This is a genomic window from Salinivibrio costicola subsp. alcaliphilus (genome assembly GCF_001996185.1).
In the GTDB taxonomy this organism is placed as follows: domain Bacteria; phylum Pseudomonadota; class Gammaproteobacteria; order Enterobacterales; family Vibrionaceae; genus Salinivibrio; species Salinivibrio costicola.
Genome location: NZ_MUFR01000031.1, coordinates 1 through 42739, shown reverse-complemented (window position 1 = coordinate 42739; position 42739 = coordinate 1). Strand labels below are relative to the sequence as shown.

Genomic DNA, 42739 nt, shown 5'->3' with positions numbered 1-42739 from the left:
GCGTTAGGTATTCAGGCTGGGAACCAGCCTAAAGAGGCAGCTTAGGCTTTCTTTTTGAAACTCCTTCAAAACGCGCAGCGTTTAGTGGGAGTTGTTCATGGGTCCTGCTTTCGCAGTCTCAGCAATTGCTTGCTCCCCGACTAACACGGTCAGAATATAAACCTTAGTGATAAAGCGCAAGTATGATGGCGCTAATTGCGCGTTTAGGCCATCTCATTATTATTGCTGGTTGCATTGCTATTAATGGTTGCATTGCTATTGATCGTCGCGTTGCCTTGGTTGGCGGTTTTAAGCAGTTGTTCAAATCCCTCTTGGATTAGCGGCCGTGCGTATAAAAAGCCCTGCACTTGGTCGCAGCCAATGGTTTGTAGCACAAACTGCTGGTCCTCTTTTTCAACACCCTCGGCGACCACACCATGACCAAAGCCATGGGCCAAATCAATCACGCTACCCACCAAGTGCTTATCACTGGCGTTGGTAGCCAAGTCTTGGATAAAGCTGCGATCAAGTTTGACCCAATCGACCGGTAACTGTTTAAGGTAACTGAGCGAGCTGTAGCCGGTGCCAAAGTCATCGAGGGCGATATGCATGCCTGCATCTCGCAATTGTTGTAGCTCTTTCAGTGCCACCGACATGTGCTGGATCAGTGCTGATTCTGTCACCTCTAATTGAATCAGATGCAAAGGGACATCAACTGCCTGGCACCGAGCTAAGACGCTGTCAGCAAAGCCGGGGCGAAACTGCTGGGCAGAAACATTGACTGACAGGTGAAAGCTATCGTTGATCAGTTTATTTTTTCGCCAACATTCAACCGCGGCTAAGGCCATCACCAGTACGTGGTCGCCCAGTTGGATCATGTCTGCGCTGCGTTCGGCGATGGGGATAAATTCCGCCGGACTGATGGCCCCAAGGGTCGGATGCTGCCAACGCAACAGCGCTTCCGCGCCTATCATCAAACCGCCGTCTAATCGCCATTTGGGTTGATACACCAGTGATAATTGTCCGCTTTGCAGTGCTGGCCCTAATTCGGTGCGAATCAAATGCGCGCGCTGAGCTTGGCTGTCAAGCTCAGGCTGATATTCGCCGATAAGTTGGTCATCCGTCGGAATCGCTAAAATGGCTTGACGAAACAGTTGCGCCACATCTTGTGTCTCAAGCTCCGTGCGGCTGATACCAATGTGGCAACGTAAAAACATTAAACGCCCATCGAGCGTGTGATGTCCGCTGATCAACCGATTGATGCGCGCGGCTTTTTCTACGGCATGGTTATCGTGTTCTTCAATCAGCATCACCAGTCGTGTGCTATCCCAAACGCCAATGCGATGTGGACGCGCCACTGTACTATTGGCTAGCAGATTGGCCACTTGTTTGTATAGTGCCTCTGTCATTAAATGACCTTGGTGTTTGGTCACCGCTTCCATGCCATCTAAGGCAATCATCATCACAGTCACCGGCCCTTTGCTCAGCTGGCGCTCAGCGGCATCTAATAATGCGCGACGATTTGGTAGCCCGGTTAACGGATGGGTCAAAGAAAGCGCGCGTAAAGCCGCCGTTTGTTTGTTAACCAGCATTTGCAGCCGTGCCGCTTGATCGCGCTCTTTACGGGTTTTCAATTGCAGATACAAAAGGTTTTGAATCCGTTGCAACACCTCATCGTGATCAAAGGGTTTGCTGATGTAATCAATCGCGCCACGGCATAACGCTTGGTTACGCAAATTCAGGTCATTATCTGCGGTGAGTACCATCACGGGCGGGCAATGCTCATCTAAAGCGTCATTAAGATCATCCAGCACCAGTAAGCCAGAGCGCTGCGGCATCCGCATATCGAGTAAAATCAGGTCGGGAACGGGGGAGAGAGCATCGGTAACAAGGCGAGGATCGGTGAGTCCATTCAGCTGTTGATAACCGGCTTGCTTGAGCATGGTAGACAGTAAGTGAATGTTTTCCGGTCGATCATCAATGATCAATATATGTGCTTGTGACGGATCCTTTGTCATAGCCTCTCCTCTAATAATAATTGTATGGCCTCAGCCAAGTCCGCTGACGAGAGCGGCAACGATAAACGTCGTAATGTCGGTTTGTTATGTGGTTCGTCGCATGGGTTGTCAGTCAGAACAATGAGTGGTTTGTCGCCAAATTGTGCTTGTATTTGTTCGGGCGTTGCCGCAACGCTATCAGCCGCCATAATGACTAACGATGGCGGAGACGCGAGCGCAACAGCCTCAGCCAGTGACAGCCCATGCGCATGATAGAGTGTCAACATTGGCCAATCTTCAAAGCAATCGGTCATCAGGCGCTGGCGGGCACTGTTATTATCAATATAGAGCACGCGATGCGGCTGGCTCACGCGGAGACACGTACAACCTTGATCGCCAGATCGCATCGACGCCCGGTAAGGGAAAGTCACTGCAAAACAACTGCCCTTGCCTGGCTGGCTTTTTACTGACATCTCGCCTTGCATTTGCACAACCAATTGATGGCTCACCGCTAACCCCACACCTGCCCCTTCAATCTGTGATTGTTCGGCGGCCAAGCGGTTAAAAGGCTCAAAAAGATGGTTTAACCGATTTTCAGCGATGCCGATCCCGGTATCTGATACAGAGATCGTCAAGGTTGACGATGGTTGACTGGCTTCAACCCATACTCGCCCCTGAGGATGGTTATATTTAATCGCGTTGCTGAGTAAATTGATCAACACTTGTTTGAAACGGGTTGGATCCACATATAGGTCGCCACTCAGATCCGCCGGTAGGCAATCATCTAACTCAACGTGCTGTTGCTGTGCGAGCGGGAGTAGTGTTCGAACGGCATCACTGACAAGGGCGCGAACCGGATACCAGGTAACATTGACCACCGTTTTTCCTGCCTCAAGTTTGGCAAGATCCAGCACATCATTAATTAAGGTGAGTAAGTGGCGACCACTTTGGTGAATTTGATCAACATATTGCCGTTGCGTCTCCGTCAAGCGAGGAGAAGAGGATCGTTGTAGTAGTTGCGCATAACCGAGCACACTGTTCAAAGGCGTGCGCAGCTCATGACTCATGGCAGAGAGAAAATCACTTTTGGCTTGATTGGCGCGTTCTGCCTCGTGCTTCGCTTGCAGTAATGGTGTGGCATCATACCCAACAGTCACAATGGCGTAAGGCTCTCCCTCTACGTGGCGAATAAGCGTTTTAGCGAGCTTAAAAGTCCGACCATCTCTTAATGTCACATCGACATGAACGGGTTCACCATCGAGCGTCAGTTGGTGATCAAGCGCATTGAGGGTTTCGTGCATTCCCTCAGGCAAGGCACCATGAATTGCTTCAGCAAGCTGTTCAACATGCTCGACATTTAATGCTTGTAGGCAGGCGTAATTTGCAAGCGAATATCGTCCGCCCAGCTCTCGGACAAAAACAGGATTGGCGATCGCATTAATAATGGTTTTGAGTTGATTGCGTTCGTGTTTAATACGCGTCTGAGCCTGAGTCAGCGCGCGCATATCAGACATAATGCCAATAAACTCTCGCCGGTCTTCAACCCACACTTCACTGACCGCCAGATGAATGGGGACCACATGCCCCGCTTGATGCCGTGCCTCAATCCGCCGGCCAGTACCGATAATGTTTGCCTGGCCTGTTGTTATATATTGCCGTAAATAATGGTCATGCTTCCCTTGGTGCTCCGGCGGCATTAAACAATCAACATTCTTTCCGATTAGCTGTTGCGGGTGATAACCCAATAATCGGTGGGTGAACGGGTTCGCATCTAAAATAATGCCGCGTTCATCAATCACCAAGATCGCGGCTGCCGCGCTGTCGACTAACGCTTGATAATGGGCTTGGGTCCCGCGTGTTCGGTTTGTAGTGATTGGTTCGCTGTCCATGCTCCCTGCCTTTGACCTATAAAAAACGCCCCATTGTGGGGCGTGTGACGGTCCGGTATGCATTGCCTATCCGTCGCTATCTTTTATAGTTTTTGACTAGCGCATCGACCTTTTTCAGGAACTGCTCTTTAAGGTTCTCATGCTCGTAGTCGAGATGATACGTATTGTGAAACCCCACACGTAACTGTACCCCATTTCCTGCTAAATAAATGGTATAGCCGTCATAATCTGAGAAAGCGTCAATGCCATCCAAGCGGTGTCCATCTTCTATTTTCTCACCAAACTCCGTGACTATCTCAAACGCGCGAAGCAGATGGGTCGGATCGAGTTCGTTTTTCACGCTTCCCTCCTGGCTATATTATCGAAATTGTGCGCCCCCTTTAGGTCGCATCGCACGACCACGCAGTGAGCCCGCTAATACCGGTGGGGCAGTGACACCCTGTCCCGGTACACCCAAACGATTGGGCCTTGCAATGATATTGGGCAAACTGGCCAATGTATCAAGGGTAGTGTCCGGACAGGCCTTTTGGATCCCTGTACCGTAATTATAGCCATAGTTAACACAAATCACTGGCGAGCCAGCGGCGCGAGCCGCATGCACATCGCTGACCGAATCCCCCACCACCAGCAGTTCCAAGGGTGAAACGCCAAGTATGGCGGCCGCTTCGTAAATACCGTCCGGATCCGGCTTACCAACAGACATTGCATCGGCACCCAATATCCGAGTGAAAAAATGCCCAACGCCAAGTGCTCGCAGTAAGCTGTTAGCATGCGCCGTTTGCATATCTGTGGTGCACACCATCGGGATGTGGCGCTGCGATAAGGTTTCAAGGCACGCAAGCACGCCCGGGTACAGTCGAGTTTTTGGCGGTTTACTGCCTAGGTATGAGGACAAAAAGAGTGCGCGCGCTTGGTTTAACACGCGGGTCGATACGCGCCCGTCGATGTGTCGAGTTAACACGCGGTGGATCAATAAATCCGCCCCATCACCAATCCAATCTTTTATTGCATGGGGATCTTCATCAGGCAAGCTTAAGCCACGTAACATACCGCTGACCGCCTCATACAGATCGTCAAAAGGGTCTGCGAGTGTGCCGTCTAAGTCAAAGCATACCGCAGAGACGCTCTCTAACTTAACCATAAAAACCCCTTTTTATTCATAATCTTAATAAAATTAAAAAAGATAGAACTGGATCAGAAATCGAATCCAACGACGTATCAACGTTAGCAGAGAAGCTAGCGTCGTCCTATCAAAATACGACGGATAATATTTGGGATCATGGAAAAGAAAATGGATAAATGACCGGTAAAGTACAAACTTCAGTGTTGAATCAAGCCACTAACATCATAGTGATCAAAGTCACACTTTTAGATCTTGATTGGCGATGATACCGACGTTAAACCTGTATAAAAAACCGCCATATTTTTGACTTTTTATTTAAGGATGTGGTGTATTATTACCTAATGACTTTCACAAAAGTGACATACGTTTGCGTCGCGATTGTCATAATCGCGCCGTATCGTGTGGCACTCAGTAGTGACAGTCGATGTATTTTTATGCGATATCTGCCTAAGCAGCCTTTGTGGCGCTATCTCCTTGTGTTAGCCGTGGCAAGCGTCGCTAGCTGGTCAGTTTACACACTAGAAAATCAACGCCAGCAGAGTCGTTTCTCAGCCGAGGTTGAAAAATACCGTTATTCATTAGGTCAATCTTTTTCACAGCTCTATGAACTTCAGTTGTCAGCACAATTGTATTTGCAGCAAGAAAATGGGCCAACACGAGAAAAATTCCACGCTTTCATCGATAATCACACCCAAAAGCAATCTGGACTCAACAGCGTCATGTGGCTCCCTCGAGTTAATCGCGCTGAGTTAGCACAATTTGCGGCCCAACAAGATCAGTATCATCCTTTCCCTCCTTTAAACGAGCAGGTCTGTCGGTGGGTCATGCGTAGCGATACGTTTCCCGCTTTGTATGTGTCACCACAAGCCGCTGAGGAGGGCTATTTAGGCTGGCGAGCAGATTCTCAGTGTGACAATACCCAAACCATGGAGCGGGCATATTTTAATCGTCACCCTGAGGCGCGGCTTTTTCATGACGAGCAAGGCCACGGCATACGGTGGTTTGCACCAATTACTGAACGGGATGGAAAGCTACTCGGTTTTCTTTCTACCACCCTATATTTTGATAGATTTTTACCCGCGTTGTGGCAAAGCAAGACGCCTGGGCCTAGTGTCGGAATGGTCGCTCAGGAGGCATTTGGTCATCAATCTGTCTTTAGTACGCATTCATCAAGCACGCTCAATCAATGGTACAACAGCCATTCGTCGGCAATATCGATTCCTATTGCCGGTAGTGAGGAGGGATTACTCGTCACCTTTACCGATATTAGGGAGTTACACACGGATCTGATTTATGCCGGTGTGGTTGGTGTACTTGTTTTATCTCTCGGGCTATCGATTCTTGCTAGTTTTTGGTCCTATGCCAATCGCCTTTTACTGGCAAAACAGATAGTGAGTCAACAAACGCAACAGTTAACCCATCAAGCCCATCATGATAGCTTGACTGGACTTGCTAATCGCACTGCACTGGATAAAGCACTAAAGAGAGCCGTACATTCAATCAGTGCGGAACCTTCAGATAGCATCACATTATTATTTATTGATCTGGACAATTTTAAAGTCGTCAACGACTCACTCGGTCATGTAACTGGCGACACCTTACTCAAAAAGTTGGGTAAACGGCTTCAGAAAGCAGTAACAGACGATCGTGTTTATCGGTTTGGTGGTGATGAGTTTGTTGTACTGCTCCACGCTGATAGCTCCTTGGCCTTGGCGCAAACCAAAGCTAAGCAACTGGTTCAAACGCTAAGTACCCCCTATTACATCGAAAATCATGTGATAAATATATCTGCCAGTATCGGTATCGCTTCAGTCGGCCAATCAAATAAATCGGTGACTGATATTATCCAACAAGCCGATATTGCCATGTATCACGCAAAACAAACCCGTGAACGCGTGGCTATTTTTCAACCGGCGATGCTCGCAAAGGTCCAACAACGCTTTATTTTGGAGCAAGACTTAAAGAAAGGGCTCGAACATCATCAATTTCATCTTGTATATCAACCCATTTTTGATAGCCATAGCGAACAATTGAGTCATGCAGAAGCACTACTGCGATGGGAGCATCCCACGCTGGGCACAATATCACCGGCGGAGTTTATTCCAATAGCCGAAGAAACGGGTTATATCAATGAATTAGGTCAATGGGTATTGGAGCAAGTCGCTGAGGTGTTAGAGAATTGGCACTTGCGCTTATCCCCCGGGCAAAGCCCATCGATTACTGTGAATGTCTCGGCCAAACAGTGTCAATCTCCGACTTTTGCAGACGATATTGCCGCGTTAATTGCCGCCCATCGCTTTGATCCACATTGCCTTGGGCTCGAGATGACCGAGACTGCATTGCTTGAACATTCTGACAACGTGCAGCGTAATTTGAAACGTATTCATGCACTTGGGATTTCGTTATATCTCGATGACTTCGGCACCGGCTATTCATCACTTTCTTTGCTAAGACAATATCCGTTTAATGTCATCAAAATGGATCGCAGTTTTATTATAGGTATTGACCAACCCCATGGAAAAGCGGCGCCTTTATGTCGAGGAATGATTGCGATGGCGCACGCGGTGGGACTGACTGTTGTCGCAGAAGGAGTAGAAACCAAACAGCAACTCTGTTGGCTACGCGAGCATCAATGCGACTACCTCCAAGGCTATGTGTTATCCCGCCCTATTGAACGCCAGGCAATTGAAACTTGGATTTCGCCCAATCTTAATTCATGTATTCGGCTGGTACGCAACTGATGCGGCCGATTGGAGAGAAGCTGTTTGGGCTGCCGTTTTTTGTTGCGCGACGGGGACCTGGCTTTGCAGCCATTCTTCACGTAAGACGCCATAGCGCAGTGAATCGTAATATTCACCTTGATAGTAGCGGACAGCGCGTAAACGCCCTTCTTCGCGCATGCCTAACGCTCTGGCGCACCGCATCATGCCAATATTCCCGGACCAAGTCGTTAAGCCTATGCGATTCACCGCGTGGCGGGCAAACAGTTGGTCTATCCATAGTGTCAGCGCTTGCCGCCCTGTTCCTTTTCCCCAACATGCGGGATCAAAGATGGTGATCCCCACTTCAAGCCATCGCGTGCGCTTGTCTTCCCAATAATAAGTGACGTAACCGACGGGCTTGTTATCAACGCAGATAACTTGAGCGGTATCTCCTGCAAGAAAACGCCGGAAAAGGCCAAACCGAAACGACCAATAGGATACCGGCTCAATAGGACTGTAAGGCGCGTCGTATTGCTTCCACGCACGGGAATGGTAGATATTATGCCAAAAATAGCGCGCTTCTTGACGCTGCGCTGCGCGAATACTCACCGCAGCGTGATGGGATAAGTCGACGTCCATGTAGGCTTATTTCTCTCCTGCTCCTTGTTACCATACGATCGGCGACGGCTCTGACACGTCAGAGCGACGCATGGTGGGGGTTACCCATAAAGGCATCCAGTTTAACTCAATTAACCACCACATTGGCTACCTCCATCTCACTTTCTTTTTGAAAGTGTAGACGCTTATCAGCGTTGACGGACAGTTTGGCGCGTCGATTGCTGAGACAGCCCAACGCCCAATAAGACAAATCCTCCCCCGATAATATGATATGGCGTTAAGACTTCTCCTAGCCAGATGACGGCGATTATTGCCGTCATCACCGGTAATAAATTCATATACATTGCGGTACGACTGGCCCCATTGAGCGCGATCGCCTGTAGCCAGATTGCCGGTGCAAGCACCGATGCGCCTAAGGCGGCGAATCCCACTAATGGGTAGGCTTCAGTCGCAATATTTTGGCTGGGTGCCGCCAAAAGCACGGGGATCAGCATGATTACCGCGAATAAGGCCTGCACATAAACGGAGACCCAATTAGAAATCGCCATTGACCATCGTTTCAATAACACACAATACAGTGCATACGACGAGGCACAAATTAACATGAGCCCATCGCCAATGGTTGCCCCACTGGTCAACAACGTTAGCGGTTTTCCCATTGTCAGCATATAAATCAGCCCAGAGATAGATAACCCTGCACCGACAATGGCTCGCACTGTAAGTGGCTGAGACAGTAGTTGAATGCTCATAAAGAGACTGAGCATTGGGACCAAAGACATGATCAATGCCATATTCGTCGCTGTGGTGGTTTGCGCAGCAAAATAGGCGACAGACTGGTTTGTGACCATGCCAAGTAAGGCGAGTAAGGCAAGCCGCGGCGCGTAGGTTATCACCGCACGCCGCTGACGCCAAAGGGTAGGTAGGCAAAAGGGAGTAAGCACCAAGATGGCAAAGAACCAACGGTAAAAGGCCATCGCACCAGGTGCAATGACCGCCACTGACATTTTGTTTACGATGGTATTCACCGACCAAATAAAAACCGCGGCAAATGGCAACAGAACCGGCATAACTGCCTCATTGAAACGCGAATCGCGTGTAATTAAAACAGGCAGTTTACAGTGTAAATAGAAGAATGAAACCAAGTCGATAGAAACAGTTAGGGGGGGACTATGATAGGCGACCATGTCGAACGAGTTGTGCAAGCAACACAAGGTACAACTACGCGAAAAAACAATCGGAAAAAAAGCGGGCAAGGGCCCGCTCGGCAAGCATTTAGCCAAACGATGTCATAAAGACATCAAATAGGACAAAGGTATCTATCGGGAGCTATATTAACGCCAATCCGTGAATGCATGTCAGTTATGCGTCAAGCCTGTGCAAAATAACGGAGTTGTTAGCCACTCATTGCAATGTCATCTAACGCTCTAAGCACTTGCCCATCCAGATGGCCATCAAACACGCGTTGACACACTTTACGGCGCACCGCTAAACCTGAGATTAATTTCTCAATAGATAGGTGACGTTCCTGCTGTTGCTGATTAAAAAATTCAATCGTACGGCTGAGTGTTTCATAAGGCACCACTTGATCACCAACGCGTAACCAATCAAGCTTTTCTAGATAACCTTGACACTCTTCAGTGATCACTGAAGACGGATGCCCTGTCATTGCTGAGAGCGCGGTGATACTGCGTTGTAACGCCTCTTCTGAGGTATATTTAGAGAGAACGATGGTCAGCTCGTCAGCATTGATCTCAACCAGATGCTTGCGTTGCTTAACACGGCGCCCCAAACGGCCGCTGGTTTTCTCTTTGCGTTGGATAGGCTCAAACTCGCCATCGATGATCCCGGACAGTTGATCAAGGTCTTGGCTGGGTAAGATCTCGTTGCGCAATGGGTTTGGCATGGTTGGCGCTAGCGAGCGTTTACCTTCGTTATACATTTTAGCGCGGGAGTAACGGATCACTTCATCGACATTACATTTAATATCCATCCGGTAATCCGGATATTTTTTTTCATCGTCTTCGCGTGTCAGCGTTAGGTGATATCCCCAGAGGTTTACCGCAAAAATCGATTCAGTGACTTTGCCTTCTGCCAGTTTTCGAAGCTCTCTAATCAAATCACTCGAAAAACGTCGCCATTCAATGTTACGCGCCATTTTTTGGTTTAACTCGCTCAGTAGCATCGAATCTTCCAAACGACGTGACATACGGCTTCTGAAGAGCGAATAGAGCTGGAATACTAGTGTATGCTGACGCAAAATTTCAGGCGGGAACAAGAAGAAGTAATCACGCGTCATCAATTCTTCAAAAAACGACGGCTCCCACACCAGGATATACAGATTGGGTTTAATTTTAACTTCCCCATCTTCATCTTCTTTTGGTGCTTCCTCTGATGCGGTAATAGTCCGAGCTAAAAAGCGGAAGCGATCACTTTTAAACCCTTCAGGCATGTTTTCACTCAGCCAACGGCCGGTCAATTCGTGGAGTTGAAAATCCGTAAACTCGATTCTATCGATGCTTTCTCGGATTGCATCACGTGCCGGTCCACTGTCTTTTTTACCCCGTAGTTGCAAAATATCAGTGATGTAAATGGGGGTTTTATTACCAATCGATTGGGTTTGTAGCTCGTAATTCGGTAAGTGGTGATCATGGTATTGCACGGTTAACGTAAATAATGCGAATAACGTCATCAGATCATCCACCGTCATGATCGACTTGGCTGATCGTGTCTCAATAATGGCTTTGGTCCCGCTGATCGCAACCATTGATTTTTGATAGGCTTTTTTTGTCCGTGGCGGCGCCAAAGCTTGATCAATGATCCCCGCCCAGCTTGTTGGAGAAACCAAAATCTGATCTTTTTCGCCAGGCATCATTGGGGGCGTTCCCAGTCCGTGCTCGCTCAGAAGTTGGCGGTTTACTTGCGTTTGTGCCAGCGCTTTAGAGCGTTTTTGTTTGACTTCATCTCGGCTTTTTTCTGTCATCAATCCCGCACTGCCAAGTGATGAAATGAGACGGCTTGGATTGACAAAGCGATGGAGCATCGTTTTACCTGCCAGCCCTTCTTCAAAACGAACCGGCTGCTGAAGAAAAAGGCCTAATTGCACCGCCGCACGTAATCGTTGCTGAATGGCAGCACGTGTTAATTGACCGTCGGTGGCGTCAACAAGTTCTGTGGTAGAGACATAGCCATCTTGAGATGAAAACCCGCGCACTGAAATCAAATTGAGCAGTTCTAAGATACTTTTGGTCACCCCTTTAAAATGCTCATATTGCGCAAGCCAGTCGACCAGTTGTCCATGCACTTCGAAGAGATGCCCGTCTTTGTGGGAACGAGGTGCTTTTATTAATATTTTTTCCGGTTTACTGGCACTCATGTCAGTTAAGATCCTTCATAGCAGGCGTACTCAAAGCGCATTATTCTTTAATGTTGAGGTGACGAAAGCCGTAAATCGATCACACTTCCAGGGAAATCCTAATAAAAATAGATCCAAAAAGAAAGATCTTTTTTATTGCATCTTTTAACTGATCTTTATGATTATTCTGATCTAATTTGATGATCTGATCTTATGATCCGGGCGATGAAAAACCTATAGATGACTGATTTATAGGGATTATAAAATAACCCTTCTCGAAAGCATGATCAACAAAGCATCGGAGGCATGATCAACATACTTCACCAACGATGATCAAGTAAGGCCTGAACCAATGATCATCAGCGTATCGCATCAATGATCAAACAGTTACTGCATCAATGATCAAGTGTATTCCACACGTTATCCACAACCTCGGAACGCTTTTATTTGTTTAGATGATGTTATCAGAGCCAAACAGCCGTGTTTTCATCATGGAACAATGATCAAGTGATGCGAATTTTGCTCAATCAGACGGAATGCTGCCTATGTTGTGAGCAATGTGGCGAGAAAGTCGTGTCTCGCCTGCTCAAGTTGAAATGACATTAACAGTATAATCGCCATCAGTCAGCATGTGTCCGGATGCGGAACAATGATCATGTATGATGATCTTGTTGTTCAAGAGTCAGCCTATTTCTCATCAGTCGTACGATCGGAGAAGAAAATCGCGACGGATCGTCCTGGATCCCTTGGTACGCCTGACATTGTCCGTAAATTAGCGGTTTGGATATATCGTTCCGGTTAAGATACTGGCACTATTCAATCAGAAATATAACTTGATCATCGTTCCCAGGCTTATTGAGACATTGCGGTTGAATTTGCTGGTGATTTCATCGCAATACGTACTTGATCATGCTTCCTATCTACTCATGTTATCAACGAAAGCATGATCAAGGCTATTGAATCCATCGCTTTATTTTCCTTGATCATGCTTTCGGGAAATAGGATCAAATGGCATTAATGTTCATCGCACATCGCCAAAATGTGTAATAGAGGGTCGATCCTACTGATGATATCGATGAAAAATTGTCAGTTTAATGTTGAAATATCGACAACCGTAAATTAGCCAACCAAATACAAGCTTCCGTATTTATTCGCTATTTACATTGTAAATAAGTGACACTGTGACATTTTAAATCTTACTATGATTGTCTCTGATTATATTGGTTGAATTTGACATCAATGGTGGTGATATTCAGCCCCACCCTATAATTACAATTGTGAGCAGGATCTGTATTTGATTGGCATTTGTTCACCTTTTTATTGTCTTGGGTGGATTATGCTGTACAATCGACAATTATTTCTCGTGATGGCGAAAAAGAATATGGATAGGGAAAAGACGATTGAGAACCTCCGCAATATCGCGGCGCAGACAAAACAAGTGCAGTCTGATCGTGTGGAGATTGTCATGGAAGAGCGACACGATCAGCTCTTTCCGCCCATGTCGAAAGCGTTAATGGAAACACGTTCAGGGCTTACGCGGCGCAAGCTTGATGAAGCGATCTCTCGCATGGAGCAAGACGGGCATCAATTTACCAAAAATAATGCCAATCATTACTCCATTACCCTGGATGAAGCGCATCAAATTATGGACGCCGCGAATGTTCCGACGTTTCATGAACGTAAAGGCAAGACGCACAAACCTTGGGTTGTGAACATTCAAAACCAAAAAGGGGGCACCGGCAAGTCTATGAGTGCGGTGCACTTAGCGGCTTGTATGGCGCTGAATCTTGAGAAACGTTATCGCATTTGCTTGATTGACTTAGATCCGCAAGGCTCGCTGCGATTATTCCTTAACCCACAAATCAGTTTGACGGAACAAGAAGGGATTTATTCTGCCGTTGATGTGATGTTGGACAATACGCCCCAGGCTGCTGACAAAGATTTCATGATGCGTAATGTCTTGCTGCCGACACAATATCCTAATTTGAAAACCATGGCTGCCTTTCCTGAAGACGCCATGTTTAATGCAGAGGCATGGCAAGCGTTAGCAACCAGCCAGTCGCTGAATGTGGTGGAGTTATTGCAAGAGAAGGTGATTGATCCAATCAGTGATGAGTTCGACATCATTATGATTGATACGGGACCCCATATCGATCCACTGGTTTGGAATGCGATGTATGCGTCTAACTCTCTAGTGATCCCCTGCGCCGCGAAGCGACTGGATTGGGCATCGACGGTGAACTTTTTCCAACATCTTCCCCAAGTGTATGAGATGTTTCCGGAAGACTGGCACGGATTAGAATTTGTGCGTTTAATGCCAACCATGTTTGAAGATGATAATAAAAAACAGATTTCTGTCTTAACTGAAATGAATTATCTTTTAGGTGAACAGGTCATGATGGCGACGATTCCTCGAAGTCGCGCTTTTGAGACCTGTGCTGATACCTATAGCACGGTATTTGATTTGACGTCACAAGATTTTGAGGGCGGTAAAAAAACGTTATCAACGGCGCAAGATGCGGTGCATCGAGTCGGACTCGAACTCGAACGTGTGCTGCATAGCTACTGGTCTCAGCTCAATCAGGAGTAAAAAAGAAAAATGGCAATTAAAACCTCTGATTTAAATGCGCGCTTGTTTGCAAAGGCGGATAAACGCCGAGCAACAACATCACAAGAAGCGCAGAGCGCGGCGAGCGAGAGAGCGGCAGTGATCGAGTTAGCTGTGGCGGGTGAGCGTACTGTCGAGTTTGAACTTGTTAAAGTCCCAGCGTTAACGATCCGAGATAAAACAACAGTATTTGATAAAAATGCGCGTGAGCAGTCGTTTCTTAACGAATTGGCATTATCAGATATTCTGACCACCTTAAAAGAGCACGGACAACAATACCCGGCTGTTGGGCGGTGGCTTGATGACGGTCGTATCGAGGTCCTCGATGGCAGCCGGCGCCGTATGTCTTGCATTATTGCAGAGCAGGATTTTCTGGTATACGTCGCAAAAGGGATCAGCACGCGTCATGCTAAGTTTTTGTCGGATGTCGCGAATGCGCACAAACCTTTATCCTTGTATGAACGCGGTAAAGAAATGCAAGCCATGTTAGACAGCGGTGACGTCAGTGATCAAAAGGCACTGGCGAGCGCATGTCAGTGTAGTGAAGCATTAGTCAGTGGTGCATTAAAGGCAGCTGCCCTGCCCTTGCCACTTTTGCAAGCTTACCCCAGTGTCTCTGAATTGGGGCGCCCGACTATCGTCAAACTCCACCGTTTGTATTTTAGCCTTGATAGCCAATCGCAAGCGCAGTTGGTGGCGATGCTAGGTGAGACACCGTTATGGCAACAAGTTGATGCCCAAGGCGTGACACGCATTACGCGCGAAGTGACCCAGCGAATCGAGCAATATAAAGATGAGCTTGTGGCGCCGCAGCCGAGTGAAAAAGAACAAGCTCAAACCTTGTTAGAAGGACGCGCGTCTTATCGTCGTAAAGGCAATAATTTGAGTATCAATTTGAAAAAAGTGAGTGATCAAGATGCTGAGCAGATCTTGGCGCTGATAAAGGAACACTTTAACGGTTAACGCGTTCAAATCGAATAAAAAATGGCACGCCTTTGCGTGTCGTTTTTTTTTGCATGGTATCATCCTCTTTATCTGCTAAATCGACAAAACGGAACGCGTCCTATGGGGGCATCAACGACCTCATCAACTCTGCAACAGTTTTTTGCAGATTTAATTCATTCCGCCACATTGCGTGCTCATCGACAATTGGTGTGTATCGATTATCCTCTCGATTTTATCGTGGCAGCCTTTGACGAGGCCGCTACCCCGCTGGTTATCGGTCATGCTGATGAAGGATTAAGTTGGCGTCAAGCGCGTCAAAAGCTGGGGCAAGAGTGCGGGCATATCGTGGTTGAGGTGGGCGCCGATTTTAATGCCGAAGCGTTTTGCGCTATTGCAGGCTGCTGTCGGGCGGGATCATTAATTCTTTTACGACTAGCGGCGCCAAAGGAGGCATTGCCGCCTTCTGTGCAGCGTTTAGTCAGACAGCTAGAGCTTAATGAATCGGTCGCCTTCTTTCTACGTCATCAGGTGCGCAGGCCCGCGGAGGTGTTGCCTTTGCCTGGCCAACATGAGGTGAGACAAGAGAATGCGATTGAGGCGGTCAAGAAAGTGGCCACGGGTCACCGGCGTCGTCCCTTGTTGTTAACGGCCGATCGTGGTCGTGGAAAATCGGCAGCGTTGGGAATCGCAGTGGCACAGTTAGTCATGAACAAACCACGAAAAATTTTGGTCAGCGCACCGACGCCCGCGCATGCCGCAACCTTATTTAGTCATATTAAGTCAAGTTTGGGTATGAATACCCAAGGTCAGGTAATTGATTATCAAGGCAGCGATATCCGCTATATTGCCCCCGATACCTTGTTACAAGAAACGCCGTTGGCGGACCTTCTTTTGATTGATGAAGCGGCGGCAATCCCATTGCCGATGTTGAGCCAATGCTTACATCAATATAGTCGCGTGGCCATTGCAACCACAGAGCATGGTTATGAAGGAACCGGACGTGCTTTTACGATAAGGCTGAAACAATTACTGGATGCAGAGCAACCACAATGGCGACCATTGAGACTAACTGCGCCAATGCGATGGGCGGATAACGATCCGGTTGAACGTGCGCTAAATGCATTATTCTTGCTCGATGTCGATCCGCCTGAGTTACTGATCAGTGACGACCAAAGCCAACCCGTTAAGTTGGATAATATCGTCGTTCAGCGTTTATCTCCCGCACAGCTATTGAGTGATGAGGCCTTACTGCGTTCATTATTTGCTTTGTTGCTGGCTGCGCATTATCAAACGTCGCCGAATGATTTAGCACGGTTACTTGATGACGATTCAATCATTGTTTGGGTGGGAAGCGTCGCGGGCGAGTTGGTCTCTGCGTGTGTGATCAATGAAGAATGCCGTCTTAGTGCCGACTTGAGCCGGGCGGTGGTTGCGGGGCAACGTCGCCTTAAAGGCCATCTTCTCAGCCAGTCGCTCGCTGCCCACCTCGGCGAACCAGCGATTTTGCACCAGAGCCTTTGGCGAGTTGAACGAATCGCGGTAGCCGAATCTTACCGATATCAAGGCTTGGGTCAGCAGCTTATTACTGCTGTGGCTCAGGAGGCAAGCAAGCTTGAGATATCGTGTCTCGGGGTGAGTTTTGGTGTGACGGCTCGTCTTAGTCGATTCTGGTTGAAGCAGGGGTTTGAACCAATAAAACTTGGCTTGAAGCGCGATCAAGCCAGTGGTTGTTATTCTTTACAAATGGTAAAGCCAATCAAACGGCTAGCGTGGTTGCAAGACGGTGTCGCCTTGTTTCGTCATAGCTTACCAATCCAATGGATGACAACTCATCAGGCCATGGAGGTTGATATTGTTGGCGCTATGATGTGCTTCTTATCTGATAAGCCACTGGCAGGCTGTATAGACCAACAGATTAAAGGATTTATTGCCGGGGGCGTTGGTGTTGATGGGTCATTAGCAAGCCTACAATTGTGGTTACGTCAGCACGTTAAAGCCTTACCTTCGCATCCAGACGATAATGCGCTCTATGTATTGATCAGTCGGATTATTCTTGGCCATTCGTGGTCTACGGTATGTGCGCGGTACCGACTGACGGGTAAAAAACAAGCCGAAGCGATGATCCGTGACTATGTTACGCGCCATGACGTCAGTGAGTGAGTCAGGCCGTTTTGATAGAGCTATTGGTTCAATTTACAGTGTAAAGATAAGGAAGCGCCAAACGTATCAATTTACACTGTAAATTCACATAAGGCTGTTAATAGAAACATACCTGTTAATGCCAACATAGCTTTCACTACAAATACCACGCTCCACGTAAATACCACATTCCATGTAAATGCAGTGCTCCATGTAAATGCCGCGCTCCATACAAACATAACCGTTAATGAAACGAGGCTCGGATGAGATTTACAGTGTAAATCGTCCATCATAGAAACTGAGAAACTTACTAAGTAGTGATCAAATTAATCCTATCGTGCTCACGTTTTTACTAGAGATCCTGCTTCCAAGATGACTAAACCTGTATAATTTATTACAAATGAGACAATTACCTTCAGCGATGTACGACGTAGGCTAACCTAATCGTTGTTAAGATTGTGGTGAGGCGTTTCGTTTTATGACGAGACGAAAACAATGTCATACGGTTGGATCATCATATCGATAAAGCCGTAAGGCGTTTTTGGCAGGGAGCGACATGCTAGACGATATCCTCCGAGTTTCTCAGGATGGGCAACGTGTGTATTTATCGGCCGGTAATACTCAGCACACGAGTGAGCAACCGATAGAGAAAAAACAAATTAAGGATTGGTTGGTGCATCACCAAGCCGATGCCTTCTTTTGTTTCGACGATACGATAGAGTCGGCTTTAACCAAGCTGAATACGCCCAACGATAATAGCGAGTCAGAAGACTTTATTATCGCCGAGCGACGGGATGCCACAATAGAAGCCCGTATCGCAGATGATAAGATGACGGCCTATCTTATCGTTAATGGTGCGTGTGGTGGGCGAGGTCTTAAAGGTGATGATATTCTGTCGACACTGCGTGAAGCAAATATTGTTCGTGGTATCAAAAAACCAACCTTACAAAAACTGTTGTCTGCTTCTGGACGATTAAAACCCGGTGAATATCTGGATGTGCCCGTAGCCTTTGGCAGACAGCCAGTGGCAGGAGAAGATGCGCACATTGTCTACTTAATAGAAGACCCCGCCGATCGCGTCCGTCGTCCAAGAGAGCGAGAAGATGGCACGGTAGACATGCGCGATCTCGGTGAAATGGTCATGGTGAAGCAAGGTCAACCTCTCGCAAAACTCGTGCCCGAAACGGCAGGCTATGAAGGCTTTACCGTAACCGGTTCAGTGCTCTCAACGTCATCAGGTAAACCGATGACATTAGCGGCCCACGAGGGCAGCGCATTCAGTAATAAAGATCCTAATATTCTTATTGCGACCATGGCAGGTATCCCGCGTTTGCAAAATGACGGCGTTGCAGTTGACGATGCGCTGAGTTTAGACGTTGTCGATGTAGGCACCGGTCATGTCAATTTTGAAGGCAGCGTTGTCATTAAAGGCGATGTTGAAGTCGGCATGAAAGTGACAGCGTCGGGGACGGTGACAGTCGGCGGTGTGGTTGAGTCTGCCACGATTACCGCGGGGGCTGATATTATTGTTCAGAACGGTATTATTGGTCGACAAGTTGCTGCGGACTCAGACATCAATTGCATCTTAGTGGCTGATGGCAACATAGTGGCGAAATTTGCTCAATACGCGACCTTGTGCGCAAACAAAAACGTCGAGCTGACCTTGCATGCGATGCATTGTAATACGCAAGTGGGGCAGTCGCTTACGATAAGTGACACCACGAAGCGTAAAGGTACACTTGCAGGTGGGAAACATGAAGTCGGTGAAAAGCTTCGGGCGGTCATTGTGGGGGCCAGTGCGGGGGCACATACCTATATCCATTGTTTTCCGAGGTTACCTCTTCTCAAGCGGCAAATGGTTGAACTGAATAAAGATTGGGAAGACAAAACGGCGCAACTCGATAAAGTAAAAGCGGCGGAAGCGAAGCTAGAAGCGTTACCACCCGCCAAACGTGATGCGGCGATGGTCGAGCGCATTACCTCAACAAGAGATAACTTATTTGAAGCGCTTGATGAAATTGAGAAGGCGATAGAGGAAACAGATACCACGATAGAAGCGTCCTATCGTGCAGCCAGTATAACCGCCACTAAATCACTGCTAAATCGTGTACACTGCACCATTGGAGAAGAAAAACACAGTATAAACTCTGAGCATGGCCCTTCGGTTTTGTTTTATGATAATGCAGCGATAGAGCTGAAACCCTACCAACAAAATAGTTAGCGTTGATTTACAGTGTAAACGCGATTTACAGTGTAAACCCAACGACGGTGTAACCCCAATTTACAGTGTAAATGTTTTATCTTCGGCGACGTATCGTCGCACAAAAAAATCGCGTTACTGAGGTAACGCGATTTTTGATTTGAACGCTTCGCAAGCGTCTAACCCTTTAGTTCTCTTTGTCCGTATTACTGAAGATATACCCTTGGAAGCCATTAACGAACAGTTCAGAAAGATGAGCGAGCTGCGCTTCTGTCTCAACCCGTGTGGCAATGGTCGTGATATTTAGATTGTGCGCTGTACGACAAATGGAGGCCAGGACATTGTCTTGCGCATCGTCCTCAATATGGCTTGTATACGCGAAATCAATTTTAACGTAATCGGGCTTAAAGCGTTGCAGATAATCAAGCGATTGAAAATTACGGCCGTAATTATCGACCCCGAATTGGAAGCCGGCTTGACGAATTTGATCCGTGAGCAGACCCGTATGATCGGCATAGCGAACAAATGCTCCCTCTGGAATTTCAAAAAGTAGTTGGCCGGCAAGTCTACGGTGTTGATCCAAGATTGTCCCCAGCCAGCGAATAAAGGATGCGTTGGTTATACTACTCAAGGTCAAGTTCACGGCGAGAGGGCCAACACTTGGATCTTGGTCTAGTGTTTTAAGCACATGTGAAACGACGTGTTTATCTAGAATCTCGCCCATTTGAAGTTGTTCTACCGCCCCTAAGAAATGACCGGCGCCATAATAGTTGCCATCTTTTTCAATTGCTGAGAACACTTCCTGATGGAGGCGGTTGGACTGACTGTCAGTGGCTGACTGATATTTGAACACAAAGAGTTCTTTCGCGACGGCCTCATGAAGCAGTGCTTTCCATTGCTGTTTGCCCATCGCCGCATCACCAATAGAATGGTCGATTAAGGTCAAAGGGTGCTCAGGCGTATTTCGTGCCTGTGAGAGTGCGTTGTCAGCTTGTGACAGCAATACACTGGCCTTTTGGTTGCCGCCGCCATTAACCGCTAACCCGACAGCAACCTTGGGTTGTATCAGCTCTGATGGATCCGCTTGCATGTCGACGACCATGGCAATGACGCGTTCGCCTAATACAAGCAAATCCTCAGGATCGGTGTTGGGTGCCAATACGACAAACTCGTCTTTGCTCAACCTTGCCGCTGTCATGTTATCGTCGCTGATAATGGTGGTTGTTAAGTGGTTAGCGAACTGCTCTACGACAAGATCGCCGGCTTCAAACCCCTGGTTTTCATATGCGTCGCTGATAAGGTCCACTTTGATGAGCGCCATTCCACCAATGCCAGACTCTGTTAACCAAGAATTAAGTTGAGCGACATAAAAGCTACGGTTTCCAAGGCCTGATACTGGGTCACGATAAGCGGCTTTTCGCAGGCGGTCTGCCTCTTTTGCTTGTTGTTCAAAATAACGCTTAAGTTGGTCTGTCATGACATTGATCGCATTAACGACCGTTTTGAGATCGGTCGTTGGTGGCAGAGGAATGGGATCGCCAAATTTGTTTTTCGCAATCTCGCCTGCTTTTGCGGTAATACGAGCAAGAGGTCTTAGGGAACGTTGCAGTTGCCAGCCGATAATTAATGAAGCAATGACAAAGATGATTGCCATGATTGTGCCGAGTTGAACAAAGGACTTCCATAGTTGTTTGTAGGCGTAGCCAGGATGGGCAACGACTTCTACTTCAGCAAGTTGCATCCAGCCGCTGGTGATGGTTTGCTTTTCAGTGATGACGGGGAAAATATCTAGATTGATAAACCACTGCGGCACACCTTGGATTTGGACAGGATATTCTCGCGTAATCTCACTGTTATCAGACAACAAGGTAAGATTAACTTCACGATAGAATCCTCCATCAAAAAAAGCGTTTATCACTGATTCGGCTGCCACCTTATCCTCCGATTCAAGGTAGGGTGCGAGCGCTAGCCCCATTGAGTTCACGGTATTGTTGACATCAGAGGTTTGTTGACTGAGTAAAAAATTCCGCGTGGTGTTGAGTTCTATACCGAAGACGCCCAGCACTATGCAGAAGAAAATCACCAGCATCCACGTAAATATTTGATTGAATAACGTCATCGGTGTTTACCTATCGTATTGTCTAATCGGTTTTTGCATTTCTAGCGACTCGACACGAGTGCGCAAATCATTCCAAAGGCCAAGCCTTGAGGCGTTGCCCGCTAGTTCACCTTGTCCACGCTCTTTCATTAACCATAATCGGCTACCATTAAAACTATAGATAGGTAACAGATCGCGGCGTAATGACGCGCGTTTAATCTCTGGGTCTAAGTTGTCTAATAGCACCGGCTCGGAAGAAGGGGTTGGGTAATAAGCGACGACCATATGGAATTGGTCAAGGCGGATGGCTTTGACGTAAACAAGCCGCAACTTTTTATCATCGATTCCTAATTCTCGTAGCGAAAAATACTTAGCGATACTAAAATCTTCACAATCGCCAGCAGCAGCACCAAGAAATTCAAGCGGCGTTGCCCAGTAGTCTTTTTGGCCCCACAAGTCGATATCATCAACAAAATACAGTTGGTTGAAAAAATCATTGACGCGGTCGAGCTTATCGAGCTCTGATACATCTTGACTATTTTCGACCATATTCCGCCATGCGGTAACGCGTTTACCTGCACGATCACCGTAAAAGTTAGCGACTTTATCGACCCAGCGGGCTTCCTTTGTCGTCAGTCCAACCGTCCCAAATGAGATAAACAGGATCAGGACAATGATGTGCCATCGCTTCATTACTGATTGTCTCTCTCTTCTAAGGACTTAGTGACATCGCTTGATGCGTCGTTATGTCCAAACATAGTTTAATTTGACCAAGGTCTACTCAGTTTGCCATACCTTAAACATGAGTCATAGCAGTGCAAGATGGCTTTCTAAAAACGCAACTTACTGATATCAAAATAATGTCGAAAATACTGCGCCTCGATGGCCTTTTCCTCGTATCAGTGTGGGTACCTTCAAGTTTAGATGAGCGAGTCACTTTTCACCGTATTGCTAGGAACAGGGTGACTTTGGTTAAACCATAAAAAGTCGCCTGGTAGGCGCCATGTATAGATGAAAATCAACTTGTTAATCAGCGTTTTCCTGCGCAAAATAGTGGAAAGTAAATGAATGGGAGAGAGCAATGGATTTGTCCGATATTCGACGAGAATATACAAAAGGGGGATTGCGTCGCGACGATTTGCCGAGTACGCCAATGGATCTGTTTGAGCACTGGCTGCAGCAAGCGATTGATACTCAGGTGCCCGATCCGACCGCGATGACGATTGCGACTGTTGATGAGCATGGGCAGCCTTTTCAACGCATCGTGTTATTGAAAGATTTTAACCAAGATGGCTTTGTATTTTATACCAATCTAGGCAGTCGCAAAGCGCTACACCTCAAGGAAAATAGCCAAATTAGTTTGCATTTTCCCTGGCACTTTATCGAGCGGCAAGTCCACATTATGGGTGAAGCCGTGCCTTTGAGTAAAAAAGACGTTTTCAAATATTTTACGTCTCGTCCAAAGGAGAGCCAAATTGCGGCGTGGGCGAGTAAGCAGAGTGAACGATTGTCTGCGCGATCGGCGCTAGAGGGAAAATTTTTAGAGCTGAAAAAGCAGTTTGAGAAAGGTGAAGTGCCGGTCCCCACTTTTTGGGGCGGTTATCGTGTGATACCTAAGAGCATTGAGTTTTGGCAAGGCGGTGCGCATCGTTTGCATGATCGATTCTTGTATCAACGGCAAAAAGATGAAAGCTGGGACATTGAGCGCTTAGCGCCGTAAACCCGCGGAAGAGGCCAATATAGCGATATATTGGCCTTTTTGTTTGTCGTTTTGTGTCATTAATCTCGAAGCACGACAGAGAGCTGTTGGGTTAACAGGCTTTCTGGTATTGCAGATCCAAACCCTTGCGCGAGTGCGCGTTCAAGTAGCGCCGCTTTGGAGTCAGCCTCGAACTTCTCGCGTAAGTGCGCAAAGTGGTTTTCGATGGTTTTGACGGAAACGGATAAGGTGTTTGCAATGATCTGAGGCTTTTTGCCGTGTAAATGAAGGAATAAAACTTCCTGCTCACGTGCAGTGAGATGGATATGTGATTGGTGATGATGATGATCCGTCTGCGCTTCTTCCGGGTGTGTCACCGCATGACATATCCAGTGACCCACTTCTAAAATAGCGGTATCACTCAGCTCTTGGCCACAAAACATCACACCGCACACTTCACCCTTGTCATTATACCAAGGCGTTTTCGTAAATAAGTGCGCGTACCAGCGGCCGTTCGCGTAAGGATGAATGTCGAGTACACGAAGACGCTTACCCGTTGCCATCACGTAATGATCCTGTGCCTGAAATTGATGCGCAAACCGTGTGGTAGGGCTAGGCATATCGTAGTCAGTTTTACCGATACAGTCTTGTGGCTGTTCGAGGCCGATGAGCCGGCAATATTCAGTGTTGGCATAAACAAACACTGAATGCGTGTCTTTACAGCCCCAACAACCGGGGAGCTGCTCAAGCATAGACAAAGCTGGAGGCACGGGGGAGGGAGAGAGCGGGTGATTCATATAGCTTACCGACGCGTTATTATTGTTTTGAGAGTAACGATTCTGGGTCGATAGTGAAAAGTCGACAAGCTATTGGAGCATAAAAAAAAGCCGGCATAAAGCCGGCAAAGACAAGATTTCCCCGAAGGGAGTTATCCTGTACGACGTGTAGAAGAGGTTGTCTAGATAATTCACTCATACCATGAGGGTAGTTGATATAAGCTCCTTATCTGACTGCACCTAACAGTGTTAGGAACTGCAAACGCGTCTATCGGGACAAATTGCGTTTACGAGCTTTACTATATCTAGAAGATTAGACGTTGGGTAGGGGGGCTTTGACCTATTGACACAGGATAAAGCAACTTAATATCAAGATTGTTATGCTGCAAGATGGCAGAGCCGGTAATAGGCGAGTTAACTTTGGGTGGGTAAACGTAGTAAGCGTAAGTAAGAAACGTCCGATATAAAAAACGCCGCTTTTTTAGCGGCGTTTGTTTTATATGTGGGTGAATGCTTAATTTAGCGAGTTTTAATGTGTCTGATAACTCGAAAACCAAGGTAATTAGCACTGGTGTTTTCACCCAACTCTAGACGCTCAGAGGCACGTGAACGCTGAGGAGAGAAGTTCCAAGCGCCACCACGTGCAAGCGGCGTGTCGCTGCCAACCCACTCCCAGACGTTACCCGCGGTGTCATAAACACCGAATGGATTAGGCGGAAAGCTTTTCACGGGCGAGGTACGATCGTTAGACCAGACTGTGCCGCTCCAACCGGTGTTCGCATTTCCCACGCCAATGTCATTGCCCCACCAATAGTCACTTTCTGTGCCGCCGCGTGCCGCGACTTCCCATTCAACGTCGTTAGGAAGTGCATAATGTTGCCCAGTTTGCTGGCTGAGCCAATCAATATAGGCGTTGGCGTCGTCTTGGTTAACACACACAACGGGCGAATCAGCCGCTTGATCAAAGCCTGGCTGACGCCAATCTGATTCTAAACTTTGACTGATTTCACCGTTTACCAGCGTATTACAGCCATTGCCTTGTTCCGCGGCAGTGACATACCCAGACGCAGTGACAAAGGCATCAAACTGCTCGACGGTGACAGGTGTGGCGCCTATCGCGAATGATTGCTGAATTGCCACCTTTTCGCGCGCATCAGGGCCCACTTTGTACTCACCGGCGCCAATGACGACCATTTGCGGTGCTTCCAGGTTTTTTGCAACGGGATCAGTAAACTTTTTGCCTGGACTGGGCGGCTGGTTTGGCTGCTCTCTAAGCTTGGCCCATACCACTTGATCTTTACCTAGATAAATTTCTCGATCATAGGGAATAAAGCCGGGTTTGGTCACCGTCAGATCGTGATTACCAACCGGTAACATCAGCTCGACGGGTGTACTGCCATAAGTCACATCGTTGATGGTTACGTTGTCATCATAACGGTTAGAGCGGACAGTCACGTTTACCCAACGTTTTGCCTGCTGCTTACGCTGTGCTTGTTTCTGTGCTTGTGTCGTCTCAACACAGTATCTGTCTTCCAAATCAAGCAAACGGCATGAGGCTGTCTTATCCGGACGACTCACCAGCTCTGCTTTTATCCGAGTAGTGTAATCCGTGCCGCCGGTAAAGCCCGCGTCCATGATCTCGCTGTTGGTCACGTGAATATTGAACGCCACGTTATCAATATTTTGTTTCACAGCGTCTGATTCGGTAACAAAGTTGGTTACCTGACCACGGAACTCTCGAATGGCTTTCTGCATGGTCAAGGTCTTGCCTTGATTTGCACAGGAAGACAGTGTCATGTTTGGCGAACAAGTCAGGCTATGGACAACCTCAATGGTGTCTTTCTGCGTTAGCTCTTTGCGCAGACGCTCTGCACGGGCTTCGCGCATCGCTTCATGCAAGTTTTCTAACGTCGTTGCCAGCAATGCTTGCTCACGCTCGAGTTTTGCCAGATGTTTTTTCTGCTCAATAATCGCGGTTTCGTTGGCAGCCTGTTCGCGCTGCTGATCATTCACCTTCTGCCATGTTTGTTGGTAGGCCTGCTGATACGGGCTAATATCTGTGCTCGGATCGGCGATTAAATCCTGAAATTTTGCATCGAGCTCTGCTTTTGCATTGCTGCGTTTGCGCTTCAGGTTGCTCAGCTCATCTTCTAACGTCGCGCGCTTAACCAGAAGGTCATCCAACTTCGCCTGCTGCAGAGCCAGTTCATCGTTTCGAGACTCCAGTGAATCTTCTTTATCACGGAGCTTCTCTACCAACTCACTGACCGGATCGAGATTATCAGCGGAAGACGCGTTTTCAGCGAACGCCAACTCGGTTAGCAGTAGGGGAGGGAGCGCTAAGCATAACGCTTTTAAATATTTCGTTGTCATAGTTCCCTTGCTTACGCATGTCGCAATAATAATACCTATGTCCAAAAAGTAGACTATCACGGAAACCCGTGTTGCCACGCAAACCGTGTTAATTATTTGACGGCAGTCAGCATTCTGCGACGTGATCGGTGCAACTGTGCTCATGGTTTTAGGTTTATGGAAGATTACCTTAAGCGGTCCCATGCTTCAAATAAGATTGCATGATGACGGATTAAATCGGAAGAATGATCAAGGGGTTGATCGCCCGCGATCGCACCGAAACGATGATCAAGAGAGGCTTGTCCCCATCGAACCTTGACTAACGCCTTGATATTAAATTGTTTAGTTAGATTTATATCGTCTTTTTTCATCTTGTTAGTCTTGCCTTTTCGATGATCAATCGTAAAAACATGAGGGATCCTTCGCATTTTCAAGGTCAAAATGACATTCGCCGTAAAAAATGCGGTACTTGATCATAGTTCCGAAAAATTGCCATGATGGAAACCACATCCTGTGTGATTGGTCGTTTTAGCTATTAGTTATCCGAGAACAATGGTTAGCCGAGAACAATAGTTAGCTGAGAACAATGGTTAGCTGAGAACAGAGAAGCATTCGCGAATGGGAAGAAAGCGTGCCAGAATAAAGAAGGGTTAACAGACGATGAGCCAAAGATCGTGAATAAGGGAGGAGCATAATGGCTGCATCACCGAAGGTTTCAGAAGTCATTGCCTTACCCAGACAGCCACGGCACCACAGTCATGACTACAAACAAGTGGTCATTGGGCTGCAGGGGCAAACGGAGTTTGATGTTGGTGGACGAGGAAGTCTTATTGGTCCAGGACAGGGCTGTTTAGTCGCGGAATCTCAAGAACATGCTTTTACTGGCGTGGGACGAAACGAAATTTTAGTGATTAACCTTCCTTCGCAAGAATGGTCAGAGCAAGCGTTAATGCATGAAAATATTGCGCGCTTATTTGCTCGTGAGCCGTATTTTCAATTAGATACTCACGCACAAATACTGATCAAAGCATTATCGGCAGAGATGATTGCCAATCCCTCCGATCCTTTGCTCAGTCGTGCCTGTGCCGATACGTTAATGTGTGTGTTGCACCGTCACTTCCGGGATCATGTCTCTCCTCGTCGCGATGGCCATCGATTAAATATGGATATTATCGATCGCTATATTCATCAGCATATCAGCCGTAAGATCACAGTTGCGCAATTAGCGGGCAGTGTTTTCTTGGCAGAAAGCCAGTTTCATCAATTATTTAAACAACAAGTCGGGACCACTCCGCATCAATATGTACTGGATAAACGCTTTGCAATGGCAAAGCAGCTTATCAAAGACAGTGATCTGACCATGGCTCAAATTGCAGACAGTTGTGGTTTTTCTAGTCAAAGTGGATTTACTAATGCGTTTTCGCGCTATTTTGGTCTGTCGCCCGCCAGGTTTAAATGCACACCTTAAGCCAAAGATTATCGCAATTTACTCAGCATTACGTTGCATCACATCGACTCAGCTGCCGATCATTTGTTACGCCTCTATAGCGATCGGCGGCTTTATTTGTTAATCATCGGAGGATTTTGCAATAATGCCGGTGTTTTTTGTAAGACCTTACTGATAGACCACGCATAGAATCGATCGCAGAGTAACAATGACGTAACATTTTCCTGCCCGAGTTTGGGAGGACGTGAGTGAGGATACCGCTATGTTTAAAGCCATCGATGCTATGCAGCCCTCGTTTATCGAGCGCCCATTAGCGAAGATTTGGTCTGAAATCTCTCCGCTTTATTGTGTTGACGAAAGTGAGTGGCTGAAAGAACTCATTCCGCTTGCGCAAGCCTCAGAAAATGAGCGAGAGCAAACACGTCGTCAAGCGACTCAGTTAATTGAGCGGGTACGTGCTGATAAAAAAGCCGTACAAATGATTGATGCGCTGTTGTTGGAATACAGTTTAGACACACGGGAAGGCATTCTGTTGATGTGTCTTGCCGAAGCTCTGATGCGAGTCCCCGACGCGCATACTGCTGATGCGCTTATTCGTGACAAACTCAGTGTTGCTGACTGGAAAGCACATTTGCGTCACTCTGATTCCTTATTTGTCAACGCTTCCACCTGGGGGTTAATGCTAACAGGTAAAGTGGTGACCTTAGATGAGAGCACCGAAGGCAAACCGGCGTCAGTGATCAATCGCCTTGTGAATAAAATGTCAGAGCCTGTGATTCGCCAAGCGATGCATCAAGCGATGAAAATCATGGGTCATCAGTTTGTGCTTGGGCGCGACATTGATGAGGCGCAGAAAAACGGCGAAGGCCCGCGCACGAATGGTTTTACATACTCGTTCGACATGCTCGGTGAAGCGGCATTAACCCAAGATGATGCCAAAGCCTATCTCAACGATTACTTACAGGCGATTGAGTCCGTCGGCGAGGCGAAAGCCAGTTATCAAGGACCATCACCATCCGTATCAATCAAGTTGTCTGCCTTGCATCCACGTTATGAAGCGGCAAATCAAGATCGCATGATGACAGAAATGTTTGAGACGGTTCTGGTTTTGCTGAAACGTGCGCGTGAAAAAGATGTTGCGATCACCATTGATGCGGAAGAAGCGGATAGGTTGGAGCTTTCGCTTGCGCTGTTTGAAAAGCTATATCGCGACCCTGTGGTGAAAGGTTGGGGAAAGTTTGGTTTAGTGGTGCAAGCCTACTCTAAACGCGCGCTACCTGTGATCACTTGGTTAGCGGCTTTAGCAAAAGAACAAGGTGATGTGATCCCAATGCGGTTAGTAAAAGGCGCTTATTGGGACAGTGAAATTAAACTGTGTCAGCAAACTGGGCATCACGGTTATCCGGTATTTACCCGCAAAGAAGGGACAGACGTTTCTTACCTAGCCTGTGCACGCTTCCTACTTAGCGAGCATATACGCGGTCTGATTTATCCGCAATTTGCCAGCCATAATGCCCATACGATTGCGGCGATTGCGTCTATGGCGACACATAATGACTTTGAGTTCCAGCGCCTACATGGCATGGGCGATGCGCTTTACAATCACGCCAAAGCCTTGTTCAACACCGAAGTGCGTATTTATGCGCCAGTCGGCAGCCATAAAGATTTGTTGCCTTATCTGGTTCGCCGTTTGTTAGAGAACGGTGCCAATAGCTCGTTTGTACATCGTTTGGTTGATGCACGTTGCCCGATTGACGATTTGATTGCCGATCCGGTTGATACTTTGTGTGCAAATCACACCTTGCACAACGATCGCATTCCTATGCCGCAAGATATTTTTGGGCCCGCCCGTAAAAACTCGCAAGGTGTCGCGACGGATATCGAATCAGAATGGCAACCCTTCCAGGACAGTGTTGTTCCCTTCATGGGCGAGTACCAATGGCAGGCTGGCCCCATTGTTAACGGTCAGCGTCTGAAAGGCGATACGCACGAGATAACCGCGCCCTATGATCGTAATGAGTCCGTAGGTCACGTTGATTGGGCAACGGCTGAACAGGTGAATAACGCCCTCGATATTGCGGCACAGGCTTATCCGACATGGCGAGATACCGAGGTTAGCCAGCGTGGTAAGTACTTACTTGACCTTGCTGATAAACTAGAAGCAAATCTGGGTGAGCTGGTGGCGATCTGTCATCGTGAGGCGGGTAAAACTATCCACGATAGCATTGATGAAGTCCGAGAGGCCGTCGATTTTTTACGTTATTACCCCGAGCAGGCTAAAGCGTTGCAAACGGAGCCACTGGCCTATCAAGGCTTTGATGGACAAGCACAATCGGTGACCTATCAAGGACGCGGTGTCTTTACATGTATCAGCCCTTGGAACTTCCCATTAGCGATTTTCCTCGGCCAAGTTGGCGCGGCGCTTGTGGCCGGTAATACTGTCGTGGCCAAGCCGGCCGAACAGACATCTATTATTGCTTATCGCGCGATTGAGTTGCTGTTAGACACTGGGATCCCTGCTGGGGTGATTCAGCTATTACCTGGCAGTGGCCCTGTGGTGGGAGCGCCTCTCACTGAGGATACGCGTATTGCAGGGGTCGCATTTACCGGATCCACACCAACAGCACAGCGTATTACCCGCACCTTGGCAGAGCGCGATGCCGATCCTGTGCCAGTTATCGCGGAAACCGGGGGGCAGAATGCAATGCTAGTGGACAGTACGGCATTGCCCGAGCAGGTGGTGCGCGATGTATTGCGTTCTGCTTTCGCCTCTGCGGGTCAGCGCTGTTCAGCATTGCGTGTGCTTTATATTCAAGAAGACATTGCTGACCGCGTGATTGGCTTAATAAAAGGGGCGATGGCGGAGCTGTCTGTGGGACGCCCAGAGCGGCTATCAACCGATGTGGGGCCAGTGATTGATCAAACGGCGAAAGACAAGCTTCTTGCTCACATAGAACAGATGAAGCGCAGCGGTAAGTTGGTCACGCAAGTTCCACTCTCTGAAGATTGTGATAAAGGAACGTTTGTGCCACCAACGGCGTTTGAAATCCGCAGTATTGATCAACTGAGTGAGGAGCATTTTGGTCCCATTCTACATATTGTTCGCTATCGCGCGGATGCGCTCGATAAGGTGATTGATGATATCAACCAAACAGGTTTTGGCTTAACCATGGGGGTGCATAGCCGCAATGAAACGACCTGCGCCCATATTGAGCATCGTGCTCGGGTAGGTAACTGTTATGTCAACCGTGATCAGGTCGGCGCTGTCGTTGGCGTTCAACCCTTTGGCGGTCGCGGCTTATCGGGAACTGGGCCTAAAGCGGGTGGACCACACTATCTGTATCGCTTTACGCAAGCATCAGTAAACGTGCAACAAGTCGGTTGATATCAGGATCAGGAGAAGCGTCATGCATCAATTAAATAGCGTTTTAGAGCAGTGTGAAGCGGTTTGGGAAGACTGGAATGATCAAACTGTCGCCGGTCGCATTGCGTTATTGCAACGGTGGTCTGACACGGTCGCCGCTCGCGGCGATGACTTTGCCCACGCAGCGAAGATGATTCGTTTTCAGTGTGAGAACGCTCAGCGCTTGCTCGATAAGGTTCACGAATTGCCTGGCCCGACAGGTGAAACGAACGAGCTGTATACGGCAGGAAGAGGGACTATCGCCATGACAGGTGATGCGTCTCTGACGTCTATTGCTTTGTGTGGTCAGTTAGCGGCTGCGTTGGTGGCGGGTAACTGTGTCGTCGTGAGCGTGGAAGGTTCGCATGCGGACAATGCCGACGCGGTCATGGCGGATCTTGTTAAAGCTGGATGTCCAGATAGAGTTGCTGTACGTGTCGGTCTTGAGGTGTGCAGTGATCTATTCAAGCATCCGCAGGTCGTTGGCGTAGCGACGACTGGAACCAAAGAACATGTGCGAGACGTCAATCGTCAGCTCGCACAACGACAGGGTGTGATTGCGACACTGGTTGCGGAAACCGACATTGAGCAGTATTCAGTGATTGGTAGCCCTGACTATGTGTTGCGTTTCGTGACCGAATGCACCCGAACCATAAATATCACTGCTGTAGGTGGTAATGCCACGCTTCTGGAACTCGGTAGTGGTGAACATTAACTTTCCAGAAATGGCCCCAATTGGGGCCATGCAATTGAGGGACACATATGATAGACAATAGCTATGCCATCAGTGCAACCTTTCTGGCATATCTCATCATGATGCTTGCCATTGGTGTGTATGCCTACAAACGGACTTCTAACTCCGAAGATTATTTCCTCGGTGGCCGGTCGTTAGGCCCATGGCCCGCTGCGTTGTCAGCAGGGGCATCAGACATGAGTGGGTGGTTGCTGCTTGGGCTTCCTGGCTATGCCTACGCTGCGGGAATGGAATCACTTTGGCTTGCGGGCGGTTTGTTGTTGGGCACTTATCTTAACTGGTTAATTTGTGCCAAACGCCTGCGGACTTACAGTATTGAAGCAGATAACGCGCTGACGTTACCGGAATTTTTTGCTCGCCGTTTTGAGGATAAATCAAAATTGCTGCAAACCATCTCTGCTTTCTTCATTTTGCTTTTCTTCCTTTTCTACACCAGCTCAGGCTTGGTTGCAGGGGGTAAACTGTTCACCACGGTATTCGGGTTTGATTACACAACCGCGGTGGTGATTGGCACGATTTGTGTTGTGTCATACACCTTGTTTGGTGGCTTCTTAGCGGTATCTTGGACTGACTTGGTGCAAGGACTGTTGATGGCCGCGGCCTTGTTGATCGTGCCGTTTGTTATCATGGACGGCAGCATTTTCAAATTGGGCCGTGATGTTGCCGCAATCAACCCTGAGCTGATGACGTTATGGCGTGATGTAGATGGTGAGCCACTCACTTGGATCAGTATCGTCTCTTTGGCGGCCTGGGGCTTAGGTTACTTTGGCCAGCCACATATCTTGGCGCGTTTCCAAGCGACTCGCTCCAATAAAGACATTACCACGGCGCGTCGTATCGCAGTGGGTTGGTCTGCATTATCCATGGTCGGTGCGGTCTTGATCGGTTTAGTGGGTATTTTGTACGTGCAGAATGATATGTCAGGCACCCTGGCTGATGGTGAAAAAATCTTCATGTTGTTGGTCAATGCGGCATTCCATCCAGTGATTGCAGGTATCCTGTTGGCGGCAATTTTAGCGGCGATTATGAGTACAGCAGATTCTCAACTATTGGTATCGTCGTCTGCGCTCGCGGAAGATTTTTACAAGCAAGTTTTCCGTCCGGACGCATCGACCCAAGAAGTGGTCATGGTCGGTCGTGGTGCGGTTATCTTGCTGTCTGCGATTGCGCTTGGCTTAGCCATGGACCCTGATAGCTCTGTTCTGGGTCTGGTGTCTTATGCTTGGGCTGGCTTTGGTGCCGCATTTGGTCCTGCCTTGTTGCTCAGCCTGTTCTGGCGTGAAATGAACCGCAATGGTGCGCTGGCTGCGATTCTTGTGGGCGGGATTACCGTGGTGGTTTGGAAACAAATACCTGGCGGTATCTTCGATTTGTATGAAATCGTCCCTGGCTTCTTGTTTGCGGGCTTGAGTGCCATTATCGTAAGTAAGTTGACGGGCGGGCCAACTGATTCTGTTACTAAACAATATGAATCATATGAAAAGAGCTTAAAGACTATGCCTTAAACGCAATGAGCGTATAAGCCCATTGGTTTACCCTGCATGTGAAACTTATCAGGGAGCGTTTAACGCTCCCTTTTTACATCATCATCACGCAGTATCATTGCTTTGGCGAACACAGTTACGTCCATCGCGTTTGGCCCGGTATAAGGCTTGATCGGCTTTCTTTAACCCATCGACATAGTCTGATGCCTGGTGGTTACTTGCCACGCCAATACTGACGGTAATACTAAGCGAGGGAGCAATATCGTTTAGATCTAACGCCGCAATTCGGCGTCTTAAGCCGTCAAAATAGCGATAACCGTCTGCAGGCGTTCCCGCTAATAAAAGCGTAAATTCTTCACCGCCCCAACGAGCGATATGACGCAAATGTGTCTGCTCGCGAAGAAGTAAGCTACCGACTCGCTGAATAATTTGATCCCCCACCAGGTGAGAATAGTGATCATTAATGCGTTTAAAATGATCAATGTCTAAGATCGCGACTTGCAAATCTGTCCCGGATTGGCGCGATTCTTCGAATACCTGATGCCAATATTCATCAAAGGCTCGTCGATTGGCCAGTCCAGTGAGGGCGTCTTCTTTAGACATTCGTTCGAAGTCATCGGCTTGGGCTTGTAAGGCCTGGGTTTTCTCTTCGACTAACGCTTCGAGTTGGATAGCTTTTTTCTTCATGTGTCGAATACGCCACATAAACGCGGCGTAGGCCGCAAGCACAGTCAGCAAAAAGCCTAGCGCTCGCACATCAGCGCGTTGCCACAGTGATGGCATAACGCTGAAGTGATAACTGAGCACATCATCACTCCAGTCGCTATAAGGATAGCGAGCACTTACTTTAAAAGTGTAATCACCTGGTGGTAGGTTCGTATATTCGGCAATATGGTTTTCATGGCGGTATGCCCAATCAGATTCGAACCCTTCTAACTGTGTTCGATATTGGATTTGCTCCGGCATGGTATACCCGAGGGCGGCATAGGAAAACAAGATACGGTTGGTCCCCGCTGGTACCTTTCCCGTCGTTTCAGGGTTAATCTCTTTGCTATCGAACCGCACGCTTTGCATGACAATGGGTAAAGGGTGACTCAGTAGTTGGGATAACCGAGTCGGATTAACGCTAGTAACGCCTTTGGCAGTGGCAAAAATAATGTCTCCACGTGATGTTTTGGTTGCCGCAGGGTTTGAGCCACCGTTAGCTTGGCTGTTCAGCATGCCGTCACTTTGATCGTAATGTTCAAAGTCGATACGCGTGCGTGTTTTATCTGCAACTTGATGGGCGTGATCATAATTGATACGCCAGATACCTCGGTTACTGGATAGCCAAAAGCTTTGATCATCACCTTTCACAATTTGAAAGAACTTATCAATTGGTAGGCCCTGCGGTCTGCCGACTAAAGCTTGGTGGCCGTCAGCTTGTCGATAGCGCACAATACCGCGATCGGTGGCCATCCAAACGTATCCCGGTTCGTGAAAAAAGCCAAAAACATATTGGGCCTGCTCTTGTGCGGAAAAATCGAGCGTAGTGATTGTCTTTTCTAACAGATAGCTGGCACCGCGTCCGGTACCAATCCATAGCTTATCGGTGTCATCAAATGACAGCGACATAATGTAGCTGCCAGGTAACGCACTGTTTTGGCTGTGATAGAGAGCCTGTTTTTGATAAGGCACTGATGCTGCGGTTGGTGATTTGCTTTGGTGTTGATCAAACTCGACTAAGCCACGTGGTGTTCCCACCCATAAGACGCCATTACGTTCGACAACTGCTCGTATTTCGCTATCTGGCAATTGGTCATTGATGGTGTTGGCCGCCGTGAGTGAGCCTTGGTGCCAGTAGTAGAGCCCTTTTTGATAAGTCCCTACCCATAGTCCGCCTTGCTGTCGATGCGCAAGACTAAGGACTGAAATATTATCGGCGAGTACGCGTGCGTTGCCCGCTATCGTATTAATCTGACTCAATCCTTCGCTGGAACCCGCCCAAACAGTATCGCCGTCACCTCCCAGTACGGTGCGCACGTAGTTACCTGCGAGTCCATTATCTTTGGTTAAGGTGACAAAAGGGGCGTAACGAAGCCGCATTGCTCCGCCGTTAGTGCCTATCCAGATACTGCCCTCATTATCCTCAAACCATGAAAGAATACGATTATTCGGGAGTCCTCGATGACCATCCAGGAAGTCGAGATGATTGTCACGCAGGTGTGCGATCCCACGGTTGAGTGTGCCAAACCAATAGGTCCCGCGGCTGTCTTGTTCGACCATGGTGATCGCTTGGTTGAGCAATGCGCTTGCCAGTGGCGTCCAACGTTCGTTTTTATAGCGCCATGCACCGCTTTCAGATCCCACTAACAATGCGCCATCTTGACTGCTGGAAACATAAAATGCTTTGGTAAAAAGGTTATGAAACGAAAGATGAGCGGCGCCGGCGTGTTTGGAAAGCTGGTAAACACCGTCCTCAGTGGCGGCATAAACATGGCCTTGATCGGTTTGTGCTAAGTGGTAACTACTGGTCGTCTTAATAAAATGCTGAGGGTCGGGGCTTGGCTGCCTCAGCTGTTTGGACGTGTAATAGAGCACGCCCATCCCCTCTATGGCAAGCCACAATCCTCCAGACTGGTCATGCAGCGCATCGTTAATTAAGCTTGGTGCCACCGGTAAGTTCTGCCAAGAAAAGCCGCTGCGCATCACTAGGCTGCCGCGAGCGCCCCCTGCGTATAATTGGTTATCAGGTCCAGTGGCGAGTGCACGGGTACCGGAGTCTTGCATGTGCGTGTTCGGGCTGCGATCAAACAGGACAAATTCGAGTCCGTTGTAGCGTGCGACGCCTTCCCACGTTGCAAACCACAAGTAGCCATCAGAGGTTTGCTCAATGGCATTGATGCTGTTATGCGGCAATCCGTTGGCCGTTGTCCATGTTTCAATAAAATAGTCAGAAAGCGGGTTATCATCCGCATAGCCTAACGGTGTAAAACCAAGCCAGTAAAAAAGTACAGTGCATACAAGACGTTGGGCTAGCCGTGTGGGGAAAAGTTTTTGTACGTTCCTTGGATGCATCTTTTGTTCTTTGCTCCGATTGCAAGTAGACTGGCAATTCTATCTTAATCACTGATTGATTCTTGGACATTGTGGTCAGGTTTTAACAGCAAGTTGAGAGAGATCACACCAAAAATATGAACATCAAGCAGATGTGACCTTTGATGATGCAGTTTATGGCGATTCGCCAGCAATTATTAACACAAATCGATCGCGGGCTACTGGCTCCGGGGAAAAAGTTACCGGGGGAGCGACAGCTCGCGGAGACGTTTTCGACTACGCGCGTGACCTTGCGCGAAGCGCTTGCTGTATTAGAAGCAGAGGGGCGCTTGTATCGGCGAGATCGTCGAGGTTGGTTTGTCGCACCCACGCCGTGTCCTTATGATCCGACTCAGCTAAGCGATTGGCAGGAGTATTTTGGACCGTATGGTGGCCAGTTTGTTTGGCATGCTCAAACCAAGAAGATGGCTGATGCTGCGATCAGCGATCACATGTTACTTCCTCCTTTCGGTCAAGTGTATGAAGGCGAGGGGCGTGTATGTATCGAGCAATTACCGGTGGGGTGGATACGGACGTTTCTGCACCCTGATTTCTTTCCCACTGTGTGGGAGACTGGTGACAAGGCGAGGCTAGAGCATACGATACGCACTAACCGGGCGCTTGCAATGGCTGAGGTCAGTTGGTCAAGTGCTTGGGAGGCGCTCGCATCGTCGCAAAGTGGTGGCTTAGAGGTCGCGCCAGGCACACCGGCATTGACGTTGACACGCTATTGGCAGATACCGCAAGCAGACACGTGGCAAACCGTGCGTATTGATCAAGAATGGTGGCGGCAACATGCAGTTGTGCTGTGTGGACGTTCCACCAACCAGAAGAGCGGATCAGCACAATAGGGCGATTAGGTCTTCAATACTGAATGCGCGCGTCACTAAAGGATGATCAGTCGTCCGCACATTGGGGTTAGCGTTAAAATGGACAGTACGCATGTGTGCGTTAATCCCTGCTTGGATCCCTTTGTTAGTATCGTCGATAAAGATGCATTGCTCTGTGGGGCAGGCCATATTCATTGCGGCATAGTGAAGGAGATCAGGGGCAGGCTTCCAGCTGTTAGTGTCAAAGGCACTGAACAAGCGATGTTGGAAATAAGGCAGAAGCTTAGTGAGTGCTAATGCGTGTTCCATTTTTTCAACAGGGCCATTGGAGGCGACACAGGTATCAATACCTTGCTGATTAAGCGCCTTGATTAGCGTTTCTATGCCTTTAACTGGTTGTAGCTCCGCTTCAAAGTACTGATGGCATAAATCACGAAAACGCGGCTCGAGCTGGTCGATAGGGATATGTGCGCCGCTTCGCTCACACGTGCTTTGCAGTACATCTGAGAGCTTTCCACCTTCGAAGTGATCAAGAGATTCTTGTAAGCTAATCACGACGCCAAATGTCGCGAAAGTTTCCACCAAGGCTTTATGCGATAGTTTCTCTGAGTCAACCAGCGTGCCGTCGCAATCGAATATGACGCAGCCAACTGGGGCCTCAAATCTGTTGTAAGACATAGTCACTCCCTTGTTCCTCTCCTTGTATCCTTAGATGCGCACGGTCAATCAACAAGTCGATGACATCGGAAATGCCAACTGTGTCTTACATTCTTGCCTGTTTCGTTATCAAAGTTAGTCAGGGATCGACTTTTGCCATACCCAATATTGGCGATGGATGATCACCGCTGACACTTCAATTAAAGGTAGGCACTTCAATCAAACGCAGGTCATCATTTAATTTTGATCATCGTTTATCCAAGGGAACAGTGTTTGACGTTGAGAGGGTGTCAGCGCTTCAACGCAGGCAACGTTGCGCTCAGGGATAAGTGCGGGATCTTGACCATAATGCTCAAGCGCACGCGACATGCTTGCTTCTCGAATTAAATGGAAGCATGGATAAGGAGAGCGATTGGTAAGGTTTTCGCTATCTTCTGGGGCGCAGCCGTCAAAACAGTATTCAGGATGAAAACTCGCGACCTGGAACCGGCCACGCCAACCGTAATGATCAATTAGCGCATCGGTAGCTTCAACCAGTGCAAGATAGTGATCAAAGTCTGCTAGTGCATCGGGGACGACGACCACGGTTGTATCTGTGATGGTGGCGTCTGTCTGCGTCAGATGCACAAATGCGTGATAAATCGCTTCGAGGATGGCGTCATCTTCCGTTGCATAACAGATATCTAGCCGAATTTGTTGGTTGCGACGGGGCTTGGCGGCGAATGGACAGAGATTTAGTCCGATCACGACATCATCGAGCCATGCATCCATTTGTGTTTGTATCGTATTCATAAAAGATCGCTCATAGGAGTGGCGCATTAGCAGATAACGACTACGTCTTGGGTTATTAGTGTTTTTGTGGCTGAGATTGGTAGGCTTTGGTTCCCCATAGCGGAACTGTCGAAAGACTATGTTTAAAGCTGCCTGACGTTTCTTTGGTCGAGTACGACAAATACATAAGCGTTTGATTTTTAGCATCGAAAATACGACGAATTTTCATTGACTTAAAAAATATACTTTTCGACTTTCTAAATACTATTTCGCCGGATGTACTTTTATCGATATTGGCAAGCATCTCGGGCGTAATCTCGCCAGTTTGTCGGCATGAAATCGCGCTGTCGCTTGGATCAGAAAAGCTCAAATCAGCCTCAACAGACGCAACATGGCATGTGACGCCACTGACCACAGGATCGACAAGGTGATTGAGTTTAATGTCTTTCATGGTGAACATGCCTAAGCTGACATCGCCCACTTCATCGTTTTCACAACCGACTAGTGTCGCCGTTAAAGCCAAAATCAATAGCGTTTTTCTCATCGTTATACCCCTTGTTAAGTTGTGGTCGAAGTGTACCACAGCCAATACTAGGTATGGGGTATCAATCAGCGTTTATCGCCGGCGTAGTAGATAAGGGGGGGGCTAATTGGCTATCAAAACGAGAAGCTGAGTGCCACATTTATGGCACATCAGTTATTACGAAATTGCGCGTCGCCATCTTTACCGGACAGAGACTCGGGCTCGAATGTCAACAACACGTGTGCGGCATCACAATAGCTACCGGTGTCAGCAAATGTTTTGCGTGCTGCAGCAATCTTGCGTTCGGCAATCCGACGGATATTTTGCGTGTTCGTTTGGTTGCTGAATGTCATTTGCTGGCTGATCATTTCTTGTCCAAACGTCGATTTGCAAATAGCCTCATTCTTTCCTGTCACCAGCTGTTCGGCTTTTGGTTTATCCTCTGTATTGGCGTGAGCGAAGACACTCATAAGGAGAATAAAAACCGCAAATGTTCTCATCATGCTTTCGGCTTCCTATGCTATTTGTTTCAATCTTAGCATTAAGCAGCGACGTCGCCCACTGGCGACGTCAAAACAAGATAAGTATTTGGGGAAGAGGGTGATTAGACTGAGATATCACTTTCGATTGTCGTTGAGCTTGGCCGAGTTTTTGGTACGAAACTCAACTTCTTTGCCTCAACAAGATACCCGAGAGCCGAAAGCCAAATGAGTGAATAAGCGACTAACTCAGTACTTTCTTCAGCGATATTTTTCACATCTCGCACGTAGTTGGCGCCCATCGCTTGTTCCCATAACTCGCCCATACCAAACAAACGCGAATACACGAGTAACAGCGCTAATGCGATCATTAAAACCGTGCTGTGTCTTGAATGGATTGCGTGCGCAAGGCTAGTGAGGGTTTCACGCCAGTGTTTCAATGCGGGCCAAATGGCGAGCCCCGTTACAATTAATGCCGGCACTTTCCAAAAACCATGCATCACCATATCAAGTGTGGCATCCAGCTCTCGGATCATTAATACCAAAAAAAAGGCACTCATTAGCCCAGCTGCGTGGTGAAGGGATTGACTGAACTTAGCGACACGACGAAACGCAAATACCGTCGCGGCGAGTAGCCCCAGTTGGGAAAGCTCAATCAATGATGATTCGGAAGCAACGTTGTGCGACGCGACACTGTAATGAACAATGCCTGCAATACCTGCGAAGTAAAGGGCGATTGCAAAAAATTGTCCGGCGCCTTTAAGCACCGTACGTGCAGCACATGAAGATCGTGGTAATGTCATATTATCCTCAATTCGATAAAACGATCTGCCCGTCCGTAGCAGGTGTCACCACCCTATGTGTGACCCTTGTCCCAAAAATGTCATTTGGATCGATAGTACGGTGGGCTTCATTAAACTGCAATAATTTATGTGATCAATGTCACTATATGTTCAGGAGTGCGTCAGGATTGTGAGCATTTATTCGTTAGGTGCCTGGTTAGATCGACGCGTTGTCAATAAATTTACACTGTAAATAGTAGTACGACGACGAGATAAGACAATTTCTCTGGGAAAGATTAATAGATAGCTATGACTATGAAATTAAACATTTTAATTGTTTTTTGTTAGGCAAGAGCAGACAATAGAGTCTGATACTTTAGATAGGGGTATGCTCATGTCCACTCTCTCTGCTAGCTGCCTATGCGGTGGTGTCCGTCTTACATTACCTGACACTTTCCTTTATATGGGAAACTGCCATTGCTCTGAATGTCGAAAGTTTACTGGTTCAGACTATTCATCAGTCGGCGGCATAGAGGCAGAAAAAGTCTCGATCACGGCTGGTCAAACGCATATTCGTTATTATGAGAAAAGCGCAGAAACGGTGCTTGCTTTTTGTGGGCAATGTGGGTCGAGCCTTTTCTCTCATAAAATCAATAAGGGGATGTTTAATATTCGTCTAGGAATTTTGGATACCGCCCCACAATCGGCGCCAAATTTTCACATTCACACGGCGTCGAAGGCACCATGGCATACGCCTAATGAGGCATTAAAACAGTTTGAACATGGGCCGGATTAATTTGGTCGTGTTATGCAGTTATTGATCCGTCTCCTTACCCTCGCTGATACGGACTTGTTGTTCGATTTTGAACAACAAAACACAATTGCTTATTCAGTGCCAATAAAATAGGCTAACGACTAGCGTTGGGACCAAGTTCAATGCCATCATTACGTGGAGTGAATTTACACAGTTGGTGGTATTTGAAGAGCCGCCTTGATGACCAAGAAGGAAACATAATGGCTGATTTGAACGGACTAAGTTTGTACCACAAAGAGCACTGCCCATTTTGCCATAAAGTGCGTGCAGTCATGACAGAGCTTAAGTTAGATATTCCGCTGGTGGATATGAACGCTAACGCCGAAGAATGGCAACGCCTACAGACCGAAGGCGGCAAAGGGATGGTGCCTTGTCTGCGTATTGACCAAGGCGGCGAAACCCAGTGGATGTATGAATCGGACGACATTATTGAATACTTGCGTGACAACTTCGCGTAATTGAACCAGATACTGGTTACGAGGGTCGCAGTTATCGATGCGACCCTCTTTTTAAGTATTATTATCTGTATGTCTGCCTCTCCGCCTTCTTCAACGCCCTGTGCACTGTGTCAGCACTCAAGGCCGCTGACCTTCCATCACTTGATCCCCAAAACTTGTCATAACAACAAATGGTTCACCAAGCGCTTTTCCCGACCCTACATGCGCGAACACGGTATTTGGGTATGCCGGCCTTGCCACGCCTTTATTCATCGCCAATTCAGTGAAAAACACCTGGGTCGCGCATTACACAGCCTCGACCTTTTACTCGCTGAGCCTGTGATCCAAGACTACATCCACTGGGCACGCAAACAGCGATCGTAACGAAGTAATGAGTGTGCGACGATCCACCAATAATGCAAAGTGGGTTCAAAAAAACGGCGCTGAAAATGACAACGCAAATATCGACTCGTTAGCCTTATGCTGAGCAACTTTTTGCTTGGCTTGGCAAGAAGTTGCTTGGCACGTGCAAAAAATTGGTCAGTCATACCCTAAGATGCTGATTTGTAATGGTAAAAAAACTGGCATGCATTTCGCAGGATTAAGAGAGCGAACAGGCACACCGCCACGGTGGCGATGTGTCTTCCATGACATACAAAGGAGCGATTATGCCAACGCCATGTTATATCTCGATTGAAGGCGAAACTCAGGGTTTGATTACTGCCGGTGCCTGCACCGCGGATTCTATCGGTGATTCTTTTGTCGAAGGCCACGAAGACGAAATGCTGGTGCAGCAGTTTGACCAC

Annotated in this window: 31 protein-coding genes and 1 pseudogene; 14 read left to right on the top strand and 18 right to left on the bottom strand. The window is 47.8% G+C overall.

What is annotated here, in order from left to right; genetic code table 11:
* Positions 1-203: 203 nt before the first annotated feature.
* From BZJ21_RS11215 to BZJ21_RS11200, 4 genes are all read right to left on the bottom strand, one after another.
* Positions 204-1997 carry a putative bifunctional diguanylate cyclase/phosphodiesterase gene (locus BZJ21_RS11215; protein WP_077669814.1) on the bottom strand — a complete coding sequence of 598 codons (1794 nt, stop codon included), beginning with the start codon at positions 1995-1997 and terminating at the stop codon, positions 204-206.
* Positions 1994-3865: a sensor histidine kinase gene (locus BZJ21_RS11210; RefSeq protein WP_158075529.1), complete on the bottom strand. Its 1872-nt coding sequence runs from the start codon at positions 3863-3865 to the stop codon at positions 1994-1996. The genes BZJ21_RS11215 and BZJ21_RS11210 overlap by 4 nt, the downstream gene beginning before the upstream one ends.
* A 76-nt stretch (positions 3866-3941) precedes the next feature.
* Entirely contained in the window at positions 3942-4205 is a 264-nt protein-coding gene (locus BZJ21_RS11205) for a DUF3081 domain-containing protein (RefSeq protein ID WP_025674936.1), read from the bottom strand.
* 18 nt (positions 4206-4223) lie between these two features.
* Positions 4224-5006 carry an HAD-IA family hydrolase gene (locus tag BZJ21_RS11200; RefSeq protein WP_077460824.1) on the bottom strand — a complete coding sequence of 261 codons (783 nt, stop codon included), beginning with the start codon at positions 5004-5006 and terminating at the stop codon, positions 4224-4226.
* Between the two features lie 416 nt (positions 5007-5422).
* Here BZJ21_RS11200 and BZJ21_RS11195 point away from each other — a divergent pair, with 416 nt between their 5' ends.
* A complete protein-coding gene (locus BZJ21_RS11195) occupies positions 5423-7729 on the top strand; it encodes a bifunctional diguanylate cyclase/phosphodiesterase (protein WP_158075528.1) in 2307 nt (768 codons plus the stop codon).
* On the opposite strand, the gene BZJ21_RS11190 is transcribed toward BZJ21_RS11195, so the two are convergent.
* The 3 genes from BZJ21_RS11190 to BZJ21_RS11180 all read right to left on the bottom strand — a co-directional run bounded on the left by BZJ21_RS11190 (position 7703) and on the right by BZJ21_RS11180 (position 11681).
* Entirely contained in the window at positions 7703-8329 is a 627-nt protein-coding gene (locus BZJ21_RS11190) for a GNAT family N-acetyltransferase (RefSeq protein WP_077669811.1), read from the bottom strand. The two genes, BZJ21_RS11195 and BZJ21_RS11190, sit on opposite strands and share 27 nt — an antisense overlap.
* Positions 8330-8496: 167 nt before the next feature.
* Positions 8497-9375: a DMT family transporter gene (locus BZJ21_RS11185; RefSeq protein ID WP_077460821.1), complete on the bottom strand. Its 879-nt coding sequence runs from the start codon at positions 9373-9375 to the stop codon at positions 8497-8499.
* A 326-nt stretch (positions 9376-9701) separates the two neighbouring features.
* Positions 9702-11681 carry a replication initiator protein RctB domain-containing protein gene (locus BZJ21_RS11180; RefSeq protein WP_077669810.1) on the bottom strand — a complete coding sequence of 660 codons (1980 nt, stop codon included), beginning with the start codon at positions 11679-11681 and terminating at the stop codon, positions 9702-9704.
* A gap of 1360 nt (positions 11682-13041) precedes the next feature.
* Between BZJ21_RS11180 and BZJ21_RS11175 the strand changes: the two genes are divergently transcribed.
* From BZJ21_RS11175 to BZJ21_RS11160, 4 genes are all read left to right on the top strand, one after another.
* Positions 13042-14250 carry a ParA family protein gene (locus BZJ21_RS11175; protein WP_077460967.1) on the top strand — a complete coding sequence of 403 codons (1209 nt, stop codon included), beginning with the start codon at positions 13042-13044 and terminating at the stop codon, positions 14248-14250.
* 9 nt (positions 14251-14259) lie between these two features.
* A complete protein-coding gene (locus BZJ21_RS11170) occupies positions 14260-15231 on the top strand; it encodes a ParB/RepB/Spo0J family partition protein (RefSeq protein ID WP_077460820.1) in 972 nt (323 codons plus the stop codon).
* Between the two features lie 102 nt (positions 15232-15333).
* Positions 15334-17373: a GNAT family N-acetyltransferase gene (locus BZJ21_RS11165; protein WP_158075527.1), complete on the top strand. Its 2040-nt coding sequence runs from the start codon at positions 15334-15336 to the stop codon at positions 17371-17373.
* Between the two features lie 535 nt (positions 17374-17908).
* Positions 17909-19573, top strand: a complete 1665-nt coding sequence (locus BZJ21_RS11160) for a DUF342 domain-containing protein (protein WP_077669808.1) — start codon at positions 17909-17911, stop codon at positions 19571-19573.
* A gap of 166 nt (positions 19574-19739) precedes the next feature.
* Here the strand turns inward: BZJ21_RS11160 and BZJ21_RS11155 are convergent, their stop codons facing one another.
* Entirely contained in the window at positions 19740-21671 is a 1932-nt protein-coding gene (locus BZJ21_RS11155) for a bifunctional diguanylate cyclase/phosphodiesterase (protein ID WP_077669807.1), read from the bottom strand.
* Between the two features lie 6 nt (positions 21672-21677).
* On the bottom strand, positions 21678-22343 hold the full coding sequence (locus tag BZJ21_RS11150; protein WP_077460816.1) for a transglutaminase-like cysteine peptidase: 666 nt from the start codon (positions 22341-22343) through the stop codon (positions 21678-21680).
* A gap of 388 nt (positions 22344-22731) precedes the next feature.
* Between BZJ21_RS11150 and pdxH the strand changes: the two genes are divergently transcribed.
* On the top strand, positions 22732-23370 hold the full coding sequence (gene pdxH / locus BZJ21_RS11145; protein WP_021024053.1) for a pyridoxamine 5'-phosphate oxidase: 639 nt from the start codon (positions 22732-22734) through the stop codon (positions 23368-23370).
* Positions 23371-23429: 59 nt separating this feature from the next.
* Here the strand turns inward: pdxH and BZJ21_RS11140 are convergent, their stop codons facing one another.
* From BZJ21_RS11140 to BZJ21_RS11130, 3 genes are all read right to left on the bottom strand, one after another.
* Positions 23430-24146, bottom strand: a complete 717-nt coding sequence (locus tag BZJ21_RS11140; protein ID WP_077669806.1) for a helix-turn-helix transcriptional regulator — start codon at positions 24144-24146, stop codon at positions 23430-23432.
* Between the two features lie 498 nt (positions 24147-24644).
* Positions 24645-26498, bottom strand: coding sequence for an SUMF1/EgtB/PvdO family nonheme iron enzyme (locus BZJ21_RS11135; RefSeq protein WP_077669805.1), 1854 nt, complete (start codon positions 26496-26498; stop codon positions 24645-24647).
* A 164-nt stretch (positions 26499-26662) separates the two neighbouring features.
* Positions 26663-26848, bottom strand: a complete 186-nt coding sequence (locus tag BZJ21_RS11130) for a hypothetical protein (RefSeq protein ID WP_077669804.1) — start codon at positions 26846-26848, stop codon at positions 26663-26665.
* Between the two features lie 323 nt (positions 26849-27171).
* On the opposite strand from BZJ21_RS11130, the gene BZJ21_RS11125 reads away from it, so the two are divergent.
* From BZJ21_RS11125 to putP, 4 genes are all read left to right on the top strand, one after another.
* The gene (locus tag BZJ21_RS11125) at positions 27172-27945 is read left to right on the top strand and encodes an AraC family transcriptional regulator (protein ID WP_021024058.1); all 774 of its coding nucleotides are present in this window, start codon (positions 27172-27174) and stop codon (positions 27943-27945) included.
* A gap of 241 nt (positions 27946-28186) precedes the next feature.
* A complete protein-coding gene (gene putA, locus BZJ21_RS11120) occupies positions 28187-31309 on the top strand; it encodes a bifunctional proline dehydrogenase/L-glutamate gamma-semialdehyde dehydrogenase PutA (protein ID WP_077669803.1) in 3123 nt (1040 codons plus the stop codon).
* A 22-nt stretch (positions 31310-31331) separates the two neighbouring features.
* A complete protein-coding gene (locus tag BZJ21_RS11115) occupies positions 31332-32042 on the top strand; it encodes an aldehyde dehydrogenase family protein (RefSeq protein WP_077669802.1) in 711 nt (236 codons plus the stop codon).
* Between the two features lie 47 nt (positions 32043-32089).
* Positions 32090-33586, top strand: a complete 1497-nt coding sequence (gene putP / locus BZJ21_RS11110; protein ID WP_077669801.1) for a sodium/proline symporter PutP — start codon at positions 32090-32092, stop codon at positions 33584-33586.
* An 84-nt stretch (positions 33587-33670) separates the two neighbouring features.
* On the opposite strand, the gene BZJ21_RS11105 is transcribed toward putP, so the two are convergent.
* A complete protein-coding gene (locus BZJ21_RS11105; RefSeq protein ID WP_077669800.1) occupies positions 33671-36622 on the bottom strand; it encodes a ligand-binding sensor domain-containing protein in 2952 nt (983 codons plus the stop codon).
* 143 nt (positions 36623-36765) lie between these two features.
* Between BZJ21_RS11105 and BZJ21_RS11100 the strand changes: the two genes are divergently transcribed.
* Positions 36766-37491, top strand: coding sequence for a GntR family transcriptional regulator (locus BZJ21_RS11100; protein ID WP_101494580.1), 726 nt, complete (start codon positions 36766-36768; stop codon positions 37489-37491).
* Here BZJ21_RS11100 and BZJ21_RS11095 read toward each other — a convergent pair.
* From BZJ21_RS11095 to BZJ21_RS11075, 5 genes are all read right to left on the bottom strand, one after another.
* On the bottom strand, positions 37480-38148 hold the full coding sequence (locus BZJ21_RS11095) for an HAD-IA family hydrolase (RefSeq protein WP_077646216.1): 669 nt from the start codon (positions 38146-38148) through the stop codon (positions 37480-37482). The genes BZJ21_RS11100 and BZJ21_RS11095 overlap by 12 nt on opposite strands.
* Positions 38149-38364: 216 nt before the next feature.
* Complete coding sequence (locus tag BZJ21_RS11090) at positions 38365-38919, bottom strand: DUF1415 family protein (protein ID WP_077576163.1); 555 nt, start codon at positions 38917-38919, stop codon at positions 38365-38367.
* A 55-nt stretch (positions 38920-38974) separates the two neighbouring features.
* Positions 38975-39442, bottom strand: coding sequence for a CreA family protein (locus BZJ21_RS11085; protein WP_077460804.1), 468 nt, complete (start codon positions 39440-39442; stop codon positions 38975-38977).
* Between the two features lie 149 nt (positions 39443-39591).
* Positions 39592-39924 (bottom strand): hypothetical protein, encoded by a 333-nt coding sequence (locus BZJ21_RS11080; protein ID WP_077576166.1) that lies wholly within the window; start codon positions 39922-39924, stop codon positions 39592-39594.
* A gap of 101 nt (positions 39925-40025) precedes the next feature.
* A complete protein-coding gene (locus tag BZJ21_RS11075; RefSeq protein WP_021024068.1) occupies positions 40026-40703 on the bottom strand; it encodes a hypothetical protein in 678 nt (225 codons plus the stop codon).
* 373 nt (positions 40704-41076) lie between these two features.
* Here BZJ21_RS11075 and BZJ21_RS11070 point away from each other — a divergent pair, with 373 nt between their 5' ends.
* From BZJ21_RS11070 to hcp-2, 3 genes and pseudogenes are all read left to right on the top strand, one after another.
* Positions 41077-41478, top strand: a complete 402-nt coding sequence (locus tag BZJ21_RS11070; protein WP_077660570.1) for a GFA family protein — start codon at positions 41077-41079, stop codon at positions 41476-41478.
* Between the two features lie 218 nt (positions 41479-41696).
* Complete coding sequence (locus BZJ21_RS11065) at positions 41697-41954, top strand: glutathione S-transferase N-terminal domain-containing protein (protein WP_025744429.1); 258 nt, start codon at positions 41697-41699, stop codon at positions 41952-41954.
* 647 nt (positions 41955-42601) lie between these two features.
* Positions 42602-42739: pseudogene (hcp-2, locus tag BZJ21_RS11060) on the top strand (type VI secretion system effector Hcp-2); the annotation flags it as partial.

Excerpts from the sequence above, each read along its gene's own strand:
- BZJ21_RS11215 (WP_077669814.1), bottom strand. The coding sequence starts at position 1,997 with ATGACAAAGGATCCGTCACAAGCACATATATTGATCATTGATGATCGA.
- BZJ21_RS11210 (WP_158075529.1), bottom strand. The coding sequence starts at position 3,865 with ATGGACAGCGAACCAATCACTACAAACCGAACACGCGGGACCCAAGCC.
- BZJ21_RS11200 (WP_077460824.1), bottom strand. The coding sequence starts at position 5,006 with ATGGTTAAGTTAGAGAGCGTCTCTGCGGTATGCTTTGACTTAGACGGC.
- BZJ21_RS11195 (WP_158075528.1), top strand. The coding sequence starts at position 5,423 with ATGCGATATCTGCCTAAGCAGCCTTTGTGGCGCTATCTCCTTGTGTTA.
- BZJ21_RS11190 (WP_077669811.1), bottom strand. The coding sequence starts at position 8,329 with ATGGACGTCGACTTATCCCATCACGCTGCGGTGAGTATTCGCGCAGCG.
- BZJ21_RS11185 (WP_077460821.1), bottom strand. The coding sequence starts at position 9,375 with ATGCCGGTTCTGTTGCCATTTGCCGCGGTTTTTATTTGGTCGGTGAAT.
- BZJ21_RS11180 (WP_077669810.1), bottom strand. The coding sequence starts at position 11,681 with ATGAGTGCCAGTAAACCGGAAAAAATATTAATAAAAGCACCTCGTTCC.
- BZJ21_RS11175 (WP_077460967.1), top strand. The coding sequence starts at position 13,042 with ATGGATAGGGAAAAGACGATTGAGAACCTCCGCAATATCGCGGCGCAG.
- BZJ21_RS11170 (WP_077460820.1), top strand. The coding sequence starts at position 14,260 with ATGGCAATTAAAACCTCTGATTTAAATGCGCGCTTGTTTGCAAAGGCG.
- BZJ21_RS11165 (WP_158075527.1), top strand. The coding sequence starts at position 15,334 with ATGGGGGCATCAACGACCTCATCAACTCTGCAACAGTTTTTTGCAGAT.
- BZJ21_RS11160 (WP_077669808.1), top strand. The coding sequence starts at position 17,909 with ATGCTAGACGATATCCTCCGAGTTTCTCAGGATGGGCAACGTGTGTAT.
- BZJ21_RS11155 (WP_077669807.1), bottom strand. The coding sequence starts at position 21,671 with ATGACGTTATTCAATCAAATATTTACGTGGATGCTGGTGATTTTCTTC.
- BZJ21_RS11150 (WP_077460816.1), bottom strand. The coding sequence starts at position 22,343 with ATGAAGCGATGGCACATCATTGTCCTGATCCTGTTTATCTCATTTGGG.
- pdxH (WP_021024053.1), top strand. The coding sequence starts at position 22,732 with ATGGATTTGTCCGATATTCGACGAGAATATACAAAAGGGGGATTGCGT.
- BZJ21_RS11140 (WP_077669806.1), bottom strand. The coding sequence starts at position 24,146 with ATGAATCACCCGCTCTCTCCCTCCCCCGTGCCTCCAGCTTTGTCTATG.
- BZJ21_RS11135 (WP_077669805.1), bottom strand. The coding sequence starts at position 26,498 with ATGACAACGAAATATTTAAAAGCGTTATGCTTAGCGCTCCCTCCCCTA.
- BZJ21_RS11130 (WP_077669804.1), bottom strand. The coding sequence starts at position 26,848 with ATGAAAAAAGACGATATAAATCTAACTAAACAATTTAATATCAAGGCG.
- BZJ21_RS11125 (WP_021024058.1), top strand. The coding sequence starts at position 27,172 with ATGGCTGCATCACCGAAGGTTTCAGAAGTCATTGCCTTACCCAGACAG.
- putA (WP_077669803.1), top strand. The coding sequence starts at position 28,187 with ATGTTTAAAGCCATCGATGCTATGCAGCCCTCGTTTATCGAGCGCCCA.
- BZJ21_RS11115 (WP_077669802.1), top strand. The coding sequence starts at position 31,332 with ATGCATCAATTAAATAGCGTTTTAGAGCAGTGTGAAGCGGTTTGGGAA.
- putP (WP_077669801.1), top strand. The coding sequence starts at position 32,090 with ATGATAGACAATAGCTATGCCATCAGTGCAACCTTTCTGGCATATCTC.
- BZJ21_RS11105 (WP_077669800.1), bottom strand. The coding sequence starts at position 36,622 with ATGCATCCAAGGAACGTACAAAAACTTTTCCCCACACGGCTAGCCCAA.
- BZJ21_RS11100 (WP_101494580.1), top strand. The coding sequence starts at position 36,766 with ATGATGCAGTTTATGGCGATTCGCCAGCAATTATTAACACAAATCGAT.
- BZJ21_RS11095 (WP_077646216.1), bottom strand. The coding sequence starts at position 38,148 with ATGTCTTACAACAGATTTGAGGCCCCAGTTGGCTGCGTCATATTCGAT.
- BZJ21_RS11090 (WP_077576163.1), bottom strand. The coding sequence starts at position 38,919 with ATGAATACGATACAAACACAAATGGATGCATGGCTCGATGATGTCGTG.
- BZJ21_RS11085 (WP_077460804.1), bottom strand. The coding sequence starts at position 39,442 with ATGAGAAAAACGCTATTGATTTTGGCTTTAACGGCGACACTAGTCGGT.
- BZJ21_RS11080 (WP_077576166.1), bottom strand. The coding sequence starts at position 39,924 with ATGATGAGAACATTTGCGGTTTTTATTCTCCTTATGAGTGTCTTCGCT.
- BZJ21_RS11075 (WP_021024068.1), bottom strand. The coding sequence starts at position 40,703 with ATGACATTACCACGATCTTCATGTGCTGCACGTACGGTGCTTAAAGGC.
- BZJ21_RS11070 (WP_077660570.1), top strand. The coding sequence starts at position 41,077 with ATGTCCACTCTCTCTGCTAGCTGCCTATGCGGTGGTGTCCGTCTTACA.
- BZJ21_RS11065 (WP_025744429.1), top strand. The coding sequence starts at position 41,697 with ATGGCTGATTTGAACGGACTAAGTTTGTACCACAAAGAGCACTGCCCA.